Origin of the sequence: Pseudoflavonifractor sp. BSD2780061688st1 E11 (assembly GCF_005844125.1) — a bacterium.
GTDB lineage: Bacteria > Bacillota > Clostridia > Lachnospirales > Lachnospiraceae > Sellimonas > Sellimonas catena.
In genome coordinates, this window is record NZ_SPHM01000026.1 from 1 (window position 1) to 52841 (window position 52841).

Annotated in this window: 63 protein-coding genes, 2 tRNA genes and 1 riboswitch; of the genes, 58 read left to right on the top strand and 7 right to left on the bottom strand. The window is 45.3% G+C overall.

Translation table 11 applies throughout. From position 1 onward, the window contains the following. Positions 1-374 precede the first annotated feature (374 nt). The 36 genes from rpsJ to ftsH all read left to right on the top strand — a co-directional run bounded on the left by rpsJ (position 375) and on the right by ftsH (position 23214). A complete protein-coding gene (gene rpsJ / locus FGQ85_RS11850) occupies positions 375-692 on the top strand; it encodes a 30S ribosomal protein S10 (RefSeq protein WP_024731851.1) in 318 nt (105 codons plus the stop codon). A 74-nt stretch (positions 693-766) separates the two neighbouring features. Continuing rightward, positions 767-1447: a 50S ribosomal protein L3 gene (gene rplC / locus FGQ85_RS11855; RefSeq protein ID WP_138373560.1), complete on the top strand. Its 681-nt coding sequence runs from the start codon at positions 767-769 to the stop codon at positions 1445-1447. Between the two features lie 29 nt (positions 1448-1476). After that, positions 1477-2097: a 50S ribosomal protein L4 gene (rplD, locus tag FGQ85_RS11860; protein WP_087168683.1), complete on the top strand. Its 621-nt coding sequence runs from the start codon at positions 1477-1479 to the stop codon at positions 2095-2097. Further along, positions 2097-2396: a 50S ribosomal protein L23 gene (gene rplW, locus FGQ85_RS11865; protein WP_087168682.1), complete on the top strand. Its 300-nt coding sequence runs from the start codon at positions 2097-2099 to the stop codon at positions 2394-2396. Before rplD ends, rplW begins: the two co-directional genes overlap by 1 nt. Before the next feature lie 67 nt (positions 2397-2463). Continuing rightward, complete coding sequence (gene rplB / locus FGQ85_RS11870; protein WP_087168681.1) at positions 2464-3306, top strand: 50S ribosomal protein L2; 843 nt, start codon at positions 2464-2466, stop codon at positions 3304-3306. A gap of 25 nt (positions 3307-3331) precedes the next feature. Further along, positions 3332-3613, top strand: a complete 282-nt coding sequence (gene rpsS, locus FGQ85_RS11875; RefSeq protein ID WP_024731856.1) for a 30S ribosomal protein S19 — start codon at positions 3332-3334, stop codon at positions 3611-3613. Between the two features lie 30 nt (positions 3614-3643). Further along, positions 3644-4030, top strand: coding sequence for a 50S ribosomal protein L22 (gene rplV, locus FGQ85_RS11880; RefSeq protein ID WP_048620766.1), 387 nt, complete (start codon positions 3644-3646; stop codon positions 4028-4030). An 11-nt stretch (positions 4031-4041) separates the two neighbouring features. After that, positions 4042-4698 carry a 30S ribosomal protein S3 gene (gene rpsC, locus FGQ85_RS11885; protein ID WP_087168680.1) on the top strand — a complete coding sequence of 219 codons (657 nt, stop codon included), beginning with the start codon at positions 4042-4044 and terminating at the stop codon, positions 4696-4698. Further along, entirely contained in the window at positions 4698-5135 is a 438-nt protein-coding gene (gene rplP / locus FGQ85_RS11890; RefSeq protein WP_087168679.1) for a 50S ribosomal protein L16, read from the top strand. The genes rpsC and rplP overlap by 1 nt, the downstream gene beginning before the upstream one ends. Continuing rightward, positions 5125-5331, top strand: a complete 207-nt coding sequence (gene rpmC / locus FGQ85_RS11895; protein WP_087168678.1) for a 50S ribosomal protein L29 — start codon at positions 5125-5127, stop codon at positions 5329-5331. Before rplP ends, rpmC begins: the two co-directional genes overlap by 11 nt. A 7-nt stretch (positions 5332-5338) precedes the next feature. Then, a complete protein-coding gene (gene rpsQ, locus FGQ85_RS11900) occupies positions 5339-5599 on the top strand; it encodes a 30S ribosomal protein S17 (protein WP_171027953.1) in 261 nt (86 codons plus the stop codon). Between the two features lie 36 nt (positions 5600-5635). Then, positions 5636-6004, top strand: a complete 369-nt coding sequence (rplN, locus tag FGQ85_RS11905) for a 50S ribosomal protein L14 (protein ID WP_087168677.1) — start codon at positions 5636-5638, stop codon at positions 6002-6004. A 14-nt stretch (positions 6005-6018) separates the two neighbouring features. Next, the gene (gene rplX / locus FGQ85_RS11910) at positions 6019-6330 is read left to right on the top strand and encodes a 50S ribosomal protein L24 (protein WP_087168676.1); all 312 of its coding nucleotides are present in this window, start codon (positions 6019-6021) and stop codon (positions 6328-6330) included. Positions 6331-6353: 23 nt separating this feature from the next. Then, positions 6354-6893, top strand: a complete 540-nt coding sequence (gene rplE, locus FGQ85_RS11915; RefSeq protein ID WP_087168675.1) for a 50S ribosomal protein L5 — start codon at positions 6354-6356, stop codon at positions 6891-6893. Between the two features lie 15 nt (positions 6894-6908). Next, positions 6909-7094, top strand: a complete 186-nt coding sequence (locus FGQ85_RS11920; RefSeq protein ID WP_024731865.1) for a type Z 30S ribosomal protein S14 — start codon at positions 6909-6911, stop codon at positions 7092-7094. 143 nt (positions 7095-7237) lie between these two features. Further along, the gene (rpsH, locus tag FGQ85_RS11925) at positions 7238-7639 is read left to right on the top strand and encodes a 30S ribosomal protein S8 (protein WP_087168674.1); all 402 of its coding nucleotides are present in this window, start codon (positions 7238-7240) and stop codon (positions 7637-7639) included. Between the two features lie 207 nt (positions 7640-7846). Next, positions 7847-8389 carry a 50S ribosomal protein L6 gene (gene rplF, locus FGQ85_RS11930; RefSeq protein WP_087168673.1) on the top strand — a complete coding sequence of 181 codons (543 nt, stop codon included), beginning with the start codon at positions 7847-7849 and terminating at the stop codon, positions 8387-8389. Positions 8390-8406: 17 nt separating this feature from the next. Then, positions 8407-8775: a 50S ribosomal protein L18 gene (gene rplR, locus FGQ85_RS11935; RefSeq protein WP_087168672.1), complete on the top strand. Its 369-nt coding sequence runs from the start codon at positions 8407-8409 to the stop codon at positions 8773-8775. A 21-nt stretch (positions 8776-8796) separates the two neighbouring features. Next, a complete protein-coding gene (rpsE, locus tag FGQ85_RS11940) occupies positions 8797-9306 on the top strand; it encodes a 30S ribosomal protein S5 (RefSeq protein ID WP_087168671.1) in 510 nt (169 codons plus the stop codon). 14 nt (positions 9307-9320) lie between these two features. Then, positions 9321-9503, top strand: coding sequence for a 50S ribosomal protein L30 (rpmD, locus tag FGQ85_RS11945; RefSeq protein ID WP_138373561.1), 183 nt, complete (start codon positions 9321-9323; stop codon positions 9501-9503). A 22-nt stretch (positions 9504-9525) separates the two neighbouring features. Next, on the top strand, positions 9526-9966 hold the full coding sequence (gene rplO, locus FGQ85_RS11950) for a 50S ribosomal protein L15 (protein ID WP_087168670.1): 441 nt from the start codon (positions 9526-9528) through the stop codon (positions 9964-9966). Then, a complete protein-coding gene (gene secY, locus FGQ85_RS11955; RefSeq protein ID WP_138373562.1) occupies positions 9967-11283 on the top strand; it encodes a preprotein translocase subunit SecY in 1317 nt (438 codons plus the stop codon). A 70-nt stretch (positions 11284-11353) separates the two neighbouring features. Continuing rightward, positions 11354-11998, top strand: a complete 645-nt coding sequence (locus tag FGQ85_RS11960; RefSeq protein WP_087168668.1) for an adenylate kinase — start codon at positions 11354-11356, stop codon at positions 11996-11998. A 2-nt stretch (positions 11999-12000) separates the two neighbouring features. After that, positions 12001-12777: a type I methionyl aminopeptidase gene (gene map, locus FGQ85_RS11965; RefSeq protein WP_087254951.1), complete on the top strand. Its 777-nt coding sequence runs from the start codon at positions 12001-12003 to the stop codon at positions 12775-12777. Beyond that, a complete protein-coding gene (locus FGQ85_RS11970; protein WP_138373563.1) occupies positions 12778-13026 on the top strand; it encodes a KOW domain-containing RNA-binding protein in 249 nt (82 codons plus the stop codon). 25 nt (positions 13027-13051) lie between these two features. Next, on the top strand, positions 13052-13270 hold the full coding sequence (gene infA / locus FGQ85_RS11975) for a translation initiation factor IF-1 (protein ID WP_004607275.1): 219 nt from the start codon (positions 13052-13054) through the stop codon (positions 13268-13270). 115 nt (positions 13271-13385) lie between these two features. Next, entirely contained in the window at positions 13386-13499 is a 114-nt protein-coding gene (gene rpmJ, locus FGQ85_RS11980; RefSeq protein WP_003022746.1) for a 50S ribosomal protein L36, read from the top strand. 274 nt (positions 13500-13773) lie between these two features. Next, positions 13774-14142, top strand: coding sequence for a 30S ribosomal protein S13 (gene rpsM, locus FGQ85_RS11985; protein WP_087168665.1), 369 nt, complete (start codon positions 13774-13776; stop codon positions 14140-14142). A 32-nt stretch (positions 14143-14174) separates the two neighbouring features. Further along, entirely contained in the window at positions 14175-14570 is a 396-nt protein-coding gene (rpsK, locus tag FGQ85_RS11990; RefSeq protein ID WP_024731877.1) for a 30S ribosomal protein S11, read from the top strand. Positions 14571-14586: 16 nt separating this feature from the next. After that, complete coding sequence (gene rpsD / locus FGQ85_RS11995; protein ID WP_087168664.1) at positions 14587-15180, top strand: 30S ribosomal protein S4; 594 nt, start codon at positions 14587-14589, stop codon at positions 15178-15180. A 39-nt stretch (positions 15181-15219) separates the two neighbouring features. Further along, the gene (locus FGQ85_RS12000) at positions 15220-16179 is read left to right on the top strand and encodes a DNA-directed RNA polymerase subunit alpha (protein WP_087168663.1); all 960 of its coding nucleotides are present in this window, start codon (positions 15220-15222) and stop codon (positions 16177-16179) included. A 105-nt stretch (positions 16180-16284) separates the two neighbouring features. Beyond that, positions 16285-16812, top strand: a complete 528-nt coding sequence (locus tag FGQ85_RS12005) for a bL17 family ribosomal protein (protein ID WP_087168662.1) — start codon at positions 16285-16287, stop codon at positions 16810-16812. 251 nt (positions 16813-17063) lie between these two features. Then, the gene (gene adhE, locus FGQ85_RS12010) at positions 17064-19676 is read left to right on the top strand and encodes a bifunctional acetaldehyde-CoA/alcohol dehydrogenase (RefSeq protein ID WP_087254948.1); all 2613 of its coding nucleotides are present in this window, start codon (positions 17064-17066) and stop codon (positions 19674-19676) included. A 192-nt stretch (positions 19677-19868) separates the two neighbouring features. Next, positions 19869-20621 (top strand): aminoglycoside phosphotransferase family protein, encoded by a 753-nt coding sequence (locus FGQ85_RS12015; protein ID WP_087168660.1) that lies wholly within the window; start codon positions 19869-19871, stop codon positions 20619-20621. A 131-nt stretch (positions 20622-20752) separates the two neighbouring features. Continuing rightward, entirely contained in the window at positions 20753-21262 is a 510-nt protein-coding gene (locus FGQ85_RS12020; RefSeq protein ID WP_171027954.1) for a GNAT family N-acetyltransferase, read from the top strand. Positions 21263-21369: 107 nt separating this feature from the next. Continuing rightward, positions 21370-23214 carry an ATP-dependent zinc metalloprotease FtsH gene (gene ftsH, locus FGQ85_RS12025; protein WP_087254942.1) on the top strand — a complete coding sequence of 615 codons (1845 nt, stop codon included), beginning with the start codon at positions 21370-21372 and terminating at the stop codon, positions 23212-23214. Positions 23215-23338: 124 nt separating this feature from the next. Here ftsH and FGQ85_RS12030 read toward each other — a convergent pair whose 3' ends face one another. Beyond that, positions 23339-24595 carry a cell wall hydrolase gene (locus FGQ85_RS12030; protein ID WP_243128549.1) on the bottom strand — a complete coding sequence of 419 codons (1257 nt, stop codon included), beginning with the start codon at positions 24593-24595 and terminating at the stop codon, positions 23339-23341. Positions 24596-24723: 128 nt separating this feature from the next. Here FGQ85_RS12030 and FGQ85_RS12035 point away from each other — a divergent pair, with 128 nt between their 5' ends. From FGQ85_RS12035 to FGQ85_RS12075, 9 genes are all read left to right on the top strand, one after another. Further along, positions 24724-25305 (top strand): hypothetical protein, encoded by a 582-nt coding sequence (locus FGQ85_RS12035; RefSeq protein ID WP_138373566.1) that lies wholly within the window; start codon positions 24724-24726, stop codon positions 25303-25305. Beyond that, a complete protein-coding gene (locus FGQ85_RS12040) occupies positions 25292-26122 on the top strand; it encodes a Cof-type HAD-IIB family hydrolase (RefSeq protein ID WP_138373567.1) in 831 nt (276 codons plus the stop codon). The genes FGQ85_RS12035 and FGQ85_RS12040 overlap by 14 nt, the downstream gene beginning before the upstream one ends. A gap of 14 nt (positions 26123-26136) precedes the next feature. Continuing rightward, on the top strand, positions 26137-26949 hold the full coding sequence (locus tag FGQ85_RS12045) for an undecaprenyl-diphosphate phosphatase (protein ID WP_087168654.1): 813 nt from the start codon (positions 26137-26139) through the stop codon (positions 26947-26949). 102 nt (positions 26950-27051) lie between these two features. Beyond that, complete coding sequence (locus FGQ85_RS12050) at positions 27052-27885, top strand: AraC family transcriptional regulator (RefSeq protein WP_138373568.1); 834 nt, start codon at positions 27052-27054, stop codon at positions 27883-27885. Positions 27886-27963: 78 nt separating this feature from the next. Continuing rightward, the gene (locus FGQ85_RS12055; RefSeq protein WP_243097618.1) at positions 27964-29457 is read left to right on the top strand and encodes an L-fucose/L-arabinose isomerase family protein; all 1494 of its coding nucleotides are present in this window, start codon (positions 27964-27966) and stop codon (positions 29455-29457) included. Between the two features lie 85 nt (positions 29458-29542). Continuing rightward, the gene (gene xylB, locus FGQ85_RS12060; RefSeq protein WP_087168652.1) at positions 29543-31015 is read left to right on the top strand and encodes a xylulokinase; all 1473 of its coding nucleotides are present in this window, start codon (positions 29543-29545) and stop codon (positions 31013-31015) included. Between the two features lie 106 nt (positions 31016-31121). Continuing rightward, positions 31122-31538 (top strand): DUF3783 domain-containing protein, encoded by a 417-nt coding sequence (locus FGQ85_RS12065; RefSeq protein ID WP_138373569.1) that lies wholly within the window; start codon positions 31122-31124, stop codon positions 31536-31538. Continuing rightward, positions 31535-33340, top strand: a complete 1806-nt coding sequence (mutY, locus tag FGQ85_RS12070; RefSeq protein ID WP_087168650.1) for an A/G-specific adenine glycosylase — start codon at positions 31535-31537, stop codon at positions 33338-33340. Before FGQ85_RS12065 ends, mutY begins: the two co-directional genes overlap by 4 nt. 103 nt (positions 33341-33443) lie before the next feature. Continuing rightward, a complete protein-coding gene (locus FGQ85_RS12075; RefSeq protein WP_087168649.1) occupies positions 33444-34595 on the top strand; it encodes a double-cubane-cluster-containing anaerobic reductase in 1152 nt (383 codons plus the stop codon). Positions 34596-34691: 96 nt separating this feature from the next. Here FGQ85_RS12075 and FGQ85_RS12080 read toward each other — a convergent pair whose 3' ends face one another. The 6 genes from FGQ85_RS12080 to FGQ85_RS12105 form a co-directional block, all read right to left on the bottom strand. After that, on the bottom strand, positions 34692-35390 hold the full coding sequence (locus FGQ85_RS12080) for a phosphatase PAP2 family protein (protein WP_087168648.1): 699 nt from the start codon (positions 35388-35390) through the stop codon (positions 34692-34694). A 46-nt stretch (positions 35391-35436) separates the two neighbouring features. Continuing rightward, positions 35437-36789 carry a DUF5067 domain-containing protein gene (locus FGQ85_RS12085; RefSeq protein ID WP_087168647.1) on the bottom strand — a complete coding sequence of 451 codons (1353 nt, stop codon included), beginning with the start codon at positions 36787-36789 and terminating at the stop codon, positions 35437-35439. A gap of 120 nt (positions 36790-36909) precedes the next feature. Continuing rightward, positions 36910-37827 (bottom strand): diacylglycerol kinase family protein, encoded by a 918-nt coding sequence (locus FGQ85_RS12090; protein ID WP_118636480.1) that lies wholly within the window; start codon positions 37825-37827, stop codon positions 36910-36912. Between the two features lie 92 nt (positions 37828-37919). Beyond that, a complete protein-coding gene (locus FGQ85_RS12095; protein WP_138373570.1) occupies positions 37920-39659 on the bottom strand; it encodes a [FeFe] hydrogenase, group A in 1740 nt (579 codons plus the stop codon). Then, positions 39653-41485 (bottom strand): NAD(P)-binding protein, encoded by a 1833-nt coding sequence (locus FGQ85_RS12100; RefSeq protein ID WP_087168644.1) that lies wholly within the window; start codon positions 41483-41485, stop codon positions 39653-39655. The genes FGQ85_RS12095 and FGQ85_RS12100 overlap by 7 nt, the downstream gene beginning before the upstream one ends. Positions 41486-41818: 333 nt before the next feature. After that, positions 41819-42427, bottom strand: coding sequence for a TetR/AcrR family transcriptional regulator (locus tag FGQ85_RS12105; RefSeq protein ID WP_087168643.1), 609 nt, complete (start codon positions 42425-42427; stop codon positions 41819-41821). 149 nt (positions 42428-42576) lie between these two features. Between FGQ85_RS12105 and FGQ85_RS12110 the strand changes: the two genes are divergently transcribed. From FGQ85_RS12110 to FGQ85_RS12170, 13 genes are all read left to right on the top strand, one after another. Continuing rightward, positions 42577-44736, top strand: coding sequence for a Tex family protein (locus FGQ85_RS12110; RefSeq protein WP_138373571.1), 2160 nt, complete (start codon positions 42577-42579; stop codon positions 44734-44736). 83 nt (positions 44737-44819) lie between these two features. Beyond that, positions 44820-44939, top strand: a riboswitch (FMN riboswitch). Positions 44940-45101: 162 nt separating this feature from the next. Further along, positions 45102-45737: an ECF transporter S component gene (locus tag FGQ85_RS12115; protein ID WP_138373572.1), complete on the top strand. Its 636-nt coding sequence runs from the start codon at positions 45102-45104 to the stop codon at positions 45735-45737. A gap of 151 nt (positions 45738-45888) precedes the next feature. Beyond that, entirely contained in the window at positions 45889-46437 is a 549-nt protein-coding gene (locus FGQ85_RS12120; RefSeq protein ID WP_171027955.1) for a YcxB family protein, read from the top strand. A gap of 12 nt (positions 46438-46449) precedes the next feature. Continuing rightward, complete coding sequence (gene tsaE, locus FGQ85_RS12125; RefSeq protein WP_087168639.1) at positions 46450-46881, top strand: tRNA (adenosine(37)-N6)-threonylcarbamoyltransferase complex ATPase subunit type 1 TsaE; 432 nt, start codon at positions 46450-46452, stop codon at positions 46879-46881. 2 nt (positions 46882-46883) lie between these two features. After that, positions 46884-47969 (top strand): tryptophan--tRNA ligase, encoded by a 1086-nt coding sequence (gene trpS, locus FGQ85_RS12130; protein WP_087254903.1) that lies wholly within the window; start codon positions 46884-46886, stop codon positions 47967-47969. A 13-nt stretch (positions 47970-47982) separates the two neighbouring features. Beyond that, positions 47983-48702, top strand: coding sequence for a tRNA (adenosine(37)-N6)-threonylcarbamoyltransferase complex dimerization subunit type 1 TsaB (tsaB, locus tag FGQ85_RS12135; RefSeq protein ID WP_087254900.1), 720 nt, complete (start codon positions 47983-47985; stop codon positions 48700-48702). Then, positions 48689-49162 carry a ribosomal protein S18-alanine N-acetyltransferase gene (rimI, locus tag FGQ85_RS12140; protein WP_162610180.1) on the top strand — a complete coding sequence of 158 codons (474 nt, stop codon included), beginning with the start codon at positions 48689-48691 and terminating at the stop codon, positions 49160-49162. The genes tsaB and rimI overlap by 14 nt, the downstream gene beginning before the upstream one ends. A gap of 41 nt (positions 49163-49203) precedes the next feature. After that, entirely contained in the window at positions 49204-49443 is a 240-nt protein-coding gene (locus FGQ85_RS12145) for a hypothetical protein (protein ID WP_087168635.1), read from the top strand. A 103-nt stretch (positions 49444-49546) separates the two neighbouring features. Beyond that, positions 49547-50458 carry a ribonuclease Z gene (locus FGQ85_RS12150; protein WP_138373574.1) on the top strand — a complete coding sequence of 304 codons (912 nt, stop codon included), beginning with the start codon at positions 49547-49549 and terminating at the stop codon, positions 50456-50458. A 13-nt stretch (positions 50459-50471) separates the two neighbouring features. Further along, the gene (gene tsaD / locus FGQ85_RS12155) at positions 50472-51500 is read left to right on the top strand and encodes a tRNA (adenosine(37)-N6)-threonylcarbamoyltransferase complex transferase subunit TsaD (RefSeq protein WP_087254894.1); all 1029 of its coding nucleotides are present in this window, start codon (positions 50472-50474) and stop codon (positions 51498-51500) included. A 15-nt stretch (positions 51501-51515) separates the two neighbouring features. Beyond that, on the top strand, positions 51516-52220 hold the full coding sequence (ispD, locus tag FGQ85_RS12160; RefSeq protein ID WP_138373575.1) for a 2-C-methyl-D-erythritol 4-phosphate cytidylyltransferase: 705 nt from the start codon (positions 51516-51518) through the stop codon (positions 52218-52220). 151 nt (positions 52221-52371) lie between these two features. Continuing rightward, a tRNA-Ser gene (locus tag FGQ85_RS12165) sits at positions 52372-52457 on the top strand. 18 nt (positions 52458-52475) lie between these two features. Next, positions 52476-52564, top strand: a tRNA-Ser gene (locus tag FGQ85_RS12170). Positions 52565-52841: the final 277 nt, after the last annotated feature.

The window sequence follows — 52841 nt, forward strand, 5'->3', positions numbered from 1 at the left end:
GAATGGAAGTAGAAATAAGCGTAAGACTAAAATCCACTTTAGCCCATTTAAAGTGGAAATAAACTTTTCAGTTCAGTGTATCAAAAAAAATACAAAAAAATGTAAAAAGGGCTTGCAAATTTATATTGTTTCATATATACTGAAAAAGCTGTGACATGATAGCGATGAAACGTGAGGTTGCTGCCTGGAAATGGCAGGTTTTTCCGCGGAGCGAATGTCAAGTTAGGAAACTGGCGACAAGTCACTGTACGAATCAATAACATCCATTGAAACATGGTAACAACGTGTGAGTCGATGTGGACACGCACGGGAGAGTGTACAGTCACCGCTTGTCGTACTGAGTTTGAAAGTACGAAAAGGAGGCGACTTTTTTTATGGCAAGTCAAGTAATGAGAATCACACTGAAGGCATATGATCATCAGCTGGTTGATGCATCTGCCAAGAAAATTATCGAAACTGTAAAGAAAAATGGAGCAAAGGTGAGCGGACCGGTACCGCTTCCGACAAAGAAGGAAGTAGTTACAATCCTGAGAGCTGTTCACAAATACAAAGATTCCAGAGAGCAGTTCGAGCAGAGAACTCATAAAAGACTGATTGATATCATCACACCAACACAGAAGACAGTTGATGCATTATCCAGACTGGAAATGCCGGCAGGTGTGTACATCGATATCAAAATGAAACAAAAATAAGAAAGCAGTATTCCTAAAATTTAGGATGAACGGATGCATGTCCGTTCCGCTGTAAATCACAGGAGGTAAACATAATGAAGAAAGCTATTTTAGCAACAAAAGTCGGAATGACTCAAATCTTCAACGAAGATGGAGTATTAACTCCGGTAACTGTTCTTCAGGCTGGTCCTTGTGTTGTAACACAGATCAAGACAGTTGAGAACGATGGTTACAAGGCTGTTCAGGTTGGATTCGTTGACAAGAAAGAAAAGATTGTCAATGTAGACAAGAGCGGCAAGAAAGAAATTGTCCACAGAAATGGTGTGACAAAAGCTGAGAAAGGACACTTCGACAAAGCTGGAGTATCCGGAAAGAGATTCGTAAAAGAATTCAAATTTGACAATGCAGAAGAATATGCACTTGCACAGGAAATCAAAGCTGATATCTTCGCGGTAGGAGATAAGGTAGATGCAACAGCAATGTCCAAAGGTAAAGGATTCCAGGGTGCAATCAAGAGACATAATCAGCACAGAGGACCTATGACACACGGTTCCAAATTCCACCGTCACGCAGGTTCCAACGGTGCGGCTTCCGATCCGAGCAAGGTATTCAAAGGAAAGAAAATGCCGGGACACATGGGAAGCAAGAAGATCACAATTCAGAATCTTGAAGTAGTAAGAGTTGATGCGGAAAACAATCTGCTCTTAGTAAAAGGTTCCGTGCCAGGACCTAAAAAATCTTTAGTAACAATCAAAGAAACAGTAAAGAGTATTTAGGTTTTTGAGAGGAAAGGAGGAACATAGTAATGGCAAACGTAGCTGTTTACAATATCGAAGGTAAAGAAGTTGGTACGATTGACTTAAATGATGCTATTTTCGGTGTTGAAGTTAACGAACACCTTGTGCACATGGCAGTTGTACAGCAGCTTGCAAATAAACGTCAGGGAACACAGAAAGCAAAGACTCGTTCTGAAGTATCCGGCGGCGGAAGAAAACCGTGGAGACAGAAAGGAACAGGTCATGCAAGACAGGGATCAACAAGAGCTCCGCAGTGGACAGGCGGTGGAGTGGTATTTGCTCCGACACCGAGAGACTACTCTTTCAAATTAAACAAGAAAGAAAAGAGAGCAGCTCTGAAATCCGCTCTGACATCCAGAGTAGAAGAGAACAAGTTCATCGTAGTAGATGAAATGAATTTCGATGAAATCAAAACAAAGAAATTCCAGAATGTATTAAGCAACTTAAACGTATCCAAAGCATTAGTGGTATTAGAAGACGGCAACACAAAGGCTGAGCTTTCTGCAAGAAACATTGCCGATGTTAAGACTGCACGCACTAATACAATCAATGTGTATGATATCCTGAAATACAATACAGTGATTGCTACAAAAGCAGCTGTAGAGGCAATCGAGGAGGTGTACGCATAATGGCAAACATTCAGTATTATGACGTAATCCTGAAACCGGTGATTACAGAAAAAAGCATGGGGCTTATGGCTGACAAGAAATACACATTCCTTGTTCATCCGGAAGCTAACAAGACTCAGATCAAAGAAGCAGTTGAAAAAATGTTCGCTGGAACAAAAGTAAAGAGTGTTAATACAATGAACCAGGACGGAAAGACAAAACGCCGTGGCATGACATACGGAAAAACTGCTAAGACGAAGAAAGCGATCGTAGCTCTTACAGAAGAAAGCGCAGAGATCGAAATCTTCCAGGGACTCTAGGATATAGAGAAAATAAACGGTGCAAATCCGTGAAACCAATAATTAGATAACGAAAGGAGATACAGTAATGGGAATTAAAACATACAGCCCATATACACCTTCCAGAAGACAGATGACCGGATCTGATTTTGCTGAGATCACAAAGACAACTCCAGAGAAATCTCTGCTTGCATCCAAGAGCAAAACAGCTGGTCGTAACGCTCAGGGTAAAATTACAGTAAGACACCGCGGAGGCGGAGCTAAGAGAAAATACAGAATTATCGATTTTAAGAGAAATAAAGATGGAATTCCGGCAAAGGTAATCGGTATCGAGTACGATCCGAACAGAACAGCCAACATCGCTCTGATCTGCTACGCAGACGGCGAAAAAGCTTACATCCTTGCACCGCAGGGACTGACAGACGGAATGACAGTTATGAATGGACCGGAAGCGGAAGTAAGAGTAGGAAACTGCCTGCCGCTCTCTGAAATCCCGGTTGGTACACAGATTCACAACATTGAGCTTTATCCAGGAAGAGGCGGACAGCTCGTTCGTTCCGCTGGTAACAGCGCTCAGTTAATGGCTAAAGAAGGAAAATACGCTACACTTCGTCTTCCTTCAGGCGAAATGAGAATGGTACCGCTTGTATGCCGTGCATCAGTTGGTGTTGTTGGAAACGGCGAACACAACCTGATCAACATCGGTAAAGCAGGACGTAAACGCCATATGGGCATCAGACCTACAGTTCGTGGTTCTGTTATGAACCCGAATGACCATCCGCACGGTGGTGGTGAAGGTAAGACTGGTATTGGACGTCCAGGCCCGTCTACACCTTGGGGCAAACCGGCACTTGGTCTTAAGACAAGAAAGAAAAACAAAGCGTCTAATAAGCTGATCGTAAGAAGACGTGACGGAAAAGCTATCAAATAAACAGTTTTGAAGGAGGTTAAACCTAATGGCTCGTTCACTTAAAAAAGGACCATTCGCAGATGCGAGTTTACTGAAAAAAGTAGAAGCTATGAACGAATCCGGAGACAAGTCTGTTATCAAGACATGGTCCCGCCGTTCTACAATTTTCCCGATGATGATCGGTCATACAATTGCCGTTCATGACGGAAGAAAACATGTCCCGGTATATATCACAGAAGATATGGTTGGACACAAACTTGGAGAGTTTGTTGCAACAAGAACATACAGAGGACATGGAAAAGACGAAAAGAAATCCAGAGTAAGATAATAAACGTGTATTCGAAAGGAGGGTTCATCCATGGCTAAGGGACATAGATCTCAGATTAAAAGAGAAAGAAATGCGAACAAAGACACAAGACCATCAGCTAAGTTATCCTACGCAAGAGTCTCTGTGCAGAAAGCATGCTTCGTATTAGATGCCATCAGAGGTAAGGATGTAACAACAGCACTTGGAATTTTAACATACAACCCAAGATATGCTTCCAGCTTGATTAAGAAATTATTAGAATCAGCAATCGCAAACGCTGAAAACAATAACGGTATGTCACCAGAAAACCTTTACATCGCAGAATGCTATGCGAACAAAGGACCTACAATGAAACGTATCAGACCAAGAGCACAGGGTAGAGCTTACAGAATCGAAAAGAGAATGAGCCACATTACACTTGTGTTAGATGAAAGATAAGGAGGGCAATCATGGGACAGAAGGTTAATCCACACGGATTGAGAGTCGGTATCATCAAAGACTGGGATTCCAGATGGTATGCAGAAAAAGACTTCGGCGACAATCTGGTTGAAGACCACAAAATCAGAAAATTTCTTAAGAATAAATTATACAGTGCCGGAATCGCAAAGATCGAGATCGAAAGAGCATCTGACCGTGTAAAAATCATCGTTTACACAGCAAAACCGGGTGTGGTAATCGGTAAAGGCGGTTCTGAAATCGAGAAAGTGAAAGCAGAACTTCAGAAGATGACAGACAAGAAAGTTATCGTTGACATCAAAGAAGTAAAGAAACCGGACAGAGACGCTCAGCTCGTTGCTGAAAACATCGCACTTCAGCTTGAAAACCGTATTTCTTTCAGACGTGCTATGAAGTCCTGCATGAGCAGAACAATGAAGGCAGGAGCGCTTGGTGTGAAAACATCCGTTTCCGGACGTCTTGGCGGAGCTGATATGGCTCGTACAGAGTTCTACAGCGAAGGAACAATTCCGCTTCAGACACTTCGTGCAGACATTGACTATGGATTCGCTGAGGCAGACACAACTTACGGAAAAGTAGGTGTGAAAGTCTGGGTATACAAAGGCGAAGTTCTTCCAACAAAGGCTAATCAGGAAGGGAGCGATAAATAATGTTAATGCCAAAAAGAGTAAAACGTCGTAAACAGTTCCGTGGCTCCATGAGAGGTAAGGCTTTACGCGGAAATAAGATTACTAACGGTGAATATGGTCTTGTGGCAATGGAACCTTGCTGGATCCGTTCCAACCAGATCGAAGCTGCCCGTGTTGCTATGACTCGTTATATCAAACGTGGTGGTAAAGTCTGGATCAAGATTTTCCCAGATAAACCTGTAACTACGAAACCAGCTGAAACGCGTATGGGTTCCGGAAAAGGTACTCTTGAATACTGGGTAGCAGTTGTAAAACCAGGACGTGTTATGTTCGAACTTTCCGGAGTACCGGAAGAAGTTGCACGTGAAGCGCTGCGTCTTGCAATGCACAAATTACCTTGTAAATGTAAAATCGTTTCTCGCGCAGACTTAGAAGGCGGTGATAACAGTGAAAATTAATGCATTTGTAGAAGATTTAAGAAAAAAATCAGTTTCAGAATTGAATGAAGAATTAGTAGCTGCTAAAAAGGAACTCTTCAACCTGAGATTCCAGAACGCAACGAATCAGCTTGAAAATACAAGCAGGATCAAAGAAGTAAGAAAGAATATTGCCAGAATCCAGACAGTGATGACTGAGATGGCAAAGGCTGAGTAAGGAGGGAATGAACGTGGAAAGAAACCTGAGAAAAACAAGAGTTGGTAAGGTTGTCAGCGACAAAATGGACAAAACAATCGTAGTTGCAGTTGAAGACCATGTGAAACACCCGCTTTACAACAAAATCGTGAAGAGAACTTACAAATTAAAAGCACATGACGAAAACAACGAATGCAACATTGGAGATAAAGTAAAAGTTATGGAAACAAGACCGCTGTCCAAGGACAAGAGATGGAGACTTGTGGAAATAATGGAAAAAGTGAAATAATTTCACGATGGAGCAGAATATAAGGAGGTTACCTGCATGATTCAGCAAGAAAGCAGATTAAAAGTAGCAGATAACACAGGTGCTAAAGAATTACTTTGTATCCGTGTTATGGGCGGTTCTACAAGAAGATATGCAAATATCGGAGATGTGATCGTTGCTTCTGTTAAAGACGCAACACCAGGCGGCGTTGTTAAAAAAGGTGACGTTGTAAAGGCTGTCGTTGTTCGTACAGTAAAAGGCGCACGTCGTAAAGATGGTTCCTACATCAAATTCGATGAAAATGCTGCTGTTATTATCAGAGACGACAAGAACCCAAGAGGAACTCGTATTTTTGGACCAGTTGCGAGAGAACTTCGTGAGAAACAGTTCATGAAGATCGTATCTCTGGCTCCGGAAGTATTATAAGGAGGTACCTGAGAATGTCAACTATGAAAATTAAAAAAGGCGACACTGTTAAAGTTATCGCTGGAAAAGATAAAGACAAAGAAGGCAAAGTAATTTCCGTTGACAGAAAGAACGGAAGAGTTCTGGTAGAGGGTGTCAACATGCTGACAAAGCACACAAAACCAAGTGCTTCTAATCAGGAAGGCGGCATCATCCATCAGGAAGGACCTATTGATGCATCTAACGTAATGTACGTTCACAAGGGAAAAGCTACAAGAGTAGGTTTCAAGATGGACGGAGACAAGAAAGTACGTTACGCTAAATCAACAGGCGAAGTGATTGATTAATTCGAGAAAGGAGGTCCAGCGCTTTGAGTAGATTAAAAGAACAGTATCAGAACGAGATCGTAGACGCTCTGATCAAGAAATTTGGATATAAAAACATTATGGAAGTACCGAAGCTCGACAAAGTTGTTATCAACATGGGCGTAGGTGAAGCTAAAGAAAACCACAAACTTCTGGAATCTGCTATTGCTGACATGGAGACAATCACAGGTCAGAAAGCAGTTACAACAAAGGCTAAAAAGTCCGTGGCTAACTTCAAAATCAGAGAGGGTATGCCGATCGGATGTAAAGTTACATTAAGAGGTGAAAAAATGTACGAGTTCGTTGATCGTCTGATCAACCTTGCACTTCCTCGTGTACGTGACTTCAGAGGTGTAAATCCGAACGCATTTGACGGAAGAGGAAATTATGCCCTTGGAATCAAAGAACAGCTGATTTTCCCGGAAATCGAATACGATAAGGTTGACAAAGTTCGCGGTATGGACGTAATCTTCGTAACAACTGCAAAGACAGACGAAGAAGCTCGTGAATTACTGAAACAGTTCAACATGCCATTCGCAAAGTAGTAAAGGAGGAAAATCATGGCAAAGACAGCAATGAAAATCAAACAGCAGCGCAAACAGAAATTCTCCACAAGAGAATACAATCGCTGTAAAATCTGCGGCCGTCCGCATGCATATTTAAGAAAATATGGTATTTGCCGTATCTGCTTCCGTGAATTAGCTTACAAAGGAGAAATTCCGGGAGTAAAGAAAGCAAGCTGGTAGGCCCGTTAACTGCTTTACGCTCATCCCTGACCGGGATGTGCGGGGCGAAAGGCTGCTCTCCGGCATGTTCCGGAGAACTCCTTGAAAAAGGATATCCGCAGTCAGGAAACAAAATGAACCATTCCATAAGGAGGAAATTGAAAATGACTATGAGTGATCCAATCGCAGATATGCTTACAAGAATTCGTAACGCAAACACTGCAAAACATGATACAGTAGATGTACCGGCTTCCAAAATGAAAGTCGCTATCGCAGACATCCTTGTAAACGAAGGATATATTACAAAATATGATCTGATTGATGAAGGAAGCTTCAAAACAATCAGAATTACATTAAAATACGGCGCTGATAAGAACGAAAAAGTTATTACAGGATTAAAGAGAATCTCTAAACCGGGTCTTCGTGTATACGCAGGCAAGGAAGAGCTCCCGAAAGTACTTGGTGGACTTGGAACAGCAATCATCTCCACAAACCAGGGTGTAGTAACAGACAAAGAAGCAAGAAAACTCGGTGTTGGCGGAGAAGTACTCTGCTTCGTATGGTAAGCACTGAACACTTGGCGAGCACAAGCGCAAGCGCAGTGCGAGGTTAGTGTGAAGGCTGCTCCCAAGCGTTAGCGAAAACGAGCCGCAGGCGAAGTTTGAGCTTAGGCGCACGGAGCGAGGCATGTATATAGGGATATGATCCCCATGAAACTGAAAACAGAGCGGATCAGGTCCGTTCCGAAAATTTAAGTGTAGGAGGTATACGTTATGTCACGTATCGGAAGACTTCCGGTTGCAATCCCGGAAGGAGTAACTGTAGAAATTGCAGAGAACAATAAAGTGACTGTAACAGGTCCAAAAGGAACTCTCGTAAGAGAACTTCCAGTTGAAATGGAAATCAAAAAAGAAGACAATACAATCGTGGTTACAAGACCGAACGACTTAAAGAAAATGAAATCTTTACATGGTCTTACAAGAACGCTGATCAACAACATGGTGATCGGTGTAACTGAAGGATACCAGAAAGTTCTTGAAGTAAACGGTGTTGGTTACAGAGCGGCAAAAGCCGGAAAGAAACTTACATTAAGCCTTGGATACTCTCATCCGGTAGAGATGGAAGATCCGGAAGGAATTGAAACTGTACTTGAAGGACAGAACAAAATCATTGTTAAAGGTATCAGCAAAGAAAAAGTTGGCCAATACGCAGCTGAAATCAGAGACAAGAGAAGACCGGAACCTTACAAGGGCAAAGGTATCAAGTATGCTGATGAAGTTATCAGACGTAAAGTTGGTAAAACTGGTAAGAAATAAGTAAGGAGAGTGTGAAAATGGTTAGCAAAAAATCAAGAAGCGAAGTTCGTTTAAACAAGCATAGAAAGTTACGCAACCGTTTCAGCGGTACAGCTGAAAGACCACGTCTTGCTGTATTCAGAAGCAACAATCATATGTATGCTCAGATCATCGATGATACAGTTGGAAACACTCTGGTATCAGCTTCCACTCTTCAGAAGGACGTGAAAGCAGAACTGGAAAAAACCAACAATGTAGAAGCAGCAGCATATCTTGGAACGGTTATTGCTAAGAAAGCTCTGGAAAAGGGAATCAAGGAAGTTGTCTTTGACAGAGGCGGCTTTATATATCAGGGAAAAGTCAAAGCATTAGCAGACGCAGCTAGAGAAGCTGGACTGGAATTCTAGAAGTTGAGGAGGAAAACACAGATGAGACGTAATCACATTGATGCTAGTCAGTTAGAGTTAAATGAAAAAGTAGTATCAATTAAACGTGTAACCAAAGTTGTTAAAGGTGGCCGTCACTTCAGATTCACAGCTTTAGTAGTTGTCGGCGATGGAAAAGGCCATGTTGGTGCAGGTTTAGGTAAAGCGGCAGAAATTCCGGAAGCAATCCGCAAAGGAAAAGAAGACGCAATGAAAAACATCATCACAGTTGCACTGAATGATGAAGAAAGTATCACTCATGATATGTATGGAAAATTCGGAAGCGCAACAGTACTTCTGAAAAACGCTCCGGAAGGTACCGGAGTTATTGCCGGCGGTCCGGCCCGTGCCGTGATCGAGATGGCAGGAATCAAGAATATCCGTACAAAATCTTTAGGTTCCAACAACAAACAGAACGTAGTACTCGCTACTCTGAACGGCCTGAAGAATGTAAAGACACCGGAGGACGTTGCAAGACTTCGCGGCAAATCTATTGAAGAGATCGTAGGCTAAGGAGGACGGTTAACATGGCAAATTTGAAAATCACATTAGTGAAATCAACAATCGGTGCCATTCCGAAGCATAAAAAAACAGTTGAAGCATTAGGTTTAAAGAAGATGCACAAAACAGTTGTACTTCCGGACAATGCTGCAACAAGAGGTATGGTACAGCAGGTAAGACATTTAGTAAAAATGGAAGAAGAAGCTTAATATCAGATAAGGAGGTGTCATAATGGACTTATCAAATTTAAGACCAGCTGATGGTTCAAAACACAGCGATAATTTCAGAAGAGGCCGTGGACACGGATCTGGAAATGGTAAGACAGCCGGAAAAGGACACAAAGGTCAGAAAGCACGTTCCGGAGCAACAAGACCGGGATTTGAAGGTGGACAGATGCCATTATACAGACGTATTCCGAAGAGAGGTTTCACAAACAGAAACACAAAGGAAATCGTTGGTATCAATGTAAGCGCATTAGAAGCATTTGAAAATGATGCAGTTGTTTCAGTAGCAGCTTTAATCGAAAAAGGAATCATTAAGAACCCGAAAGACGGCGTTAAGATTCTTGGAAATGGAGAGTTAACCAAAAAGCTTACAGTTCAGGCTAATGCTTTCAGCGAAGGCGCAAAAGCTAAAATTGAGGCTCTTGGTGGAAAAGCAGAGGTGATCTAATTGCTTCAGACAGTCCGTAGGGCATTTCAGGTTGAAGAGATCAGACAGAGACTGTTCTTCACATTTTTGATGCTGATTGTTGTAAGACTCGGATCCGAACTCCCGACACCGGGGGTGGATCCGACATACATCCAGAACTTTTTTGCGAGCCAGACCGGAGATGCATTTAACTTTTTTGATGCATTTACCGGAGGTTCCTTTACCCAGATGTCCGTTTTTGCGTTGAGCATTACGCCGTACATCACTTCCTCAATTATCGTTCAGCTTCTTACAATTGCGATTCCGAAGTTGGAAGAGCTCCAGAAAGAAGGAGAAGAAGGAAGAAAGAAGATGACGGCGATTACGCGTTATCTTACAGTTGCGCTCGCATTAATCGAGTCTGCTGCAATGGCAATCGGATTTGGACGTCAGGGTCTTCTTGTAGAGTTTAATTTTGTGAATGCAGCTGTTGTCATCATGACACTGACAGCCGGTTCTACTTTGTTGATGTGGATTGGTGAACGTATTACAGAAAAAGGTGTTGGAAACGGTATTTCCATCGTACTTCTGATCAACATTCTCTCCAGAATTCCACAGGACTTCGTGACGTTATACAGTCAGTTTATAAGCGGTAAAAGTCTTGCTAATGCAGCTCTCGCGGCTGTTATTATCCTGTTGATTCTGCTTGTAGTGATTGTTTTTGTTATCATTCTGCAGGATGCGGTTCGGAAGATTCCGGTACAGTATTCTCAGAAGGTTGTCGGAAGAAAAACAATAGGCGGGCAGTCTACCAATATTCCACTGAAGGTTAACACAGCAGGAGTAATCCCGGTTATCTTCGCATCTTCTCTGATGCAGTTCCCTATTGTTATCGCTTCTTTCCTTGGAAAAGGAGACGGGGACGGTATCGGAAGTGAAATACTGAGAGGACTGAATTCAAACAACTGGTGTGATCCATCAAATCTTCAGTATTCATGGGGATTAATCGTATATATCCTCCTGACAGTATTTTTTGCATATTTCTATACGAGTATTACATTCAATCCGATGGAAATTGCAAACAATATGAAAAAAAGCGGAGGTTTTATCCTTGGTATCAGACCAGGAAAACCGACGGTCGAATATTTGACAAAGATCCTGAATTATATCATTTTCATCGGAGCGTGCGGTCTTGTAATTGTACAGATTATTCCGTTCTTCTTCAACGGAGTATTCGGTGCAAATGTTTCTTTCGGAGGAACATCCATGATTATTATCGTAGGTGTCGTTCTGGAAACAATCAAGAAAGTCGAATCCATGATGCTTGTTCGTAATTACAAAGGATTTTTAAATACCTGATGATTTTAGCTCGCGGAAAATTTTTTCGCGAGTTAAAGTTCTATAAAGAGATAATATGGAGGTACGCAGTATGAAAGTAATTATGTTAGGTGCACCGGGGGCAGGTAAAGGAACCCAGGCAAAGAAGATCGCGGCAAAATACCAGATTCCTCACATTTCCACGGGAGACATTTTCCGGGCAAATATTAAAGAGGGAACAGAACTTGGAAAAAAAGCAAAAGAATACATGGATCAGGGACTTCTTGTGCCGGACGAACTGACAGTAGATCTTGTAATTGACCGTGTAAAACAGGATGACTGCAAAAACGGATATGTACTCGACGGATTTCCGCGTACAATTCCGCAGGCAGAGGCTCTTGACAAGGCACTTGCCGCACTTGGTGAAAAAATGGATTATGCAATTGATGTAGATGTTCCGGATGAGAATATTGTAAACCGTATGGGCGGAAGAAGAGCGTGTGTCGGATGTGGAGCTACATACCATATTGTCTATGCTGCGCCGAAACAGGAGAATATCTGCGATGTTTGCGGTAAAGAGCTGATTTTGAGAGATGACGACAAACCGGAAACAGTTCAGAAGCGCTTGAACGTATACCATGAGCAGACACAGCCGCTGATTGACTACTACAACAATGCAGGTATTCTGCGTGAAGTAGACGGAACAGTCGACATTGACGACGTATTCGCAGCAATTGTAAAAATTCTTGGAGAATAAAAATGTCCGTGAAAATCAAATCAGCCCGCGAGATAGAGTTGATGACGGAAGCCGGAAGAATTCTTGGAGAAGTTCACAGGGAGCTTGGAAAGGGAATCCGGCCGGGGATGTCAACCGCTGATATTGATCATCTGGGGGAGGAGATCATCCGAAGTTACGGATGCACTCCCTCCTTCCTCGGTTATAATGGATATCCGGCTTCGATCTGTGTATCTGTCAATGAGGAAGTCGTACATGGAATTCCGGACCGGCACAGAATCATAAGAGAAGGAGATATCGTTTCTCTGGATGCAGGGGTTATTTACAAAGGCTATCATTCCGATGCTGCCAGGACGCACATACTGGGAGATGCGGGAGAAGAAGTCAGAAAACTCGTGGAAGTGACGAGGCAAAGTTTCTTTGAAGGTATGAAATATGCAAAAGAGGGTTATCATTTATATGATATTTCCCGCGCAATCGGAACATATGCCGGATATTTCGGGTATGGAGTTGTCAGGGAACTTTGCGGCCACGGGATCGGAACGAAGCTGCATGAAGATCCCCAGATTCCAAACTTCGCAATGCCGCGCAGAGGACTGAGGCTGAAGGCAGGAATGACCCTTGCGGTTGAACCGATGATTAATCTTGGGACAGCGGATGTCAAATGGATGAGGGATGGCTGGACTGTGGTGACAAAAGACAGGAAACCTTCCGCACACTATGAAAATACCATTCTGATTACAGAGGGAGAACCGAAAATTTTGACATTGTCGGAGGAAGAGGGCAAAGAGGAGACTTAGATGTTAAGTTATGAACCGGGAATGCTTGTGAGATCACTTGCAGGGCATGACAAAGGAAAGCTTTATATTATAATAGAAGAAAGAGATCAGATGCTTCTGCTTTCGGACGGGAAGATCCGGACTATGGAGAGGCCGAAAACAAAAAAAGTCATGCATGTCCAGCTGATCAAAGAAAAGCTGGAAGAGAAGGAAATGACGGATATTTCCATCCGTTCATTCATAAAAAAATATCAGAAAGAACACATGTAAAAGGGATTCAAAAAGGAGGAACAGCATGTCAAAGGCTGACGTAATCGAAATTGAAGGAACTGTTGTTGAGAAACTGCCAAACGCAATGTTCCAGGTTGAACTGGAAAACGGACACCAGGTGCTTGCACACATCAGTGGAAAGCTCCGTATGAATTTTATCAAAATCTTACCGGGTGACAAAGTAACTCTGGAACTTTCACCGTATGATTTATCTAAAGGAAGAATTATCTGGAGAGATAAATAAAAAAAGTATTGACTTTTGAAGAGAGAAAAACTATAATATTAGATGCCGTTCGTGGGCGAAGTCCGCACAATCGGCAGCAACAGTAGGTTTACAAGGTATGAAAGGAGGATTTGACATGAAGGTTAGATCATCAGTAAAACCGATTTGCGAAAAATGCAAAGTTATCAAGAGAAAAGGCAGTATCAGAATTATCTGCGAAAATCCGAAGCACAAACAGCGTCAGGGCTAATCAGGCTGACAAAGCAGTGATTTGGAACATGAATTAGGCGGCTGATAGTGTGACACGCCAGGCGGTGTGTAGCGCTATTTTAAATATACAAGGCACCGCAGGATGGGCCATTGTATATTGCTTCTAATACCGGCAGTCATGAACCCAAAGGTTGCCGGAAAGGGCATATTTAACATACCGGATATGCCTGGGCACATCAGTATTCCGTCAAATACGGTATGCCCCAGTTAAAGACAATATGAAACAAAACATGTAAAAATGGAGGAAAACAAGTATGGCTCGTATTGCAGGTGTTGACTTACCAAGAGACAAACGTGTAGAAATCGGTCTGACTTACATCTACGGAATCGGAAGAGTAAGTTCCAACCGTATCTTAACAGAAGCAGGAGTAAATCCTGACACAAGATGCAGAGATCTGACAGACGAAGAAGTTAAGAGAATCAGCTCTGTTATCGATGAAACTCAGGTTGTTGAAGGTGATCTTAGAAGAGAGATCGCTATGAACATCAAGAGATTACAGGAAATCGGATGCTACAGAGGAATCCGTCATAGAAAAGGACTTCCGGTTCGTGGACAGAAGACAAAGACAAATGCCAGAACAAGAAAAGGTCCGAAGAGAACAGTAGCAAATAAGAAGAAATAGTACACAATATTCAAGAAAGTAGGTTAGTTTAAATGGCAAAGAAAGTTGCAAAGAAAGTAACAAAAAAACGTGTCAAGAAAAACGTTGAACATGGACAGGCACATATTCAGTCATCTTTCAATAACACAATCGTTACTCTGACAGATGCACAGGGAAATGCTTTATCATGGGCAAGTGCCGGCGGTCTGGGATTTAGAGGTTCAAGGAAATCTACTCCATATGCAGCACAGATGGCAGCTGAGACAGCAGCTAAGGCAGCATTAGTACATGGTCTGAAATCAGTAGACGTTATGGTAAAGGGACCAGGTTCAGGAAGAGAAGCAGCAATCCGTGCGCTTCAGGCATGCGGAATTGATGTAACAAGCATCAAAGATGTAACTCCGGTACCACACAATGGTTGCCGCCCACCAAAACGTAGAAGAGTCTAATTAGGAGGAAAAGAGCATGGCAGTAAATAGAGTTCCGGTTCTGAAAAGATGCCGTTCCCTCGGAATGGATCCGATTTATTTAGGAATTGATAAAAAGTCCAAAAGACAGTTAAAAAGATCTAATAGAAAAATGAGCGAGTATGCACTTCAGTTACGTGAAAAGCAGAAAGCAAAATTCATCTACGGCGTATTAGAAAAACCGTTCCGTAACTACTACAAGAGAGCAAAACAGATGAACGGTATGACAGGTACAAACCTGATGATCCTTCTTGAAACACGTCTTGACAACATCATCTTCCGTATGGGATTTGCCAGAACAAGACGCGAAGCAAGACAGATCGTTGATCACAAGCACGTACTCGTAAACGGCAAGCAGGTGAACATTCCGTCCTACCTTGTAAAGGCCGGCGATGTAATCGAAATCAAAGAGAAATGCAAAGGTTCTCAGAGATATAAAGATATCCTTGAGGTAACAGCAGGACGTCTTGTACCGGCATGGTTAGATGTAGATGCAGAAAGCTTAAAAGGAACAGTAAAGGAACTTCCGACACGCGATGAGATCGATGTACCGGTTGATGAAATGCTGATCGTCGAATTATATTCTAAATAATAACCCGTAAAACGTGCTGATAGCAGGAGGGAACTTATAGTGTTTGATTTTAATAAACCGAATATCGAAATCACAGAAATGTCAGAAGATAAAAGATACGGCAGATTTGTTGTGGAGCCGCTGGAAAGAGGCTACGGAACAACACTCGGAAACAGTCTGAGAAGAATTATGCTGTCCTCTCTGCCTGGAGCTGCAATTAGCCAGGTAAAGATCGATGGTGTACTTCATGAATTCAGTTCCATTCCGGGAGTGAAGGAAGACGTTACTGAGATTATCATGAATCTGAAGACATTGGCGATTAAAAACACTTCAGAAACAGACGAACCAAAAACAGCTTATATCGAATTTGAAGGAGAAGGCGTTGTAACAGGCGCTGATATTCAGGTGGATTCTGATATTGAAATCATGAATCCGGATGTTGTCATTGCTACGCTGAACGGTGGAGCAGACAGCAAGCTTTACATGGAGCTGACCATCACAAAAGGAAGAGGTTATGTAAGCTCGGATAAGAACAAGAAGGAAGATCTTCCGATCGGCGTGATCCCGATTGATTCTATCTACACTCCTGTAGAGCGTGTAAATCTGACTGTACAGAATACTCGTGTCGGACAGATTACAGACTATGATAAGCTGACGCTGGATGTATATACAAACGGTACCCTGCTTCCGGATGAGGCAGTCAGCCTTGCGGCAAAAGTGTTAAACGAACATCTGAAGCTCTTTATTGATCTCTCCGAAGTGGCTCAGGCTGCTGAAGTCATGATCGAAAAAGAAGATGATGAGAAAGAAAAAGTTCTTGAGATGAGTATCGATGAGTTGGAACTTTCTGTTCGTTCTTACAACTGCCTGAAGAGAGCTGGAATCAATACCGTGGAAGAGCTGACAAACAGAACTCCTGAGGATATGATGAAAGTACGTAATCTGGGACGTAAGTCTTTAGAAGAAGTGTTAGCAAAATTGAAAGAACTCGGCCTCGAACTCAGCCAGGGAGAGGAATAGAGAATAAGATAATTTCCTGCCGGTAAGCCCGATGTGCGCGGCAGGGCATTTGACTAGTAAGCCCGAAGATGCATAATCAGATGTAAATAATGGAGGAAAAGAACAATGGCAAAGTATAGAAAGCTTGGAAGAAGAAGTGATTTAAGAAAGGCTCTGTTAAGAAATCAGGTTACAGCTCTTTTAAATCATGGAAGAATCAGAACAACAGAAGCGAAAGCGAAAGAAATCCGCAAAATCGCTGAAGGTCTGATTGCAATGGCTGTAAAAGAAAAAGATAACTTCGAAGAAGTAACTGTAACAGCAAAAGTTGCACGTAAAGATGCTGACGGAAAGCGCGTGAAAGAAGTTGTAGACGGAAAGAAAGTAACCGTTTACGATGAAGTTGAGAAGAAGATCAAAAAAGATCTTCCATCCAGACTGCATGCACGCCGCCAGATGCTGAAAGTTCTCGTTCCGGTTAAAGAAGTTGTAGACGGAAAGAAGAAAGCTCCGAAGGAAGTAGATCTTGTTGAAAAATTATTCACAGAGATCGCTCCGAAATACGAAGGACGTAACGGTGGTTACACAAGAATCGTAAAGATTGGACAGCGTAAAGGTGACGCTGCGATGGAAGTATTCATCGAGTTAGTTTAATATTGAGAACATAAACGGTTTTCCTTTTATGGAAAGCCGTTTTTTATGTTTTAGAAATAAGTTTACGGTCATAAAGTAATCGGAAAAATGACGAAGACAATCATAAAATCAGGCATTCGTTTATGCAAAAAGTAGAAAGAGTTTTCTTCGTTAAAAAATTATCAAAAATGAATTGACAAATAATTAACGATGAACTATACTAAGCACAGTGAAACGATAAAAACGTTTTAGAGTTTAGGAGGAAGATAAGCATGGCGACAAAGAAAAAAGAAGCACCAGCAATTATTGACAATGTGGAAGCTCTTATTGAAAAAATCAAAGCAATGAAAGAAGCTCAGAAGGTATTTGCTACTTTTACACAGGAACAGGTCGATAAGATCTTTTTTGAAGCAGCAATGGCAGCTAACAAGGCTCGTATCCCGCTGGCAAAGATGGCAGTGGAAGAAACCGGAATGGGCGTTGTCGAAGATAAGATTATTAAAAATCACTATGCGGCTGAATATATTTACAATGCATATAAAAATACAAAGACATGCGGTGTGATCGAAGAAGACACGGCATACGGAATCAAAAAGATTGCAGAGCCGATCGGTCTGATTGCCGCTGTTATTCCTACGACAAACCCGACATCTACAGCAATCTTCAAGACACTGATTGCGTTAAAGACAAGAAATGCAATCATTATCAGCCCGCATCCACGTGCAAAAGCATGTACGATTGCGGCAGCCAAAGTTGTGCTTGACGCAGCTGTCAAAGCAGGTGCTCCGGAAGGCATTATCGGATGGATCGATGTTCCGTCTCTGGAACTGACAAATGAAGTCATGAGAGATGCTGATATTATCCTCGCTACAGGCGGCCCTGGAATGGTAAAAGCTGCATACTCCTCCGGAAAACCGGCACTTGGAGTAGGTGCAGGAAATACACCGGCAATTATTGATGAGACAGCAGACATCAAACTTGCTGTAAACTCCATCATTCATTCTAAAACGTTTGATAACGGTATGATCTGTGCTTCTGAACAGTCCGTAACTGTTCTGGAGAGTGTATACGAAGAAGTAAAGAAAGAATTCGCTTATCGCGGATGCTACTTCTTAAAGAAGGATGAGATCGAAAAAGTAAGAAAAACGATCATTATCAACGGTGCCCTGAATGCGAAGATCGTAGGACAGAGCGCATACACAATTGCAAAACTTGCAGGAGTAGACGTTCCTGAAAATACAAAGATCCTGATCGGTGAAGTAGAATCCGTAGATATCTCTGAAGAATTTGCTCATGAGAAACTTTCTCCGGTACTTGCAATGTATAAAGCGAAGACATTTGACGAGGCTATCGCAAAGGCAGAGCAGCTTGTTGCAGACGGTGGATATGGACATACTTCTTCCCTGTACATCAATACAGCAGAGAAAGAAAAAATGGCTAAACATGCTGCAGCAATGAAGACCTGCCGTATCCTGATCAACACACCTTCTTCCCAGGGTGGTATCGGTGATTTATACAACTTCAAACTTGCTCCATCTCTGACACTTGGATGTGGATCCTGGGGAGGCAACTCCGTATCCGAAAACGTAGGAGTGAAACATCTGATCAACATTAAGACAGTTGCCGAGAGGAGAGAGAATATGCTTTGGTTCAGAACACCTGAAAAAGTTTACTTTAAAAAAGGATGTATGCCGGTGGCTCTCGACGAGCTCGGAACAGAGATGCACAAGAAGAAAGCATTTATCGTTACTGATACATTCTTATACAAAAATGGTTATGTAAAACCGATCGAAGAGAAACTCGATGAGATGGGAATTCAGCATACATGCTTCTACGAAGTGGCACCGGACCCGACTTTACAGTGCGCACTCAAAGGTACAGACCAGATGAGAGCATTCGAGCCGGATACAATCATCGCACTCGGCGGTGGATCCGCAATGGACGCAGCAAAGATCATGTGGGTAATGTATGAACATCCGGAAGCAAACTTTGAAGACATGGCTATGGACTTCATGGATATCCGTAAGAGAGTATACAAATTCCCTAAGATGGGAGAGAAAGCTTACTTTGTAGCAATCCCGACTTCTTCAGGTACAGGTTCTGAGGTGACACCGTTCGCGATCATCACAGACGCTGACACAGGTGTAAAATGGCCTCTGGCTGACTACGAATTACTTCCAAACATGGCGATCGTTGATGTTGACAACATGATGACACAGCCGAAAGGACTGACAAGTGCATCCGGTATCGACGTTATGACACATGCGATCGAGGCTTATGTATCCATCATGGCTACAGAATATACAGACGGTCTTGCATTAAAGGCAATCAAGACAGTATTTGATTACCTTCCGGCAGCTTACGAAAAGGGAGCAGCAGACCCGATTGCGAGAGAGAAGATGGCAAACGCTTCCTGTATGGCAGGTATGGCATTCGCCAACGCATTCCTTGGACTGAACCACTCCATGGCTCACAAACTTGGTGCGTTCCACCACATTCCGCACGGTGTGGCAAATGCGCTGCTTCTGACAAACGTAATCCGCTACAATGCTGCAGAGGTACCGGTTAAGATGGGAACATTCTCACAGTACCAGTATCCGCACGCTCAGGCAAGATATGCTGAGGCGGCAAGATTTGCAGGAATCTGCGGCAAAGATGATGCAGAGACAGTAGAATTATTCTGTGAAAAACTGGAAGAATTAAAGAAAGCAATCGGAATTCCGAAAACGATCAAAGAATGGGGCATCAAAGAAGAAGACTTCCTCGCTACACTGGATGAAATGGTAGAACAGGCATTCAATGACCAGTGTACAGGAGCAAACCCGAGATACCCGCTGATGAGCGAAATCAAAGAGCTTTACCTGAAATCCTACTACGGCAACTAAATGATATTCGTACTTCATATGCAAGGTGTGGCAGGAATTGCGCACCTTGCATATTTTGTAAAAAAATCGTATAAAATGTGCAGTCAATATATAAAATAACGAAAAGTTTGTTAAAAAATTTACCAATATAAGAATGTTATGGTATAATAAGGATAAATCGAAGATCAGTTTTGACAGACAGGAGGTAATCTTATGAAACTGGAAAATGTAATCGTAGAACGCCCATACAAAAAAGTATACCGTTGCGACGAGGGGATCGCGAAAGTTTTTGAACCATCTCATCCAAAGGAAGATGTATTTAATGAAGCGCTCAATCAGGCAAGAGTCGAGGCGACAGGGTTAAATATTCCAAAGGTAAAAAGTGTAAATGAAATTGATGGAAAATGGGCACTTGTCATTGATTATAAAGAGGGAAAGACACTCGAAGAGCTGATGCAGGAAAATCCGGATAAGATGGACGAGTACATGGAGCAGTTTGTAGATCTTCAGCTTGAGATTCACAGCAAGACAGCACCGCTTTTAGGAAAACTCAAAGACAAACTGAACCGCCAGATCAACAGTCTGAAAGATGTGGTGGATGCTACGACCAGATATGAACTCCTGACAAGACTGGACAGCATGCCAAAGCATCACAAAGTATGTCATGGTGATTTCAATCCAAGCAACGTGATCGTAGGAGAAGACGGATCCCTCTATGTGGTTGACTGGGCTCATGCCACACAGGGAAACGCAAGTGCGGATGCAGCCATGACCTACCTTCTGTTTGCACTGAAGGATCAGAAGCTCGCTGACAAATACATGGATCTGTTCTGCAGGAAGAGCGATACGGCAAAACAGTACGTACAGCAGTGGCTTCCGATCGTTGCGGCAGCACAGCTTACAAAGAAACATACGATGGAACAAGATTTCCTTATGAAATGGATCGATATCTTCGATTATCAGTAAATGATTATGAATTTACACACGCCGGACCTTGCGGGTCCGGCGTATTTATTTCGGCCGGGACCTTTAGAAAGACTGGTTTTATCCGGAGGAAAAACGTGATAAAATGGAAAGACACAAAAGGGGGACGAAATATGGTAATCAGAGAAACAAAAAAGGAGGATCTGAAACAGGTCATGGAAATTATCAGGATGGCCCAGAAGCTTTTTAAAGAGAGCGGGATCAATCAGTGGCAGGATGGCTATCCAAACAAAGAAGTTCTTCTGGGAGATATCCGGAAGAGACAGAGCTACGTGGCAGAAGAAGAGGGGAGACTGATCGGTACAGCGGTGCTTTCTCCTGAAGGAGAGAGTACATATGAAAAGATAGAGAAAGGAGAATGGCTGACGGGACCGGATGCGGACTATGTCGTCATTCACAGAATCGCGACACACAGCGATTACAAAAGGCGCGGAACAGCCGGCAGTTTTTTGAAAAAAGCCGAGGATCTGGGCAGAGAACATGGAGCCGGGAGTATTCGGATTGATACGCATCCGGACAACCGGATCATGCAGAACTGGTTGAAAAAGAACGGTTTTTCCTACTGTGGATGGATCTGGCTTGTAACCGGAGATCTGCGCTATGCCTATGAAAAGTTGTTATAAAGTGGTAAGAAAGTATATACTTTTTTTAGAAAAGCTTTAGATTTCTTCCATGGTTTCTACACAGACGCCATGCTATACTAAAACAAGAAAATGAAGGGAGATACGCAATGAAAGAAGTTAAATCACCTAGAAAACCTTTTATCATATATGCGCTCGTGGTTGCGGTAGTCATCCTTCTGCTGAACGGGCTGTTGTTCCCGAACATACTGGAGCAGAGGACGGAAGAAGTCGATTACGGCACATTTATGACGATGACAGAAAATAAAGAGATTGGACTTGTGGAGGTTCAGGATACAGAAATCGTTTTTACGGACAAGAATCAGGAACATGTCTACAAGACCGGTGTGATGAATGATCCCGGACTGGTGGAGCGTCTTCATGATGCGGGAGCGAAATTCTCCCAGAATATCGAAGAGCAGATGCCGGTATGGATGAGCCTGTTGCTTTCCTACGTTATTCCGATTGCCATCTTTCTGTTTATCGGGAACTGGCTTTCGAAAAAAATGGCAAGCAAGATGGGCGGGCCGAATTCCATGGCGTTCGGAATGGGAAAGAGCAATGCCAAGATTTATGTTCAGTCCGACTCCGGAATTCACTTTTCGGATGTGGCAGGTGAGGAGGAGGCCAAGGAGCTTTTAAGTGAGATCGTTGATTTCCTTCATAATCCGGCAAGATACAGAGAGATCGGTGCTTCCATGCCGAAAGGAGCCCTTCTCGTAGGCCCTCCTGGTACCGGTAAGACGCTGCTTGCCAAGGCAGTAGCCGGAGAGGCAAATGTTCCGTTCTTCTCCATTTCAGGATCAGAGTTCGTAGAGATGTTTGTCGGAATGGGCGCTGCCAAAGTGCGTGACCTCTTCAAACAGGCGAACGAGAAGGCGCCGTGTATCGTCTTCATTGATGAGATCGATACCATCGGTAAAAAGAGGGACGGACAGATTGGCGGCAATGACGAACGGGAACAGACGCTGAACCAGCTTCTGACAGAGATGGATGGTTTTGACGGTTCCAAAGGTGTTGTGATTCTGGCGGCAACGAACCGTCCGGATTCTCTGGACCCGGCGCTGTTAAGACCGGGGCGTTTTGACCGGAGGATTCCGGTTGAGCTTCCGGATATGCAGGGAAGAGCGGATATTCTGAGAGTCCATGCAAAGAAGATCAAGATCGCTGATAATGTGGACTTTAACGAGATTGCCAAGATGACAGCAGGTGCTTCCGGTGCGGAGCTTGCCAATATTGTCAATGAGGCTGCTTTAAAGGCGGTAAGAGAGCACAGGAAATTTGCGACCCAGGCCGACATGGAAGCGAGCGTGGAAGTAGTTATCGCAGGATATGAGAAGAAGACCCGTGTGCTGTCCAACAAGGAGAAGCTGCAGGTGGCATACCACGAGGTAGGACATGCTCTGGTGGCCGCGTTGCAGACCCATTCCGCGCCGGTTCAGAAGATCACGATTATTCCAAGGACAAGCGGTGCGCTTGGATATACGATGCAGGTGGATGAGAAAGAGCATTTCCTGATGTCAAAAGAGGAACTGGAAAATAAAATCGCAACCTTCACAGGAGGACGTGCGGCGGAAGAGCTGATTTTCCACTCCAGCTCCACAGGAGCGTCCAATGATATTGAACAGGCGACAAAGCTTGCAAGAGCAATGATTACTCAGTATGGTATGTCAGATGAGTTTGATATGGTGGCTCTTCAGCATATCAGCAACCAGTATCTGGGTGGAGACGCATCCCTTGCCTGCTCCGATGAGACAGCATCCTACATTGATAAAAAGGTAGTTGAACTTGTACGGACACAGCATGAGAAAGCAAGAAGAATTCTGGAGGAGAATATCATGAAGCTTCATGATATTGCAAAATATCTCTATGAACACGAAACCATCACCGGCGATGAGTTTATGGAAATACTGAATCGCAGACCGGAACAGGCAGGAGGTCCGGTGCAGGAATAAAGAAAAAAGAAACGCTATGCAGAAATCGGGAGAGATCCTGATCTGCATAGCGTTTTCATATGCAAATTATTAAAAATCTGCCGGCGTAATGCCGGGTCAGCAAGGATGTGTTGTCAGAAACTTATTAGAAAAATACATTTCCTCCTACGACAGTTCCACTGTGACCGGTAGATGCGGCGCGGAACTGATAACATCCGCTGACAGATGCAAGCCGTTTGCCGTTGAGGGCATCTCGTGCTACCTGATAACAGATGGAGCTTGGCCCCCGGTTCAGAACTTTACTGAGACTTCCGTTCCAGGTCGGGGAAAACTGTCCGCTCTGATAAATGACGCCTTTTAATGTATTAGGATATCTTGGACTCTCTACACGGTTCATAATGACGGTAGCAACAGCGAGAAGCCCGTCGTATCCGCTTCCGCCTGCCTCGCATTCCAGAATTGCCGCAAACAGAACGAGGTCGCTTGTTTCGGCAGGAGCAGAAGGCTTCTGGGTAGTTGAATTATCGGCCGGCGGCTTCTGATTTCCTGAATTAGACGTATTGTTATTATTGTTATTGCTGCTGTTATTTGAGCTGCCGGAGGAATTTCCGCCGGAAGGCTTCTGGGTATCCGCAGGTTTCTGAGCAGATGCCTCCTGCTTATTGTCAGAAGATGATTCGCTTTTGCCGGAGTCTTTGTCAGAAGAAGTATCTGATTCGAGTTCACTCGTACCGGCTGCATTGTAAGAGTCTGTTGTCGTTTCCAGTGCTTTTTTTGCAGCTTCTTCAGCGGCCTTTGCAGCAGCAAGTGCCTGGGAAGAAGCAGTAAGCTGTCCGTTGGTTGATTCAATCCGGGAATTCAATTCAGCCTGCTTGGATGTCATCTGCTGTTTCATGGCATCCAGTTCTTCTTTTTGTTTCTTCAGATTTTTCTCTTTTTGATCGATATCCTGACGAAGATCCTGCAGCTGCTTGAGCATTTTACGGTCGTATTCCGTAACGCTTGATACAAAGTCCACACGGTTCAGAAATTCGCCCATGCTGTCTGAAGTAAGAAGAATTTCGAGAAAAGAAACATTCCCGCTTTCATATATGTACTGAATACGTTTCTTCATCGACTGATACTGCAGATCTTCATTCACCTGTGCGGTAGCCAGATCAAGCTCTGTCTGCTCGGCTTCTTTATTCGTGCTTTCAATCTTCGCGGCAAGGGAGGTGATTTCCCCGCTGATAGAAGAAAGCTGCTCATTCAAATCCTGTAATTCGGACTGGAGATCCTGTGTTTCCTTTTCCAGATCAGCTACGGAATCCTCTGCATATACAAGAACAGGGGAAGCCATCAGAACGGCGGCACAGGTAAAAGCAGTACATGCACGCAGTAAAGGTTTAAGTTTTGCTTTCATCATACCGAATCCTTTCGTAAAATTAAATACAGATAGAGTATACTATAAATTGCGGAATTAATCAAATTTTGATAGAATATAAATAATTATGTAGGCCAAGAGTCATTTATGAAGAAAGGATAACGAAAATGGGAAGCAGGACAAAAGAAGCAGAGTTTGAAGAATACAGGCTCCGGATTTATCCATGGGTGCGGGAAATCCCGGGGGATGCGGCCGGATGGGAGAAAGAGGGCTGTTCGCCGGAAGACACCCCGCTTCTGTCTTTTGTGGACGGTCTGATGACGGTATTTGTAATACAGAAAGAAGAAGAGGTTTTTGAAATTTTGAAAGATACGATGCTCCCGGAAGGGATGACACCGGAAGAGATTTACCGGACTGCCTGCGAGAATCTGGCAAGGGATGTGGAGTTTGTCTTTTCCAATACCCTGTTTGGAGGATTCGGCGTGATTGCGGACGGAGTACACGAGGCAAGTGCGCTGTGTCTGCGTCACGTCTGGGAAGTCTGTACGGAAAAGCTGCAGGATGATGTGGTGATCATGGCACCTTCCAGGGATCTGCTTTTATTTGCGCCAAAGTCGGATAGAAAGACCGTGCAGTCCATGATTCAGTTTGGGGAGCAGGGATGGCTGCAGAGTGAGCACAGGCTGACAAAGCGGCTGTATCAATATTCCAGAGAAAGAAAGGAACTGACAGGTTATGAGAGAGATTAAGATGATCGGGCTGGATCTGGACGGTACGCTGCTCAACAGTGAGAAAAAGGTGACGAAATATTCAGAAGAAGTACTCAAAGAGGCGATCCGTCAGGGAGTAACGGTCCTTGTGGCAACCGGACGGCCACTGTCCGGAGTGCCGGAGTTTATGAGAGAGTTTCCGGGGATGCGGTATATTCTGACTGCAAACGGAGCCAGAATCTATGACAGAAAAGATGGAGAGAAGCTTCTTTTTTCGCATCTTTTGTCCAACGAAGATGCATCCAGAGTGTTGGACATATTTGAAGAATACGACACACTGAGAGATGTCTATTATGACGGGGTCGGATACGCGAATCGTGCCGCGATTGAACAGGTGGAAAAATATTATCCCGAGACGGGCATGCGTGAGTACATCAGGAAGACGAGAAAACGGGTGGACAATGTCAGGGACAAGATGAAGGAGTTTTCCTTTGGAATGGATAAGATCCAGGCTGTGTTTGCAGATCTGGATGAGCGAAAAAAGGCAATGAGACGGCTGAAAGAGACGACAAATCTTGCTGTTACCGGAGCTTTGGTCAATAATGTCGAAGTCAATGCGGCAGGTGTCAATAAAGGGAACGGGCTTCTGGAGCTTGGAAAGCTTCTTGGAATTACAAAAGATGAGATTATGGCCTGCGGGGACGGACTCAATGACCTGGTGATGCTTCAGACAGTGGGATTCGGCGTTGCCATGGCAAACGGCCATGAGGAAGTCAAAAAGCATGCGGATTATATTACGCTTACCAACGAAGAGAACGGCGTGGCAAAGGCAATAGAGAAGTTTGTACTGAGGTAGGGGAGGTTCAGAGATTGGACATTATTATTTCGATTATACTTGGAATCATACAGGGAATTACCGAGTGGCTGCCGATCAGCAGTACCGGACATCTGCTTCTGGCAGAAGAGTTTCTGCATATGAGTGTCAGCAATGAATTTGTAAATATGTTTAAAGTGGTGATTCAGCTGGCGTCGGTGATTGCAGTCATTGTTTTGTATTTTCACAAGTTGAATCCGTTTTCATCACGGAAGACGCCGAAACAGCGGTGGAACACGATAGAGCTTTGGATGAAGGTGGCGGTTGCGTGCATTCCGTCAGCAGTCGGACTGTTCATCGATGACATTGTGGATGAAAAGCTGTCCAACTATGTTGTGATTTCCCTGATGCTTATTATCTACGGTGTACTTTTTATCGTTATTGAAAAGTGGAACAAACACAGGAAACCGGGAGTGACAAAGCTGAAAGAGCTCACCTACTGGACCGCATTTGGAATCGGATGCTTCCAGGTACTTGCGATGGTTCCGGGTACGTCACGTTCCGGTGCGACAATCGTGGGAGCCCTTTTGATCGGTGTGGCAAGACCGGTGGCAGCGGAGTTTACCTTCTTCCTTGCGATTCCGACCATGGTAGCGGCAAGCGGACTGAAACTGATCAAATTCGGATTCAATTATACGGGACATGAGATTGCGGTTCTGCTGACAGGATGTGTCGTATCGTTCCTCGTTTCAGTCTTTGCGATCAAATTCCTCATGGGATACATTAAGAAGCACGACTTTACCGTGTTCGGATACTACCGGATTATTCTGGGTGTCGTTGTGCTGGGATATTTCCTGATTTTTACTTAAAATCATAATGCGAGACGGAGAAAGTGGATTTGATGCGCCGGGCATGGAATCCACTTTCGTAGTTTTGACAGGATACATGGAGAGAAAGGGAGAAGAAACTTTATGGGATATGAGCATGAACTGATTATTCCAAATGAAGGCTTTCCGTTTAAACTGTTCCGGTTTGAAGGGAAAGACGGACATTATGTGCGGGAGAAACACTGGCACCGCTCCATCGAGATTTTTGCAGTGTTTGAAGGGACGCTGACCTTTTTTATCAATGAGGAGAAGTATCCGCTGAAACCGGGAGAATTTATTCTTCTGAATTCCAACGAGATTCATTCGGTTGTATCACCCCTTCCAAATCATACGATTGTTCTTCAGATTCCCATGAATGTATTTCGGAATTATTATGCTCAGGATGGAATGATTCTCTTTACCCACAGTCCGAGAATGCAGGATCAGAAGATCATGGAGCTGATGGAGAGCATGTACCGGGATATTCAGACAAGGGAGACCGGATACGAGTGGAAGGTGCAGAGCGATTTTTTCATGCTGATTTATCTGCTGGTCACAAAGTACCGGAAACAGGAGATTCTTCCGGAGGAGATCCGGCATTACCGGAAGCTGAACCGGCTTTCCATGATTACCGGATATATCCGGGATAATTATACAAAAGACCTGTCCCTGGAGACGGTGGCAGAGATTTTCGGCTACTCGCCGTCCTACCTTTCCCGCATGTTCCAGAAATATGCCAGGACAAATTATAAGACTTTCCTCCAGGATGTCCGGGTAGAGTACGGTTTTCAGGAACTTGCCAACACGGATCACACCATCGGGGAGATCGCCATGAATCACGGCTTCCCGAATCAGAAGGCATTTACAAGGGAATTCAGGAAGAAGTACGGGATTCTTCCGAGCGAATACCGAAAAAGACAAAAAAGTGCCATGGATTAGCTAAATTATTGGTGGATAAGGACAAAAAAGAACTGCTATAATCATTTTAACAGAGCCGAAATTCAGGAGGAAGAAAAGATGAGTCTGGAAATGAATATGCCAAAAGTAAAATTAGGAATCGTTGCGGTGAGCAGAGACTGCTTTCCGGAGAGCCTTTCCGTGACAAGAAGGGAAAACCTTGTAAAAGCCTACTCGGCAAAATATGATGCGGAAGATATTTATGAATGTCCGGTGTGCATCGTGGAAAGTGAAATCCATATGGTACAGGCACTGGAGGATATTAAAAAAGCAGGATGCAATGCGCTTTGCGTATACCTTGGAAACTTTGGACCGGAAATCTCCGAGACCCTGCTTGCAAAACACTTCGACGGACCGAAAATGTTCGTGGCGGCAGCAGAGGAAACCGGAGATGATCTCTGCCAGGGAAGAGGAGACGCATACTGCGGAATGCTGAATGCAAGCTATAACCTGGCACTTCGCAATATCAAGGCTTATATTCCGGAGTACCCGGTAGGCGATGCAGAGGACTGCGCGGATATGATCCACGAATTCCTGCCGATTGCAAGAGCTGTGATTGCCCTTCAGGATCTGAAGATCATCAGCTTTGGACCACGCCCGTTAAATTTCCTTGCATGTAACGCACCGATCAAACAGCTTTATAACCTCGGTGTGGAGATCGAGGAAAACTCCGAACTGGATCTGTTTGAAGCATTCAACAAACATGCGGGAGACGAACGGATTCCGGCCATTGTAAAAGAAATGGAAGAAGAACTCGGAGCAGGCAACAAGAAACCGGAAATCCTCACCAGACTTGCACAGTATGAACTGACATTAAAAGACTGGATCCGGGATCACAAAGGATACAGAAAATACGTGACCATTGCAGGAAAATGCTGGCCGGCATTCCAGACACAGTTCGGTTTTGTGCCATGCTACGTCAACAGCCGTCTGACCGCACAGGGCATCCCGGTATCATGTGAAGTTGATATTTACGGAGCACTCAGCGAATTCATCGGAACCGTCGTAAGCCAGGATGCCGTAACGCTGCTTGACATCAACAACACCGTACCAAAAGATCTGTACGAAGCAGACATCAAAGGAAAATACGACTATACACTGAAAGATACATTCATGGGATTCCACTGTGGCAACACCGCATCCGGAAAACTCACCTCCTGCGAGATGAAATATCAGATGATTATGGCAAGAACCCTTCCGGAAGAAGTGACACAGGGAACACTCGAAGGAGACATCGTACCTGGAGACATTACATTCTACCGTCTCCAGAGCACCGCAGACAACAAACTGCGCGCATACATTGCTCAGGGAGAAGTTCTTCCGGTGGCAACCAGATCCTTCGGATCCATTGGAATCTTCGCAATTCCGGAAATGGGAAGATTCTACCGCCACGTTCTCATCGAAGGCAACTACCCGCACCACGGCGCAGTCGCATTCGGACACTACGGAAAAGAACTGTACGAAGTATTCAAATACATCGGTGTCGACGTTGACGAAATAGGCTACAACCAGCCAAAAGGCGTAAGATACAGAACAGAAAACCCATTCGCTTAAACATATTTGTTCAACGGGGACGTGTTCCGATGCACCGGAACACGTCCCCAATGAAAATGGGAAGAGAAAAAGGAGGGCAGAGCCTATGTTATATCTTGGTGTGGATCTTGGAACATCGGCGGTGAAGCTTTTGCTGATGGACGGACAGGGAGAGATCCGGAAGATTGTTTCCAGAGAATACCCGATTTCCTTTCCGCATCCGGGCTGGTCGGAGCAGAATCCAGAAGACTGGTACGAGAAGAGTATTGAGGGAATCCGGGAGCTGACTAAAGATGTGGACAGGTCGGAAGTGGCAGGGATCAGTTTTGGTGGACAGATGCATGGTCTGGTCGTGCTGGATGAGAAGGATGAGGTAATCCGTCCGGCGATCCTCTGGAATGACGGCCGTTCGACAAAGGAGACGGATTATTTAAATGAAGTGATCGGACGGGAAAAGCTGTCTGCATATACGGCCAACATTGCGTTTACGGGATTTACAGCGCCTAAAATTCTCTGGATGAAAGAAAATGAGCCGGAGAAGTTTGCGCGGATCAGGAAAATCATGCTTCCGAAAGATTACCTTGCGTACCGGCTGTCCGGGACGTTTTGCAGCGACTATTCGGATGCGTCCGGTATGCTTCTGATGGATGTGAAGAACAAGTGCTGGTCCAAAGAGATGATGGAAATCTGCGGAATCAGCAGGGAGCAGCTGCCGGATCTTTATGAAAGCTATGATGTGGTCGGCACTTTGAAAAAGGCGGAGGCTAAAAAACTCGGACTGCCGGAGAGCGTGAAAATCATTGCGGGAGCCGGGGATAATGCGGCTGCGGCTGTGGGAACCGGAACTGTCGGCGAGGGAATGTGCAATATTTCCCTCGGAACGAGCGGTACCATCTTTATTTCCAGCCGGAAGTTTCAGGTAGACCGGTATAATGCGCTTCACTCCTTTGCCCATGCGGATGGATACTATCATTTGATGGGCTGCATGCTCAGCGCGGCATCCTGTAATAAATGGTGGATGCAAGATATTCTTGGAACATCGGAGTTTACAAAAGAGCAGGAAAAGATCGTAAAGCTGGGAGAAAATCAGGTGTTCTATCTTCCGTATCTCATGGGAGAGCGTTCCCCGCACAATGACCCGATGGCACGGGCAACATTTACAGGGATGACGATGGACACGACGAGAGAAGAGATGACGCAGGCGGTACTGGAAGGTGTTGTATTCGGACTGCGGGATTCTCTGGAAGTGGCGAGAAATCTTGGAATTCAGATTGAACGGACGAAAATCTGCGGAGGCGGGGCAAAAAGCCTGCTCTGGAAAAAGATGGTAGCCAACATCATGAATCTGAAAGTGGATGTGATTGAAAGCGAGGAGGGGCCGGCGCTTGGAGGAGCAATTCTGGCGGCAGTCGGATGCGGTGAGTTTGAAAGTGTTGAGGAAGCGGCCGCGAAACTCGTAAAAGTGGTGGAAACCGTGGAGCCGGATGAGGATCTGACAGAGAAGTATGAGGAATGTTATCAGAAATTCCGGAAAATTTACCCTGCATTGAAACCGGTATTTCGTAAGATTGTATCTTAAATGAAAAGGAGAGGCAGTCGTTTCTATAGATGGAAGCGGCTGCTTCTTGTTTCTTTTTCCGATTCGTGTTACTGTAAGAGGGACAGAAAAAAAGAAGGAGATCATAATGAGAGAATCGATTTTATTAATGAATTTCAAAGATAAAAAACAGATGAAAGGGATTCAGATGACGGCCTTTCTGTTGAAATTGAAAATCCGGATGGTAGAAGAGAAGGATTTCCTTCAGCCGCTCGGATATCTGGCGGGAGTGGAAGGAATTGAACCGTCAGACGAAGTATTTCAGGGAGAAGCTCCGGAGCATGAGATTCTGGTGTTTGCCGGCGTGCCGGATGCGAAGCTTCAGAGGATGCTGGCTGAGATGCGTAAAAACGGTATCAAAAAGGTGGATCACAAGGCGATTCTGACACCGACGAATGTATACTGGAACACAATCGAACTGTATGAGGAGCTGGACAAGGAGCATCAGGCGATCCAGAAAGGACAGCAGGCTCACGAAGGCAGCAGTCCGGAGGAGAACGCATGAAATATACAGGGATAGAAAAGGCGGTCTTTCTTGAGAGGCCGAACCGGTTTATTGCCTATGTCAACGGCATCAGGGGACAGGAGGAAGTGACAGAGACAGTTCACGTCAAAAATACAGGACGATGCCGGGAGCTGCTGCTTCCGAATGCGGAAGTGTACGTGCAGCATTCGGACAATCCGAACCGGAAGACGAAATGGGATCTGATCGCGGTGAAAAAGGACGGTCAGATCATCAACATGGACTCTCAGGTGCCGAACAAGGCAGCGGGAGAGTGGATCCGGGAAGGAAACCTTTTCGCGGATATGGTGCGGATCAAGCCGGAATATCAGTATGGAAATTCCAGAATTGATTTCTGCGTGGAGACCAGAGAGAAGAAGATCCTGATTGAAGTCAAAGGAGTCACCCTGAAAGAAGGAGAGACAGCGAAATTCCCGGATGCGCCAAGCGAACGGGCGGTGAAGCATCTGGAAGAACTGATGCGTGCTGTGGATGAAGGATGGGATGCTTATGTTTTTTTCGTGATTCAGATGAAAGGTGTGAAAGAGATCCTGCCGAATGTGGATACTCATCCGGAATTTGCACGGGCACTGTGGAAAGCGAGGGAAAAGGGCGTGCACCTGATTGCAAGGGACTGCATTGTCACAGAAGATGAGATCCGGATCGATCAGGAGATCCCGGTCCGGTTCCCGGAGGAGATGGAAGAAGAGAAACCGCAGGAGCGTCTAAAACATCTGCCGGAGCCGTTGACTGCATGGTTTCGGAAGGAGCAGCGGGATCTGCCGTGGAGAAAGGATGCGACAGCCTACCATGTGTGGGTATCTGAAATCATGCTGCAGCAGACGAGGGTAGAGGCAGTAAAGCCGTTTTATGCCCGTTTCCTTGACGCATTGCCGACCATACAGGATCTGGCGGACGCGCCGGAGGAGAAGCTTCTGAAACTGTGGGAAGGACTTGGGTATTACAATCGTGTGCGTAATATGCAGAAAGCGGCCAGACAGATCGTGGAGCTCTATGAAGGGGAAATGCCGGCAGATTATGACCAGATTCTTTCTCTTTCCGGAATCGGCAGCTATACGGCAGGAGCCATCAGTTCCATCGCATATGGAATTCCAAAGCCTGCGGTAGACGGAAATGTCCTCCGTGTCCTGACCAGGATTCTGGCGGATGGAGAGGATATTATGAAAGCCTCCGTCAAAAAGCGGATGGAAGGACTGCTGGAAGAAATTATTCCCGCAGATGCGGCAAGCGATTTTAACCAGGGCCTGATTGAGCTGGGTGCCATCGTCTGTGTCCCGAACGGGGAGCCGAAATGCAGTAAATGTCCGGTAGAGGAGTTCTGTCTGGCGCATCAGAGAGGAGCAGAGCTTTCCTACCCTGTTAAGAAAAAGGCGAAAGCAAGAAGGATTGAGGAGAAAACCGTCTTTATACTAAAAGACGGGGAGAACATTGCTCTTCATAAACGTCCGTCATCCGGCCTGCTGGCAGGACTCTATGAGTTCCCGAATGTAAAAGGAAAACTGACTCAGGAGGAAGCAATCCATCATATTGCGGAGCTTGGACTTTCACCGCTTCGGATTCAAAACATTGGAGAGGCAAAACATATTTTCAGCCATGTGGAGTGGCACATGACCGGATATGCGGTGAGAGTGGACGAGCTGGAGAAAATATCCGCAAAGAATCTGGTTTTTGCGCATCCGGAAGAAATTCAGAAAGAATACCCTGTTCCGGCAGCATTTGAAGCCTATACAGACCAGATCGGCATTCTGATCGGGCAGGAAAAATATGAGCAGGAAAACCTATAGAAAAACATAATAAAACTATAGATACATGACAAATATCAATTAGCCCCATCCTGTCAGAAAATGTTACCATATAAGGTAGATAGGCGAAGACAGGAGGAAAAAAATGGAACTGATTAAAGAATTACCAGATGTATTTGAAGAATTTGCTGAACAGAGACAACAGTCATTTCTGGGCATTAAGGAGTTAAAAGACAAGGGCGTGCCGATTGTAGGCACATTCTGTACATATTTTCCACAGGAAATCGCGATGGCAATGGGAGCAGCTACAGTGAGTCTTTGCTCCACATCCGACGAGACGATTCCGGCGGCTGAGAAGGATCTGCCAAAGAACCTGTGCCCGCTGATCAAATCCAGCTACGGCTTTGCGGCAACAAAGAAGTGCCCGTTTTTCTATTTTTCCGATCTGGTTGTAGGAGAGACAACCTGTGACGGGAAAAAGAAGATGTACGAATACTTAAGCCAGTTCAAGGATGTCTTCACAATGGAGCTTCCGAACCGACAGACAGAGGACGGACTTCAGCTCTGGAAAAATGAAATCATCCGCTTCAAAGAATATCTGGAGCAGAAGTTTGAAGTGACAATCACGGAAGAGCAGATCAGAGATGCTGTCAGAGTGCAGAATGAAGGAAGAGTGGCACTGAAGCGTCTGTATGAGCTGATGAAACTGGATCCGGCTCCGATGAAAGGACAGGATCTGTTTAAAGTGTTATACGGAAGTACATTCAAACCGGACAGATCCAAGATTCCGGCAGAAGTGAATGCGATCGCTGACAAGATCGAAAAGGAATACGCAGAAGGAAAGATGGAAGAAAAGAAGCCTCGTATTCTTGTGACAGGATGCCCGATCGGCGGAGCGACAGAGAAAGTGATCAAAGCCATCGAGGACAACGGCGGAATCGTTGTTACTTTTGAAAACTGTTCCGGAGCAAAATCCATTGACAAGCTTGTGGATGAAGATACAGACGATATCTATCAGGCAATCGCTGAGAGATATTTAAGCATCGGATGCTCTGTCATGACACCGAACCCGAACCGTCTGGAACTCCTTGGAAGACTGATGGACGAGTATCAGGTAGACGGAGTGGTAGAGATGATTCTTCAGGCATGCCATACATACAATGTAGAGAGTCTTGGAATCCGCAGATTCGTAAATGAGGAAAAAGGAAAACCGTACATCAGCGTTGAGACAGACTATTCTCAGGCAGACATCGGACAGCTCAACACGCGTATCGCTGCGTTTATTGAAATGCTTTAAAACAGGAATCGGAAAGAGAACCCAAATAAACTATCCCCTTCAGGATCCGTGCCTTACCGCATGGACTCCAAAGGGGATATTTTTATTTCGGGTTTATTAATCACCCATGGCTTTTTTAACAGAATGCTTTGTGACTTTCGGGCGGAATACCTTTCTGGATTCTCTGACGTATACGACTGGATAAAGCAGAGTTGCCATGCAGCCTGCCAGTGTCACATCGATTACGGAATGCTGCTTTAAAAACATCGTGGCAAGGATGATGGATATTCCGAGAACCAGAGATCCGTAATGGATCACCTTGCGGCTCGAAAGTGTTTTGTTGTGTGAGATGGCAATGCAGACACCGATAGAGTTAAATACGTGAATACTTGGAAGAACATTTGTCGGAGTGTCTGCCTTGTACAGCGTTTTGACCATATCCACAAAAATATTGTCCCGCTCGAATTGAACCGGGCGAAGATCAAGACCGTTTGGATAGAGGGTCGAAATAATTAAAAATATGGTCATTCCGGTAAAAAGGAAAGCGGCCATTTTGTAAAATCCGGATACATCGTGAAAGAAGAACCAGAGAAAAGTGACCGCAATAAACGCAAACCACAAAAGATACGGGACGATAAAATATTCTATAAAAGGAATATAGTCATCGACCGCTGCGTGAATCACGTGAAAATCGGAATTTGCTGTTACGTGTTGCTCAAGATAGTAAAACCAGGGTAAATAAAGAAAAATATACAAAAATACCCAGGCATGTTTATATCGGTAAATCAAAGCTTTGCATTTACTTCTTGAAAACATTCGAATTTCTCCTTTTAACGAAAATGATGAAAGTAAGTGAACCGGATTAATCCAGATTCAATGTTGTCTCAGCTATATTATTGTTTGAACCGAAAGTTTCATAAAGCTGAAGAGTCACATCGGACTGATCAAGAAGAATAAAGGAGGTGCACACACGCACGCTGTCGCCCTGACTGACTTCTGCGCTTTCATTTTCTGACAGTGGTTCATCCGAGACAATCGTAGGATCCAGAGTGGTATCATCCTGCAGTGCCTTGAAAGTAACGGCAACAGATGGAACCAGGGTTTCGGAACCTTTATTTGTAATTGTGTAATAAACCATAAGAGCCTGTTCGCCCTCATAATCTGTTCCGATATCAGATTTTTCAAATGAGACGGTAAAATCATCCGTGGTCAGACGAAGATTTTTACCGGAACTTGCCGAACTCTGCGGAACCACATACTGAGCCGCATAGTAGGCACCGGCTGCAACCGCAACTGCAACGATGAAAACAAGTACCCGGAGGGCAACATGGATCTCTTTGGCACAGCCAAGTGCAAAGAGCAGAAATGCTCCAAACAAAGCAGACACAAAGAGCAGAATCTGTACAGTCATGACAGAACCCGGGATAAAGAATCCTCCTACGGCTCCTCCAAGATAAAAAATGCAAGGTACAATAAATGCCGGCACGCTGTTCCTGCGATGAGTAATTAATACCACAAGACCACCGATCAGGAAGCAGACTGCAAGTACCATACCGGCAATTCCTGTCAGTCCCGGCGTATGTATAAAGGTAGTAAAGATACCTGAATCATAAGCCTGGTAAGCAAGAAAAGCGGCGCATAGGATCGATACAATTCCAATCAGAACACGGAAACCACCGAAAACCGGAATTACATCATCAGCTTCCGAGTCATCAGAAGTTTCGTCTTTTATATTCAGCATGGCCTCATAATTGGCCTTCATTTCTTTTTCACGCTCATTCCTTACCTCTTCCGGAGGGATGTTGGAATAGGTCTGTCCTTCCGGTTCTGCCGTTTCTGTTTCAGAAGATTCTTCCTGAACAGATTCTTCCTGAATAGATTCTTCCGAAACAGTTTCTTCTTCAGGTTCTTCCGGAGATGTTTCTGTTTGATCGGCTTCTGCCTGAACCGGCTCTTCCTGAACATTTTCTTCTGGAGTCATGCTTGTCTGAGCTTCTTCTGCCTGAATTTCTTCTGTCTGGTTAGTTTCTGTCTGAGTTGTTTCATCTGGCTCTTCCGGCTTTACCGGTGCAGGTTTTTTCCTGCGGACAGGTCTGGCAGACTGAAACCGGTCCAGAGTTTCCTGGCTGAATTTCTTTTTGCAGGAATCACATAAAAAATAGCCAGGAGTTTTTTTGCTTTCCCGCAGTTCATTACCACATTTCGGACATTTCATAGCGTTTCTCCCCTTTTCATTTGTATGTCCATCATCTGATGACAGTCACTATATTATACCATCAGTAAATCTTAGTATACCACAATTCTGTGAAAAGAGATTGAATATTTTATAAATATTTTAAGATACGATCACTTTTAAAGGACAGGCCTCGATAGAAGCTGTAAAACATCGTTGTAAAAAAACAGGTTCGCCGTCTGTATGTACGGGAAGGGCACTGGCTGTATGGATGGAAACTTTTTTGCAGCGGAATAAATGGACACCGTGAAATTTTGTATGTTTCCCGAAAAGCGCGAATGGAAGAGTAAGAAGAAGAGCCGGAGCCTTCAGGCCGGATACGACCAGAACATTAAGTTGTCCGTCGTCCGGCCGGGCATCAGGACAAAAATAAAATCCGCCGCCTTCACAAGGGTGGTTCATCACTGCAGCAAACCATCCTTTTGGAAAGGACACCTCTTTTTCATCATCAAGGACGATATGGAAAGGGCAGGTGGATGTAAGTAAAAGCCGGTGAAGCGCAATGACGGCATAGGTAAATTTCCCGAGATGAATCCGGTTCAGTATCCGCTTCCACTTTGAAACAACCGCTTCGTGGCAGATTGCGGCATCGAAACCTATGCCGGCACTGACTGCAAAACGCCGGTGTTTCCCTTCGTATGACATGGTTCCAACGTCCATGTGTACGGTCCGTCCTGGATTCAGGATAATTTCCAGAGCGCGCAGAGGATCATTTGGGATACCAAAGCTGCGGGCAAAATCGTTGCTGGAGCCGGTTGGGATATAACCGAGTGTAACCCGCTCCGGAAAGCAGATCCCGTTAATGACTTCATTCAAAGTGCCGTCTCCGCCGAGAACCACAAGAACACGGGAAGATCCGTCGGAGGTAAGCTTCCGGACATATGTGGTGGCTTGCCTTTGATATTTTGTGAAAAAGGCGGTATAACAGATTTGGCGCTGTTCTAGCTGAGCCTCAACGGTGTGCCAGATTGTGAGTCCTTTTCCAGAGCGGGAGTGCGGATTGATGATAAAAGTGTACATAATTCCTCCTGAAATTTTCTGAAATAAAAACCGCCTTCGGAGAATGTCAGAAACAGCCGGATCTCCGAAGGCAGAAATAAAATCAGTGCATATTATCTGTCAGAACGAGGCATCGCCCATGCCTGATGATCAGTATGTAACAGCTGGTGGGCACGGTGAGACAGCGGCTGTCCCATAAAGTCCGCATACAGCTTCTGTACATCAGGATTTTCGTGGGAAAAACGAAGTGGTGCATTCTTGTCCAGGAAGTAGAGGCTCTGTCCTCTTTCGTGGGCAAGTTCTTCGCCATCGTGGATGATCTGTCCGCCTCCGCCTACACAGCCGCCAGGGCATGCCATGACTTCCACGAAATCATAATGGACTTCTCCGCGTTCGATCTGCTGCAGCAGACGTCTTGTATTTCCAAGTCCGCTTACAACAGCAGCTTTCACAACGGCATCGCCAATCTGGATTTCGGCTGATTTCACGCCTTTTCCGTCATTGCGTACAGCCTTAAATGCGTCCGGATCCGTATTTCTTCCGGTTACAAGATAGTAAGCGGAACGAAGAGCAGCTTCCATAACACCGCCTGTTACACCAAAGATAACGCCGGCGCCTGTATATTCTTTCATCAGTCTGTCAAATTCCCGATTCTCAAGAGAATGCGGCGGAATGTGGGCAGAACGGATCATGCGCGTCAGCTCACGTGTGGTCAGAACCACATCGGTATCATGGCCGGCGTATTCTTCATAGAAAAGCTCCATATTGCGCTCTCCTTTTTTCGCGACGCAAGGCATGATGGAAATTGTAAAAATACGATCCGGACTTACATTGATGGAATCTGCAAAGTAAGTCTTCATCACTGCGCCAAACATCTGCTGAGGAGATTTGGCTGTGGAAAGCTGAGGCACCAGATGCGGGAACTGGGATTTGATGAAACGGATCCATCCAGGACAGCAGGATGTAAACATCGGACGTAATTTCGTCTCTCCTTTAGTAAAACGTTCCAGAAATTCATTTCCCTCTTCCATGATCGTAAGATCGGCGGAGAAGCTGGTGTCAAACACATAGTCAACTCCGATCTTGTGAAGAGCATCAGCGATTTTGTTGACTGTAGCATCTTCACGTGAAAGACCAAGAGCCTCGCCCCATGCAGTACGGACAGCCGGAGCGATCTGTGCTACTGTGATTGTGTCTTTATCTGCAATTGCATCCCAGACTTTTTCTGTATCGTCGCGCTCGCGCAGAGCACCAACCGGACAATGAGTAATACACTGTCCGCAGAGGGAACAGTCTGCTTCTTCAATCTTACGGCCGCCTGATACATTGACTGTAGAGCGGGAGCCGGTTCCTTCCAGATCCCAGATGTGCAGGCTCTGAACCTTGTCACAGATCTGGATACAGCGCATACATTTGATACATTTTGCGGAATCCCGGATCAGCGGGAAATCCTTGTTCCATGGCTGGCGTTCGATACGCTCGCCGAATGGAAGCTCCAGAATATTCAGGTCGTTGGCAATCTTCTGAAGAGAACAGTTGCCGCTGCGGACACAGGTCGCGCATTTGCAGTCATGCTGGGAAAGAATGAGCTGCACGGTATTACGGCGGTCCGCACGTACCTTCGGGCTGTTTGTATAAAGAACCATGCCTTCCTGAACAGTGTTGTTACAGGAGGTGATCAGGCGGTCCTTACCTTCCATTTCTACTACGCAGACACGGCAGGCAGCGATTTCGTTGATATCTTTCAGATAACAGAGTTTCGGAATGATGATTCCGTTTTGAGCTGCCGCATCCATAATCGTGGTACCTTCCGGTACACAGATTTCTTTATTGTCGATTTTAAGATTTACCATACTTTCTCGCGGCCTCCTTTAAATATTCCAAAACCAAAGTGGTCGCAGCGCAGGCAGCGGTTTGCCTCCTGCTGTGCTTCCTGACAGGTCATGCATTGTTCTACACCGTCAAAGTCGTGGATACGCTCACAGGCTTCCCGCTCAGGAAGCTCAACACGTCCGCACGGTACACGGTCATCCAGATTCGGCTCCGGAATCTCGACATCACAAGTGATTTCGTGATGGTATCCCAGATATTCATCAATATTTGCGGCAACAACCTTTGCGGCCGCGATAGCGCGGATTACGGTAGCAGGACCGGTAGCGCAGTCTCCGCCGGCAAAAACTCCAGGAAGATTGCTGAATCCGCCGAATTTTTCAGCCATGATTTTTCCTCTTTCTACAGGAAGCCCGGCTTTTTCAAAATGTTCTGTTTCAATGTTCTGCCCAATGGCAACGATCAGGGTTGTACATGGAACAAACTCATCCGGAAGTCCGGACGGTTTGACACTTGCGCGTCCTCCTTTGATCTGGCTGATCATCTGCGGTGTCACATAGATACCGCGGATATGTCCGTTTTCATCCGTCTCGATCCGGGAAGGAGCGCGTAATGTGCGGATTTCCACGCCTTCTGCAATGGCACCTTCAATTTCGGCCGGAAGCGCAGTCATGTCTGCGGTACGGCGGCGGTACAGGATGCTGACTTTTTTCGCACCAAGTCTGACAGCAGAACGAACAGCGTCCATGGACACATTTCCGCCTCCGACAATGGCAACTTCCTGTCCGGTAAGGTCCGGGTTAATACCTTTTCCTACATCACGGAGGAAACGGACTGCGGACATTACGCCCTCGGCGTCCTCGCCTTCGATGCCGAGTTTTTTATCTGTGCTGGCTCCGATAGTGATCAGGACTGCATCGTAGGAAGCGCGCAGTTCCTGTACGGTGATGTCCTGCCCGATACGGAGACCGTATTTTACTTCGACGCCGGTATCAAGAATTGCCTGAATGTCTTCGTTGAGACGGTCTTTCGGAAGACGGTAGTTTGGAATACCATAACGGAGCATACCGCCAAGTTCCGGAAGCATCTCATATACAGTTACCTGATGTCCCATAAGCTGCAGATAGTATGCGGCACTTAATCCTCCAGGGCCGCCTCCGATGACTGCGACAGTCTTTCCGGTGGAAGGAGCACATTCCGGCGGAGGTACCTTTCCGGCATAGTCCGCAGCCATCCGCTTCAAACCGCGAATATTGACAGCATCATCGACCATATTACGGCGGCATCTTGCCTCACACGGATGTTCGCAGATAAATCCGCACGTGGTCGGGAACGGATTGTCTTTCCGGATCAGCCGGATAGCATCGGCGTAGCGCCCTTCGCGTACGAGAGCGATATAGCCCGGGATGTCAACGTGGGCAGGACAAAGTGCAACACATGGAACAGGCTGGTTGTAGGTACATGTACAACGTCCGTTCCGGATATGCTCTTCATAGTCTTCACGATAACCGATCAAGCCTTTATAAACCATATTGGCAGCTTCATATCCGATGGCACAGTCCGCGGTCTCCATAATTGAACGGGCGGTACGCTCCATCAGGTCAAGGGTTTCCATTGTAGCCTTTCCATTTAGAACATCTGTGATCAGATGTTTCAACTGTAAAAGACCAATGCGGCATGGTACACATTTGCCGCATGTCTGAGCATGGCACAGTTCGAGGAACGCCCTCGAGATATCTACAGGGCAGAGTCCCGGCGGGCTTGCTTCAATCCGCCGCTCTAAATCTTTGTATAATCCCTCAACGACCAGCTGCGCTTTGCTCGGGGTAGGGAGTTCTAGTCTGCTCATATCTTTTCACCTCACAATTTCATTTTACGAATCACGTATACTTCTATTTTACAACATGTCAGAAAAATACACAATAGAAGTTAAAAAATAGACAATGAAATTGGGAGGAATGTACAAAACATAGAAAATGCCTATAAATGAAGAAATATATCAGGATAACCGATTTGATTTTGCAGGGGGCCGGGGATATAATAAAAGCATCAAAGGTAAACAGTTACCAAAGTAAGAATTACAAATTCCCTTCTAAAATGAAAAGACCTTTCAGAAACGCTTATCTGAAAGGTTTTTGCCATTTCTAAACTGTTTTGTTCCCTGACGGGAAGCGAAACCACACTATTTCAGAACACTGTCCAGATATTTCCCGAGTGAACGCTCCATATTTCCGTCAAAGTCTGTATTTCCGTCCCGCAGACACCATTCAAAGACATTTCCGATGACAATCATCCGGATATCGGTGGAGATCTCATCCAGGGACAGGCTGGCAGATACAGTGCCGGCTTCCAGTGCACGAGCCAGGTAATCCGTTACTGTTACGATCGGATAAGGCCGCTTTGTGCGGATGGCCGGATTTAGAGCCTGGTTTTTTGGCGTGTAATAGTTGGATATAAAAGCGACACCGAGCTCTTTGCAGTAGCTGACATAATTAAGATAGACAAGAATGATTGCCCTTTTTGCCTCGGCGGCATTTTCCGGGAGTTCCAGACAGTCCGGATCGATCGTAGGCTGTTCTTCTATATAATAGGAAAGCAGGTCATCTTTTGTTTTAAAGTGATGATAAAAGCTTCCGTTGGATACGCCTGCTTCTTCACAGATGTTTTTGATGGAGAGTGCATCGTACCCTTTCCTCTGAAGAATACTCTTCGCGGCGGAAAAGATCCGGTTTTTCGTTTCAAGAGATTTTTGCTGCTGCTTTGACAGAGTCTGTCCGTTCGTTTCTTTCATAATCAGTGCCCTCCTTATCATCCAAAATATAACATAGGAAGAGTCAGATTTCAAGAAAAACAGAGCAAACTCTGTTTTTATGAAGTTGCGCAGAAAAAGACCTTCCGCTATAATGACAGGGAAGTACTTTTTTGGAAAGGAATCAAAAAATGGATATTATTCAGAAGATTACGGAAGAACTGAATGTAAAAAAATGGCAGGTCGAAGCGGCAGTCGGACTGATTGATGAAGGAAACACGATCCCGTTTATTGCAAGATACAGAAAAGAAGCAACCGGAACACTGGATGACGAGCAGCTCAGAAAACTCCATGAGAGACTTACTTATCTTCGGAATCTGGAGGAGAAGAAAGCACAGGTGCTCTCAAGCATCGAGGAGCAGGGAAAGCTTACCGAAGAACTGAAAGCTCAGATTCAGGAGGCGCAGACCCAGGTGGCGGTGGACGATCTGTACCGCCCGTACCGTCCAAAAAGAAGAACGAGGGCGACAATCGCAAAAGAAAAAGGACTGGAGCCGCTTGCGGCGCTTCTCCTTTTACAGAAGTTGAAAGAGCCGGCGATTGAGGCGGCCAAAGCCTATGTATCGGAGGAAAAGAATGTTGCCTCCCCTGAAGAGGCACTTGCCGGCGCACAGGACATTCTGGCTGAGATGATCTCCGATGAGGCAAAATACCGGACGAGAATCCGGAAGATGACGTTCCAGAAAGGAAAGATTGTTTCAGAGGCAAAGGATGAAAAGCAGGAATCGGTCTATGAGATGTACTATGAGTTTGAGGAAGCAGCATCCAGGATTGCCGGTCATAGAATTCTGGCTCTGAACCGGGGAGAAAAAGAAAAAATTCTGACGGTCAGAATGGAAGCGCCGGAAGAAGAAATCCTCCGCTATCTGGAAAAACAGATTATTCATGGGGATAATCCATATACAGAACCTGTATTAAAAGAGGCGGTCAAGGACAGCTACAGTCGTCTGATTGCGCCGGCCATTGAGAGGGAAATCCGCAATGAACTTACGGAAAAGGCGGAGGACGGGGCCATTGCTGTGTTCGGGAAAAATCTGACACAGCTTCTTATGCAGCCTCCGATTACAGGACGGGTTGTGCTTGGCTGGGATCCGGCATTCCGGACCGGATGTAAACTTGCGGTTGTGGATCCGACCGGAAAAGTGATCGGAACGACAGTGATTTATCCGACAGCGCCGACTACCCCTGCCAAAATCAAGGCATCCAAGGACCTGCTCAAAAAGATTATTCCGAAGTATCATATCAGCCTGATTTCTCTTGGAAACGGAACAGCATCCAGAGAATCGGAACAGTTTATTGTGGAACTGTTAAAAGAAATCCCGGAAGAGCACGTACAGTATGTGATTGTAAATGAGGCGGGAGCATCAGTGTACTCCGCAAGCAAGCTGGCATCGGAAGAATTTCCGAATTTTGATGTGGGACAGAGAAGTGCCGCGTCAATTGCAAGAAGGCTTCAGGATCCGCTTGCAGAACTTGTAAAGATTGATCCAAAATCCATCGGGGTCGGCCAGTACCAGCATGATATGAACCAGAAAAAGCTGACGGAAGCGCTGAATGGCGTGGTGGAAGACTGTGTCAACAAGGTCGGTGTAGATTTGAATACGGCATCTGCTCCGCTTTTATCCTATATTTCCGGTATCTCAAACACAATCGCAAAAAATATTGTGGCTTACAGAGAAGAAAACGGAAGATTTACAAACAGAAAGCAGCTTTTAAAGGTGCCGAAACTTGGACCGAAGGCATATGAGCAGTGTGCGGGATTTATGCGGATCGAAGGCGGGGATAATCCGTTTGACAGGACAAGCGTCCATCCGGAATCCTACGAAGCGGTAGAAAAACTTCTGAAAAAGCAGGGATTCACAACAGAGGATTTAAAAGCAGGAAATCTTGCAGCCCTTCCGGCCACCATCCGCGACTACCGGAAACTGGCAGAAGAGCTTGGAATCGGTGAGATCACTCTGCATGATATTGTAAAAGAGCTGGAAAAGCCGGCCAGAGATCCAAGAGAAGAGATGCCGAAACCGATTCTCAGGACCGACGTTCTGGAAATGAAAGACTTAAAAGAAGGGATGGTTCTGAAAGGAACGGTTCGCAATGTCATTGACTTCGGGGTGTTTGTGGATATCGGCGTTCATCAGGATGGTCTGGTACATATTTCCGAAATCACCGACAAAAAGTTTATCAAACATCCGTTGGAAGCGGTCAGTGTGGGTGATATCGTGGATGTTAAAGTACTGAGTGTGGACCTCAAGAAAAAACGGATTCAGCTTACTATGAAAGGAATCCGGTAAAGAATGCTGCTTACCCTGAATGTAAAAGACAAAAAGGTATTGAATTTTCCAAAAGACTGTTCTATACTAAATGTTAACAGGAAAAAATTCTTCGGGGTCGGGTGAAAGTCCCAACCGGCGGTGAAAGTCCGCGACCTGCCATTGGCAGCTGATCCGGTGCAATTCCGGAACCGACAGTACAGTCTGGATGAGAGAAGAAATGTACGAAGCGTCAGATATCTGTATCTGAAGCAGAGCATCAAACCCCGGAACATATGGTTCCGGGGATTTTTTTGTACATTCCCATTTCCATAAGGGAAACTTTATGGCAGGAAGAGTTTCTTTTCTGAATTGAGTCTATCATTCAAAAAAAGGAGAGAAGAAACATGGAAAACACGCAGAAAAACACACAAATAAGAAGAAGAAGCAGTACGAAAGTCAGATCGATGGCCCAGGTCGGCATGCTTGCAGCGGTAGCTACCGTCCTGATGCTTTTTGAATTTCCGCTTCCTTTTGTACCGAGCTTTTACAAACTGGATATCAGTGAAATTCCGGTCCTTCTTGGAACATTTGCGATGGGTCCTGTGGCGGGAGTTATGACAGAATGTATCAAGATTCTTCTGAATTTCGTGATTAATGGGACTACAACAGGCGGTGTGGGAGAGATCGCAAACTTCCTGATCGGATGCAGTCTCTGTGTGCCGGCGGGTCTGATTTATCAGAAGATGCACACAAAAAAGGGAGCGGTGATCGGACTTGCAGCAGGAACAGTATTCATGACGCTGATCGGATGCGTGCTCAATGCCTATATCCTGCTTCCGACCTATGCTGCAGCATTTGGAATGCCGCTTGATACGATTGTTCAGATGGGGCATGCATTGAATCCGGCAATTGACGGAGTTGCAACTTTTGTGATCCTTGCAGTGGCACCGTTTAATCTGATCAAGGGTATTCTGGTATCGGCAATTCTGCTTTTGATCTATAAGAAAGTCAGTCCGGTCCTCCATAGAGTAAATGAGTAAAAATGACAGAAAATTACTAAACCGAAACCTCTGCTGTGCGCAGAGGTTTTTCTGATCCTGGAAAAATCAGGAGATTCTTCGCAAACTTGCTGTTGTAACCGCGGACAGGATGCGTTATAATTTCAATATTCGGAAATATGGAGGAATACAGATGAAACCAAGTTTTGAAGTGAAAATGACACAGGAAGCACTTTTTGAATTTCTTATGTTTCATACATATCACGGGATCAAGGGAATTTTATACCTCGTAGTGGGAGTTGCCTGCTGGATCGGGGCGATTATAAGTTTTGCGATGGGCAGGGTTTCCTGGGGGCTGGGGCTTGTGTTTGTTTTTGCAACTCTTTTGTTTGTTGTACCATCGATCTTAAAGTTCAGTGCAGCCAGTCAGTTAAAGAAAAGTAAAATCTACAGCACGCCGATCCGCTATACGCTGGAAAAAGACGGGCTCAGAGTAGAGCGTGCCGGAAAAAATAAAATCACTCCGTGGAAAGATATGTACCGCGTTATGATGACACCGAATCTGGTGGCGATTTATCAGACACCGTATGCGGCATTTATTTTCCCGAACAGTGATATCGGACCGCAGATGGATCCTCTGAAGAAGACATTGCGGACATTGTTCCCGGAGGAGCTGATTGAGGATAATTCCGGTAAGATCCTTCCGTTTCTGTTTTCAAGAAAGAAGAAAAAGAAAAAATAGGGAGGAGACACTATGGTAAGAGAGACATATTCAGAGCAGGAGACGTTTGAGCTCGGAAAAGAAATCGGCGAATCGGCCCAAAGCGGAGATGTCTTTACTCTGGAAGGGGATCTTGGCGTCGGCAAGACGATTTTTACAAAAGGGCTTGCGTACGGACTTGGAGTACGTGAGGATGTTGTAAGTCCGACCTTTACGATCGTGCAGGAATACGAAGACGGGCGTCTTCCGTTCTATCATTTTGACGTGTATCGGATTGGAGACGTGGAAGAGATGGATGAAATCGGATATGAAGATTACATTCACGGTGAAGGCGTATGTCTGATTGAGTGGGCGAATCTGATTGAGGAGATTCTACCGGAAACAAGAATCCGGATCGTGATTGAAAAAGATCTGGAAAAAGGATTTGATTACAGAAAAATTTCTATCAATAAACTGGAGGGATAATAATGTCAAAGATTATATTAACAGGGGACAGACCGACTGGAAAGCTTCATGTCGGACATTACGTCGGTTCTCTGAAAGGGAGAGTAGAGCTTCAGAATTCGGGAAAATATGATGAAGTGTTTATCATGATTGCGGATGCTCAGGCTCTGACAGACAATGCGGACAATCCGGAGAAGGTGCGCCAGAATATTATTGAGGTTGCGCTTGATTACCTTTCCTGCGGACTGGATCCGGAAAAAGCAACGCTTCTGATTCAGTCACAGATTCCGGAGCTTTGTGAGCTTTCCTTTTATTATATGAATCTGGTAACCGTATCAAGGCTCCAGAGAAATCCAACGGTAAAATCCGAAATTCAGATGAGAAACTTTGAGGCGAGCATTCCGGTCGGATTTTTCACCTATCCGATCAGCCAGGCAGCGGATATCACCGCATTTAAGGCAACGACCGTTCCGGTCGGTGAAGACCAGCTGCCAATGCTGGAGCAGACAAAGGAGATCGTGCGGAAGTTTAATTCCGTTTACGGAGAGACGCTGGTAGAGCCGGAAGTTCTGCTCCCATCCAATCAGGCATGTCTGAGACTTCCGGGTACAGACGGAAAGGCAAAGATGAGCAAGTCTTTGCATAACTGTATTTACCTTTCCGACAGTGCGGACGATGTGAAAAAGAAGATTATGAATATGTTTACCGATCCGAACCACCTGAAGGTTTCTGACCCTGGAAAAGTGGAAGGAAATCCGGTATTTATCTATCTGGATGCATTCTGTAAAGACCGTCATTTTGAAGAATTCCTTCCGGAATATGCAAATCTGGATGAACTCAAAGCCCACTATACACGCGGTGGCCTTGGCGATGTGAAGGTAAAACGCTTCCTCAATGAAGTGATCCAGGAGGAACTGGAGCCGATTAGAAAACGGAGAAAAGAATACGAAAAAGACATTCCGGCAATCTACGAGATCCTGAAAAAGGGAAGCGAGAAAGCGGAAGAAGTAGCGGCAAAGACACTCTCTGAAGTGAAGGCTGCCATGAAGATCAATTATTTCGATGATGCCGAGCTGATCAGAGAGCAGGCAGAGCGATTCCAGAAATAGAAGGGGCGTTATTATGCGGATACTGGCACTGGACAGTTCGGGCCTGACAGCAAGCGTGGCTGTTGTGGAAGACGAACAGATCCTGTTTGAATATACGATGAATTATAAAAAGACACACTCCCAGACATTGCTGCCGATGCTTGATGAGGCGGTCCGGATGACCGGACTTTCTCTCGGGTCGGTGGATGCGATTGCTGTTGCAGGAGGGCCGGGGTCTTTTACCGGACTTCGGATCGGTTCTGCGACTGCGAAAGGACTGGGACTTGCACTTGATAAGCCGCTCATCCATGTGCCGACGGTCGATGCCATGGCATACCGAATGTTCGGATGCAGCGGGCTGATCTGTCCGATCATGGATGCAAGAAGAAATCAGGTGTACACAGGAATCTACCGGTTTGAAGAGAAGTTTGAAACAGTAAAAGAGCAGTTGGCGGAGGACATTACCGTCCTTGCCGGAATGCTCAATGAGCTTGGAGAACGCGTTGTATTTCTCGGGGACGGAGTGCCTGTATACCGGGAGAAAATTGAGGAGACAGTAAAAGTGCCTTATGTTTTTGCACCGCCTCATATGTGCAGGCAGAGTGCGGCGGCAGTCGGCGCGCTTGGACTGGTTTATGCGAAAGAGGGAAAGACAGAGCATGCGCGGGATCACAAACCGGACTATCTCAGGATGTCCCAGGCGGAGAGGGAGAGACTGGAACGAGAAAAGGAACAACAACATGATTGCCCGTAAGGCCAATGAAGAAGATGCAGCCCGGATTGCAGAGATAGAACGGGCTGTTTTTTCTGATGCGTGGAGTGAAGATGCAGTCCGGGAGACGATGTGCCAGAAAACGGCGGAAATCTACGTGGCAGAGGATAGGAAAACAATTGTCGGGTACATTGTGATTTATACAGTACTTGATGAAAGTGAAGTTGTTCGGATTGCCGTTGACACCGGATTCAGGGAAAGAGGAACAGGAGGCTTTCTTCTTGACACCGTAATTTCAGAAGGTGCATTGAAAGGAACTGCCGTATGGCATCTTGAAGTCCGGAAAAGTAATATGGCAGCACGCGCCCTCTATCAAAAGAAGGGGTTCCGGGATGTCGGAATCCGAAAAGGATTTTACGATAATCCGAAAGAGGATGCGGTTCTGATGACAAGAAGTCTGGAAACCGTTTCCGGTGTACAGGAAGAACGGGACAGACTATAATAAAGGCGTAACAAAAGCGAAACGAAAGTGGAGGGATTTGTATGCGCCGCTATACGATGAAAGAAAGAAGAGAAACAGAAACGATTTTCTGCAACGGGTGTGGAAAAGAAATCAAGATAAAGGATGGCGTAATACGGGAAGGGCTTATTTCTGTAGAAAAAAGATGGGGATATTTTTCTAATAAGGACAACGAGGTGCACCGTTTTGATCTTTGCGAGGAATGCTATGACAGGATGGTTTCGCAGTTTGTGATTCCGGTGGAGAAGGAAAATGAAGTCTGACCAGACAGTCCCCTCCCGGTATGCAGCTGTTCTTTACTGAGAATAAAAGACTTGCTCTTTTTGTGGAAGAAAAGTCAATGCTAGGACAGTTAGGAGAGAAAAAATGCTGGATGTTTGTTTGTTGGGAACCGGCGGCATGATGCCGCTCCCATATCGCTGGCTGACGTCACTGATGATGCGCTATAATGGAAGCAGTATTCTGATCGACTGCGGAGAGGGAACACAGATAGCGATCAAAGAAAAAGGATGGAGTTTTAAGCCGATTGATGTGATCTGCTTTACTCATTTTCATGGAGATCACATCAGCGGGCTTCCCGGACTTCTGCTTACCATGGGGAATGCGGACAGGCAGGAGCCCCTCACCTTGATCGGGCCGAAAGGGCTGGAACGGGTAGTGAATGCACTGCGCATTATTGCACCGGAACTACCTTTTGAGCTGCGTTTTATGGAAATCACAGAGGCGCAGCAGACGTTTGAGATGGAAGGATATCGGATCCGCGCTTTCCGGGTAAACCATAACGTGACCTGTTACGGATATACGATCGAGATTGACCGGGCCGGCAGATTTGATGTAGAACGTGCCGCGAGTCACGAGATTCCTCAGAAATTCTGGCGCTTTCTCCAAAAAGGGGAGACCATCGAAGACGGAGACCGGATTTACACACCGGGCATGGTGCTTGGACCACCGAGGAAAGGGATCAAACTTACATATTGTACCGATACACGGCCGACAAAATCGATCCGTGAAAATGCCGAAGGTTCGGATTTATTTATCTGTGAGGGAATGTACGGTGAGCCGGAGAAGGCGAAAAAGGCAGTGGAATATAAGCATATGACCTTTTACGAGGCGGCGAAACTCGCCAGGGAGGCAGAGGTAAAGGAGATGTGGCTGACACATTACAGCCCGTCGTTGACAAGACCGGAAGAATACATGGACGAAGTACGGAAGATTTTTCCTTACGCAAAGGCGGGAAAAGACCGGATGAGCGTAGATCTGGATTTCCCGGAATCGTAATGGAGGTAGGAAGATGAGCGAAGAAAAAGATATTACAATACTGGCAATAGAAAGCTCCTGTGATGAGACAGCCGCGGCAGTTGTGCGAAATGGAAGAGAAGTTCTTTCCAACATCATTTCCTCTCAGATTGACCTGCATAAGCTGTACGGAGGAGTTGTGCCGGAAATTGCTTCCAGAAAACATATAGAGAAAATCAACCAGGTAATCGAAGAGGCACTTTCTGAAGCAAAGTGTACCCTGAATGATATTGACGCGGTAGCGGTGACATACGGACCGGGACTTGTCGGAGCACTGCTTGTGGGAGTGGCTGAAGCGAAGGCGATTGCCTACGCCAGAAACCTTCCTCTGATCGGAGTGCACCATATTGAAGGGCATATCTCAGCAAACTATATTGAGAATAAAGAATTGGAACCACCGTTTCTGTGTCTGGTGGTATCCGGAGGGCATACACATCTTGTATGTGTGGAAGACTATGGAAAATATAAAATTCTCGGAAAAACGAAGGATGATGCGGCAGGGGAAGCGTTTGACAAAGTAGCCCGTGCCATTGATCTTGGCTATCCGGGAGGCCCGAAAATCGACAAGCTTGCAAAAGAGGGAGATCCGAATGCTATTGAATTTCCAAGAGCGCATGTCGGAGACTCGGTATACGACTTCAGTTTCAGCGGAGTAAAATCTGCAGTGCTTAATTATATCAATGGGTGTAAAATGAAACAGATTGAATATAACCGGGCAGATATTGCGGCATCCTTCCAGAAAGCGGTGACCGATGTGCTGGTAGACCATGCCATGATCGGAGTCGAAAACTATGGATTGAAGAAACTGGCGATTGCAGGAGGCGTCGCATCCAATTCTGCTCTGCGCGCAGCTATGGGGCAGGCATGTCAGGAAAGAGGAATCGAATTTTACCATCCTTCTCCGATTCTCTGCACGGATAATGCGGCTATGATCGGAGCAGCGGGATACTATGATTATAAAAACGGAATCCGAAGCGGATGGGATCTCAACGCAGTGCCGAATCTGAAACTGGGAGAGCGTTAGAAAGCAGGAGGAGCCATGAAAGCAAAAGGGATTGCGGTCGTGCTTGCGGCAGGACAGGGAAAGAGAATGGGCGGAACCATTCAAAAGCAGTATATGGATTTGTGCGGGAAACCGGTACTTTATTATACATTGAAGGCGTTTGAAGAATCAGAAGTGATCGATCAGGTCATACTTGTATCAGGAAAAGAAGAAAAAGACCAGGTAAGAGAATCAATTGTAGACTTTTATGGATTCCAGAAAGTGACACAGATTACAGAAGGCGGAAAAGAACGGTATGATTCTGTCTGGAATGCGCTTCAGATAGTTGACAAGATGGAAGATAAGGAAGAGAGCTATGTATTTATCCATGACGGAGCCAGACCTCTTGTAGACGATTCTATATTAAAACGCACCTATGAAGAGGTGAGACGAAGCGGGGCATGTGTAGCGGGAATGCCGGTAAAAGACACGATCAAAATTGTTAATGAGAATCTGGAAACAGAAGAAACACCTGACAGAAAAAAGATGTGGATGATACAGACACCACAGGTTTTCAAGGCGCCGCTGATTATAGAAGCATATCGGAAGATGATGGCTGTCCCGCACAGTCATGTGACAGATGATGCCATGGCTGTGGAAATGGTGATGAAGCACCCTGTAAAGATGGTGGAAGGATCCTATAAAAATATTAAAATAACAACGCCGGAAGATCTGAAAATTGCGAAAGTGTTTTTAAAATAAAACGTGTATGCGCCCTGAGAAGAAAGACATTTTCAGGCCGGAAAAGAAAGTTGCAAAATATGTAAATTATTTGTTGACAAGGAGAATCACTTCTGATAGAATAATTATTGTTCGCTGAGCGAACAGAAAATGTTTGTAAATACGGCAGTATGGAGAGGTATCGAAGTGGTCATAACGAGGCGGTCTTGAAAACCGTTTGTCCGCAAGGGCGCGTGGGTTCGAATCCCACCCTCTCCGCTTTATACAGACAGTCCTGGAGAAATACCCAAGAGGCTGAAGGGGCTCCCCTGGAAAGGGAGTAGGTCGTTAATAGCGGCGCGAGGGTTCAAATCCCTCTTTCTCCGTTTCGCAGGAATAAAAATGTCAAAAAAACTCTTGACATTACACAACTGCGATGGTAAAATAAACAAACTTACACTGCTGATGCAGAAAAGCGGAATCGCAACAGCTTACTGACGAGCGTGGTTAAAAAAAATAAAAAAAGTGCTTGACAGAAACGAGCGGATGTGATAATCTAGTATAGCTGTCGCGAGAGAGCGACAATGAAAACAAAGAACTTTGATAACTGAACAATAGACAACGATCCCTGAAAATTCATGAGAATTATTCAGAACAAGGAAC

What these genes read in the sequence shown, in the direction of transcription:
- map (WP_087254951.1), top strand. Translation starts at nt 12,001, where the DNA reads ATGTCCGTGAAAATCAAATCAGCCCGCGAGATAGAGTTGATGACGGAA.
- rpsD (WP_087168664.1), top strand. Translation starts at nt 14,587, where the DNA reads ATGGCAGTAAATAGAGTTCCGGTTCTGAAAAGATGCCGTTCCCTCGGA.
- adhE (WP_087254948.1), top strand. Translation starts at nt 17,064, where the DNA reads ATGGCGACAAAGAAAAAAGAAGCACCAGCAATTATTGACAATGTGGAA.
- rplN (WP_087168677.1), top strand. Translation starts at nt 5,636, where the DNA reads ATGATTCAGCAAGAAAGCAGATTAAAAGTAGCAGATAACACAGGTGCT.
- mutY (WP_087168650.1), top strand. Translation starts at nt 31,535, where the DNA reads ATGAAATATACAGGGATAGAAAAGGCGGTCTTTCTTGAGAGGCCGAAC.
- rpsM (WP_087168665.1), top strand. Translation starts at nt 13,774, where the DNA reads ATGGCTCGTATTGCAGGTGTTGACTTACCAAGAGACAAACGTGTAGAA.
- rpsS (WP_024731856.1), top strand. Translation starts at nt 3,332, where the DNA reads ATGGCTCGTTCACTTAAAAAAGGACCATTCGCAGATGCGAGTTTACTG.
- rpsQ (WP_171027953.1), top strand. Translation starts at nt 5,339, where the DNA reads ATGAACGTGGAAAGAAACCTGAGAAAAACAAGAGTTGGTAAGGTTGTC.
- FGQ85_RS12065 (WP_138373569.1), top strand. Translation starts at nt 31,122, where the DNA reads ATGAGAGAATCGATTTTATTAATGAATTTCAAAGATAAAAAACAGATG.
- FGQ85_RS12015 (WP_087168660.1), top strand. Translation starts at nt 19,869, where the DNA reads ATGAAACTGGAAAATGTAATCGTAGAACGCCCATACAAAAAAGTATAC.
- rplD (WP_087168683.1), top strand. Translation starts at nt 1,477, where the DNA reads ATGGCAAACGTAGCTGTTTACAATATCGAAGGTAAAGAAGTTGGTACG.
- FGQ85_RS12075 (WP_087168649.1), top strand. Translation starts at nt 33,444, where the DNA reads ATGGAACTGATTAAAGAATTACCAGATGTATTTGAAGAATTTGCTGAA.
- FGQ85_RS12150 (WP_138373574.1), top strand. Translation starts at nt 49,547, where the DNA reads ATGCTGGATGTTTGTTTGTTGGGAACCGGCGGCATGATGCCGCTCCCA.
- ftsH (WP_087254942.1), top strand. Translation starts at nt 21,370, where the DNA reads ATGAAAGAAGTTAAATCACCTAGAAAACCTTTTATCATATATGCGCTC.
- FGQ85_RS12090 (WP_118636480.1), bottom strand. Translation starts at nt 37,827, where the DNA reads ATGTACACTTTTATCATCAATCCGCACTCCCGCTCTGGAAAAGGACTC.
- rplR (WP_087168672.1), top strand. Translation starts at nt 8,407, where the DNA reads ATGGTTAGCAAAAAATCAAGAAGCGAAGTTCGTTTAAACAAGCATAGA.
- FGQ85_RS12110 (WP_138373571.1), top strand. Translation starts at nt 42,577, where the DNA reads ATGGATATTATTCAGAAGATTACGGAAGAACTGAATGTAAAAAAATGG.
- trpS (WP_087254903.1), top strand. Translation starts at nt 46,884, where the DNA reads ATGTCAAAGATTATATTAACAGGGGACAGACCGACTGGAAAGCTTCAT.
- ispD (WP_138373575.1), top strand. Translation starts at nt 51,516, where the DNA reads ATGAAAGCAAAAGGGATTGCGGTCGTGCTTGCGGCAGGACAGGGAAAG.
- rplX (WP_087168676.1), top strand. Translation starts at nt 6,019, where the DNA reads ATGTCAACTATGAAAATTAAAAAAGGCGACACTGTTAAAGTTATCGCT.
- FGQ85_RS12120 (WP_171027955.1), top strand. Translation starts at nt 45,889, where the DNA reads ATGAAACCAAGTTTTGAAGTGAAAATGACACAGGAAGCACTTTTTGAA.
- FGQ85_RS12055 (WP_243097618.1), top strand. Translation starts at nt 27,964, where the DNA reads ATGAGTCTGGAAATGAATATGCCAAAAGTAAAATTAGGAATCGTTGCG.
- FGQ85_RS12080 (WP_087168648.1), bottom strand. Translation starts at nt 35,390, where the DNA reads ATGTTTTCAAGAAGTAAATGCAAAGCTTTGATTTACCGATATAAACAT.
- FGQ85_RS12050 (WP_138373568.1), top strand. Translation starts at nt 27,052, where the DNA reads ATGGGATATGAGCATGAACTGATTATTCCAAATGAAGGCTTTCCGTTT.
- rimI (WP_162610180.1), top strand. Translation starts at nt 48,689, where the DNA reads ATGATTGCCCGTAAGGCCAATGAAGAAGATGCAGCCCGGATTGCAGAG.
- tsaB (WP_087254900.1), top strand. Translation starts at nt 47,983, where the DNA reads ATGCGGATACTGGCACTGGACAGTTCGGGCCTGACAGCAAGCGTGGCT.
- FGQ85_RS12020 (WP_171027954.1), top strand. Translation starts at nt 20,753, where the DNA reads ATGGTAATCAGAGAAACAAAAAAGGAGGATCTGAAACAGGTCATGGAA.
- FGQ85_RS11970 (WP_138373563.1), top strand. Translation starts at nt 12,778, where the DNA reads ATGTTAAGTTATGAACCGGGAATGCTTGTGAGATCACTTGCAGGGCAT.
- rplC (WP_138373560.1), top strand. Translation starts at nt 767, where the DNA reads ATGAAGAAAGCTATTTTAGCAACAAAAGTCGGAATGACTCAAATCTTC.
- FGQ85_RS12040 (WP_138373567.1), top strand. Translation starts at nt 25,292, where the DNA reads ATGAGAGAGATTAAGATGATCGGGCTGGATCTGGACGGTACGCTGCTC.
- FGQ85_RS12085 (WP_087168647.1), bottom strand. Translation starts at nt 36,789, where the DNA reads ATGAAATGTCCGAAATGTGGTAATGAACTGCGGGAAAGCAAAAAAACT.
- rpsJ (WP_024731851.1), top strand. Translation starts at nt 375, where the DNA reads ATGGCAAGTCAAGTAATGAGAATCACACTGAAGGCATATGATCATCAG.
- tsaD (WP_087254894.1), top strand. Translation starts at nt 50,472, where the DNA reads ATGAGCGAAGAAAAAGATATTACAATACTGGCAATAGAAAGCTCCTGT.
- FGQ85_RS12145 (WP_087168635.1), top strand. Translation starts at nt 49,204, where the DNA reads ATGCGCCGCTATACGATGAAAGAAAGAAGAGAAACAGAAACGATTTTC.
- rpsK (WP_024731877.1), top strand. Translation starts at nt 14,175, where the DNA reads ATGGCAAAGAAAGTTGCAAAGAAAGTAACAAAAAAACGTGTCAAGAAA.
- infA (WP_004607275.1), top strand. Translation starts at nt 13,052, where the DNA reads ATGTCAAAGGCTGACGTAATCGAAATTGAAGGAACTGTTGTTGAGAAA.
- FGQ85_RS12115 (WP_138373572.1), top strand. Translation starts at nt 45,102, where the DNA reads ATGGAAAACACGCAGAAAAACACACAAATAAGAAGAAGAAGCAGTACG.
- FGQ85_RS11920 (WP_024731865.1), top strand. Translation starts at nt 6,909, where the DNA reads ATGGCAAAGACAGCAATGAAAATCAAACAGCAGCGCAAACAGAAATTC.
- xylB (WP_087168652.1), top strand. Translation starts at nt 29,543, where the DNA reads ATGTTATATCTTGGTGTGGATCTTGGAACATCGGCGGTGAAGCTTTTG.
- rplO (WP_087168670.1), top strand. Translation starts at nt 9,526, where the DNA reads ATGGACTTATCAAATTTAAGACCAGCTGATGGTTCAAAACACAGCGAT.
- FGQ85_RS12100 (WP_087168644.1), bottom strand. Translation starts at nt 41,485, where the DNA reads ATGAGCAGACTAGAACTCCCTACCCCGAGCAAAGCGCAGCTGGTCGTT.
- rplF (WP_087168673.1), top strand. Translation starts at nt 7,847, where the DNA reads ATGTCACGTATCGGAAGACTTCCGGTTGCAATCCCGGAAGGAGTAACT.
- FGQ85_RS12030 (WP_243128549.1), bottom strand. Translation starts at nt 24,595, where the DNA reads ATGAAAGCAAAACTTAAACCTTTACTGCGTGCATGTACTGCTTTTACC.
- rpsH (WP_087168674.1), top strand. Translation starts at nt 7,238, where the DNA reads ATGACTATGAGTGATCCAATCGCAGATATGCTTACAAGAATTCGTAAC.
- rpmJ (WP_003022746.1), top strand. Translation starts at nt 13,386, where the DNA reads ATGAAGGTTAGATCATCAGTAAAACCGATTTGCGAAAAATGCAAAGTT.
- FGQ85_RS12005 (WP_087168662.1), top strand. Translation starts at nt 16,285, where the DNA reads ATGGCAAAGTATAGAAAGCTTGGAAGAAGAAGTGATTTAAGAAAGGCT.
- FGQ85_RS12035 (WP_138373566.1), top strand. Translation starts at nt 24,724, where the DNA reads ATGGGAAGCAGGACAAAAGAAGCAGAGTTTGAAGAATACAGGCTCCGG.
- rplW (WP_087168682.1), top strand. Translation starts at nt 2,097, where the DNA reads ATGGCAAACATTCAGTATTATGACGTAATCCTGAAACCGGTGATTACA.
- tsaE (WP_087168639.1), top strand. Translation starts at nt 46,450, where the DNA reads ATGGTAAGAGAGACATATTCAGAGCAGGAGACGTTTGAGCTCGGAAAA.
- rpmD (WP_138373561.1), top strand. Translation starts at nt 9,321, where the DNA reads ATGGCAAATTTGAAAATCACATTAGTGAAATCAACAATCGGTGCCATT.
- rpsE (WP_087168671.1), top strand. Translation starts at nt 8,797, where the DNA reads ATGAGACGTAATCACATTGATGCTAGTCAGTTAGAGTTAAATGAAAAA.
- rplV (WP_048620766.1), top strand. Translation starts at nt 3,644, where the DNA reads ATGGCTAAGGGACATAGATCTCAGATTAAAAGAGAAAGAAATGCGAAC.
- rplP (WP_087168679.1), top strand. Translation starts at nt 4,698, where the DNA reads ATGTTAATGCCAAAAAGAGTAAAACGTCGTAAACAGTTCCGTGGCTCC.
- rpsC (WP_087168680.1), top strand. Translation starts at nt 4,042, where the DNA reads ATGGGACAGAAGGTTAATCCACACGGATTGAGAGTCGGTATCATCAAA.
- FGQ85_RS12105 (WP_087168643.1), bottom strand. Translation starts at nt 42,427, where the DNA reads ATGAAAGAAACGAACGGACAGACTCTGTCAAAGCAGCAGCAAAAATCT.
- FGQ85_RS12095 (WP_138373570.1), bottom strand. Translation starts at nt 39,659, where the DNA reads ATGGTAAATCTTAAAATCGACAATAAAGAAATCTGTGTACCGGAAGGT.
- rplB (WP_087168681.1), top strand. Translation starts at nt 2,464, where the DNA reads ATGGGAATTAAAACATACAGCCCATATACACCTTCCAGAAGACAGATG.
- FGQ85_RS11960 (WP_087168668.1), top strand. Translation starts at nt 11,354, where the DNA reads ATGAAAGTAATTATGTTAGGTGCACCGGGGGCAGGTAAAGGAACCCAG.